General features: G+C 47.0%; 54 protein-coding genes and 1 pseudogene (2 of these 55 cut by a window edge). 14 read left to right on the forward strand and 41 right to left on the reverse strand.

Annotated features, from left to right (window positions below):
* Window positions 1–553, reverse strand: partial view of an aldehyde dehydrogenase family protein gene (locus FZD51_RS17830; protein WP_148976007.1) — the start only. 926 nt of this gene lie to the left of the window's left edge; 553 of the gene's 1479 nt are visible here — the first part of the coding sequence; it begins with the start codon at window positions 551–553; its stop codon lies off the left edge, out of view.
* Between the two features lie 314 nt (window positions 554–867).
* Between FZD51_RS17830 and FZD51_RS17835 the strand changes: the two are divergent.
* Window positions 868–1362, forward strand: a pseudogene (locus FZD51_RS17835) (NAD(P)-dependent alcohol dehydrogenase); the annotation flags it as partial.
* A gap of 84 nt (window positions 1363–1446) precedes the next feature.
* Here FZD51_RS17835 and FZD51_RS17840 read toward each other — a convergent pair.
* From FZD51_RS17840 to FZD51_RS17850, 3 genes are all read right to left on the reverse strand, one after another.
* Window positions 1447–2361, reverse strand: a complete 915-nt coding sequence (locus tag FZD51_RS17840; RefSeq protein ID WP_148976117.1) for a peptidoglycan recognition protein family protein — start codon at window positions 2359–2361, stop codon at window positions 1447–1449.
* A 224-nt stretch (window positions 2362–2585) separates the two neighbouring features.
* Window positions 2586–3674, reverse strand: a complete 1089-nt coding sequence (locus FZD51_RS17845; protein WP_148976008.1) for an NAD(P)-dependent alcohol dehydrogenase — start codon at window positions 3672–3674, stop codon at window positions 2586–2588.
* 334 nt (window positions 3675–4008) lie between these two features.
* A complete protein-coding gene (locus tag FZD51_RS17850; RefSeq protein ID WP_148976009.1) occupies window positions 4009–4290 on the reverse strand; it encodes a hypothetical protein in 282 nt (93 codons plus the stop codon).
* A gap of 196 nt (window positions 4291–4486) precedes the next feature.
* Between FZD51_RS17850 and FZD51_RS17855 the strand changes: the two genes are divergently transcribed.
* Window positions 4487–4969, forward strand: a complete 483-nt coding sequence (locus tag FZD51_RS17855; protein ID WP_148976010.1) for a DinB family protein — start codon at window positions 4487–4489, stop codon at window positions 4967–4969.
* A 51-nt stretch (window positions 4970–5020) separates the two neighbouring features.
* On the opposite strand, the gene FZD51_RS17860 is transcribed toward FZD51_RS17855, so the two are convergent.
* Window positions 5021–5581: a sugar O-acetyltransferase gene (locus FZD51_RS17860; RefSeq protein WP_148976011.1), complete on the reverse strand. Its 561-nt coding sequence runs from the start codon at window positions 5579–5581 to the stop codon at window positions 5021–5023.
* A gap of 147 nt (window positions 5582–5728) precedes the next feature.
* On the opposite strand from FZD51_RS17860, the gene FZD51_RS17865 reads away from it, so the two are divergent.
* Entirely contained in the window at window positions 5729–6106 is a 378-nt protein-coding gene (locus FZD51_RS17865) for a YidH family protein (RefSeq protein ID WP_148976012.1), read from the forward strand.
* Window positions 6107–6150: 44 nt separating this feature from the next.
* On the opposite strand, the gene FZD51_RS17870 is transcribed toward FZD51_RS17865, so the two are convergent.
* The gene (locus FZD51_RS17870) at window positions 6151–6651 is read right to left on the reverse strand and encodes a cupin domain-containing protein (protein ID WP_148976013.1); all 501 of its coding nucleotides are present in this window, start codon (window positions 6649–6651) and stop codon (window positions 6151–6153) included.
* A 21-nt stretch (window positions 6652–6672) separates the two neighbouring features.
* The gene (gene ypfJ / locus FZD51_RS17875; protein ID WP_148976014.1) at window positions 6673–7518 is read right to left on the reverse strand and encodes a KPN_02809 family neutral zinc metallopeptidase; all 846 of its coding nucleotides are present in this window, start codon (window positions 7516–7518) and stop codon (window positions 6673–6675) included.
* Window positions 7519–7692: 174 nt separating this feature from the next.
* Here ypfJ and FZD51_RS17880 point away from each other — a divergent pair, with 174 nt between their 5' ends.
* Window positions 7693–8751 (forward strand): sulfite oxidase, encoded by a 1059-nt coding sequence (locus FZD51_RS17880; RefSeq protein WP_148976015.1) that lies wholly within the window; start codon window positions 7693–7695, stop codon window positions 8749–8751.
* 54 nt (window positions 8752–8805) lie between these two features.
* On the opposite strand, the gene FZD51_RS17885 is transcribed toward FZD51_RS17880, so the two are convergent.
* Both FZD51_RS17885 and FZD51_RS17890 read right to left on the reverse strand, forming a co-directional pair.
* Window positions 8806–10263, reverse strand: a complete 1458-nt coding sequence (locus FZD51_RS17885) for an MDR family MFS transporter (RefSeq protein WP_262380986.1) — start codon at window positions 10261–10263, stop codon at window positions 8806–8808.
* 178 nt (window positions 10264–10441) lie between these two features.
* Window positions 10442–11182 (reverse strand): DUF1836 domain-containing protein, encoded by a 741-nt coding sequence (locus FZD51_RS17890; protein WP_148976017.1) that lies wholly within the window; start codon window positions 11180–11182, stop codon window positions 10442–10444.
* Between the two features lie 249 nt (window positions 11183–11431).
* On the opposite strand from FZD51_RS17890, the gene htpX reads away from it, so the two are divergent.
* Entirely contained in the window at window positions 11432–12310 is an 879-nt protein-coding gene (gene htpX, locus FZD51_RS17895) for a protease HtpX (protein ID WP_148976018.1), read from the forward strand.
* Between the two features lie 135 nt (window positions 12311–12445).
* Here the strand turns inward: htpX and FZD51_RS17900 are convergent, their stop codons facing one another.
* The gene (locus FZD51_RS17900; protein ID WP_094768017.1) at window positions 12446–13429 is read right to left on the reverse strand and encodes a bile acid:sodium symporter family protein; all 984 of its coding nucleotides are present in this window, start codon (window positions 13427–13429) and stop codon (window positions 12446–12448) included.
* A 21-nt stretch (window positions 13430–13450) separates the two neighbouring features.
* The gene (locus tag FZD51_RS17905) at window positions 13451–14824 is read right to left on the reverse strand and encodes an FAD-binding oxidoreductase (RefSeq protein ID WP_022543287.1); all 1374 of its coding nucleotides are present in this window, start codon (window positions 14822–14824) and stop codon (window positions 13451–13453) included.
* Window positions 14825–15009: 185 nt separating this feature from the next.
* On the opposite strand from FZD51_RS17905, the gene FZD51_RS17910 reads away from it, so the two are divergent.
* The 3 genes from FZD51_RS17910 to FZD51_RS26955 all read left to right on the forward strand — a co-directional run bounded on the left by FZD51_RS17910 (window position 15010) and on the right by FZD51_RS26955 (window position 16398).
* On the forward strand, window positions 15010–15714 hold the full coding sequence (locus tag FZD51_RS17910) for a FadR/GntR family transcriptional regulator (protein WP_165352694.1): 705 nt from the start codon (window positions 15010–15012) through the stop codon (window positions 15712–15714).
* Window positions 15715–15747: 33 nt separating this feature from the next.
* The gene (locus tag FZD51_RS17915; RefSeq protein WP_253616155.1) at window positions 15748–16062 is read left to right on the forward strand and encodes a hypothetical protein; all 315 of its coding nucleotides are present in this window, start codon (window positions 15748–15750) and stop codon (window positions 16060–16062) included.
* Between the two features lie 87 nt (window positions 16063–16149).
* Window positions 16150–16398: a hypothetical protein gene (locus FZD51_RS26955; protein WP_478209721.1), complete on the forward strand. Its 249-nt coding sequence runs from the start codon at window positions 16150–16152 to the stop codon at window positions 16396–16398.
* Here the strand turns inward: FZD51_RS26955 and FZD51_RS17920 are convergent.
* The 8 genes from FZD51_RS17920 to FZD51_RS17955 form a co-directional block, all read right to left on the reverse strand.
* Window positions 16328–18544: an alpha-galactosidase gene (locus tag FZD51_RS17920; RefSeq protein WP_148976019.1), complete on the reverse strand. Its 2217-nt coding sequence runs from the start codon at window positions 18542–18544 to the stop codon at window positions 16328–16330. The genes FZD51_RS26955 and FZD51_RS17920 overlap by 71 nt on opposite strands.
* A gap of 25 nt (window positions 18545–18569) precedes the next feature.
* A complete protein-coding gene (lacZ, locus tag FZD51_RS17925) occupies window positions 18570–21605 on the reverse strand; it encodes a beta-galactosidase, LacZ type (protein ID WP_148976020.1) in 3036 nt (1011 codons plus the stop codon).
* Window positions 21606–21635: 30 nt separating this feature from the next.
* Window positions 21636–22460: a carbohydrate ABC transporter permease gene (locus tag FZD51_RS17930; RefSeq protein ID WP_148976021.1), complete on the reverse strand. Its 825-nt coding sequence runs from the start codon at window positions 22458–22460 to the stop codon at window positions 21636–21638.
* Complete coding sequence (locus FZD51_RS17935; protein WP_262380977.1) at window positions 22453–23403, reverse strand: carbohydrate ABC transporter permease; 951 nt, start codon at window positions 23401–23403, stop codon at window positions 22453–22455. The genes FZD51_RS17930 and FZD51_RS17935 overlap by 8 nt, the downstream gene beginning before the upstream one ends.
* 120 nt (window positions 23404–23523) lie before the next feature.
* Window positions 23524–24813, reverse strand: coding sequence for an ABC transporter substrate-binding protein (locus FZD51_RS17940; protein ID WP_148976022.1), 1290 nt, complete (start codon window positions 24811–24813; stop codon window positions 23524–23526).
* A gap of 167 nt (window positions 24814–24980) precedes the next feature.
* Complete coding sequence (locus FZD51_RS17945; RefSeq protein WP_262380978.1) at window positions 24981–26726, reverse strand: sensor histidine kinase; 1746 nt, start codon at window positions 26724–26726, stop codon at window positions 24981–24983.
* Window positions 26727–26739: 13 nt separating this feature from the next.
* Window positions 26740–28272: a response regulator transcription factor gene (locus tag FZD51_RS17950; protein ID WP_187445812.1), complete on the reverse strand. Its 1533-nt coding sequence runs from the start codon at window positions 28270–28272 to the stop codon at window positions 26740–26742.
* 286 nt (window positions 28273–28558) lie between these two features.
* A complete protein-coding gene (locus tag FZD51_RS17955) occupies window positions 28559–29578 on the reverse strand; it encodes an NADP-dependent oxidoreductase (RefSeq protein WP_148976024.1) in 1020 nt (339 codons plus the stop codon).
* A 273-nt stretch (window positions 29579–29851) separates the two neighbouring features.
* Between FZD51_RS17955 and FZD51_RS17960 the strand changes: the two genes are divergently transcribed.
* On the forward strand, window positions 29852–30160 hold the full coding sequence (locus tag FZD51_RS17960) for a hypothetical protein (RefSeq protein ID WP_148976025.1): 309 nt from the start codon (window positions 29852–29854) through the stop codon (window positions 30158–30160).
* Window positions 30161–30264: 104 nt separating this feature from the next.
* On the opposite strand, the gene FZD51_RS17965 is transcribed toward FZD51_RS17960, so the two are convergent.
* From FZD51_RS17965 to FZD51_RS18030, 14 genes are all read right to left on the reverse strand, one after another.
* Window positions 30265–30465, reverse strand: a complete 201-nt coding sequence (locus FZD51_RS17965; protein WP_148976026.1) for a transcription initiation factor TFIIIB — start codon at window positions 30463–30465, stop codon at window positions 30265–30267.
* Window positions 30466–30547: 82 nt separating this feature from the next.
* Window positions 30548–31093, reverse strand: a complete 546-nt coding sequence (locus FZD51_RS17970; protein WP_420886274.1) for a GNAT family N-acetyltransferase — start codon at window positions 31091–31093, stop codon at window positions 30548–30550.
* A gap of 6 nt (window positions 31094–31099) precedes the next feature.
* Window positions 31100–31369, reverse strand: a complete 270-nt coding sequence (locus FZD51_RS17975; RefSeq protein ID WP_148976028.1) for a hypothetical protein — start codon at window positions 31367–31369, stop codon at window positions 31100–31102.
* A 302-nt stretch (window positions 31370–31671) separates the two neighbouring features.
* Window positions 31672–32718 (reverse strand): aldose epimerase family protein, encoded by a 1047-nt coding sequence (locus tag FZD51_RS17980; protein ID WP_148976029.1) that lies wholly within the window; start codon window positions 32716–32718, stop codon window positions 31672–31674.
* 45 nt (window positions 32719–32763) lie between these two features.
* Complete coding sequence (galT, locus tag FZD51_RS17985) at window positions 32764–34263, reverse strand: UDP-glucose--hexose-1-phosphate uridylyltransferase (RefSeq protein WP_148976030.1); 1500 nt, start codon at window positions 34261–34263, stop codon at window positions 32764–32766.
* A gap of 12 nt (window positions 34264–34275) precedes the next feature.
* Window positions 34276–35265 carry a UDP-glucose 4-epimerase GalE gene (galE, locus tag FZD51_RS17990; RefSeq protein ID WP_148976031.1) on the reverse strand — a complete coding sequence of 330 codons (990 nt, stop codon included), beginning with the start codon at window positions 35263–35265 and terminating at the stop codon, window positions 34276–34278.
* On the reverse strand, window positions 35262–36437 hold the full coding sequence (locus FZD51_RS17995) for a galactokinase (protein ID WP_420886278.1): 1176 nt from the start codon (window positions 36435–36437) through the stop codon (window positions 35262–35264). The genes galE and FZD51_RS17995 overlap by 4 nt, the downstream gene beginning before the upstream one ends.
* A 39-nt stretch (window positions 36438–36476) precedes the next feature.
* Window positions 36477–37466: a LacI family DNA-binding transcriptional regulator gene (locus tag FZD51_RS18000; protein WP_148976033.1), complete on the reverse strand. Its 990-nt coding sequence runs from the start codon at window positions 37464–37466 to the stop codon at window positions 36477–36479.
* A gap of 161 nt (window positions 37467–37627) precedes the next feature.
* A complete protein-coding gene (locus tag FZD51_RS18005) occupies window positions 37628–39688 on the reverse strand; it encodes a beta-galactosidase (protein ID WP_148976034.1) in 2061 nt (686 codons plus the stop codon).
* Between the two features lie 26 nt (window positions 39689–39714).
* Window positions 39715–40563, reverse strand: coding sequence for a galactooligosaccharide ABC transporter permease GanQ (locus FZD51_RS18010; protein ID WP_101552059.1), 849 nt, complete (start codon window positions 40561–40563; stop codon window positions 39715–39717).
* A gap of 2 nt (window positions 40564–40565) precedes the next feature.
* The gene (locus tag FZD51_RS18015) at window positions 40566–41822 is read right to left on the reverse strand and encodes a galactooligosaccharide ABC transporter permease GanP (protein ID WP_101552060.1); all 1257 of its coding nucleotides are present in this window, start codon (window positions 41820–41822) and stop codon (window positions 40566–40568) included.
* Window positions 41823–41923: 101 nt separating this feature from the next.
* On the reverse strand, window positions 41924–43207 hold the full coding sequence (locus FZD51_RS18020; RefSeq protein WP_148976120.1) for a galactooligosaccharide ABC transporter substrate-binding protein GanS: 1284 nt from the start codon (window positions 43205–43207) through the stop codon (window positions 41924–41926).
* A gap of 178 nt (window positions 43208–43385) precedes the next feature.
* Complete coding sequence (locus FZD51_RS18025) at window positions 43386–44378, reverse strand: LacI family DNA-binding transcriptional regulator (RefSeq protein ID WP_101552062.1); 993 nt, start codon at window positions 44376–44378, stop codon at window positions 43386–43388.
* A gap of 282 nt (window positions 44379–44660) precedes the next feature.
* Window positions 44661–44978 (reverse strand): YrhK family protein, encoded by a 318-nt coding sequence (locus tag FZD51_RS18030; protein ID WP_148976035.1) that lies wholly within the window; start codon window positions 44976–44978, stop codon window positions 44661–44663.
* 132 nt (window positions 44979–45110) lie between these two features.
* On the opposite strand from FZD51_RS18030, the gene FZD51_RS18035 reads away from it, so the two are divergent.
* Together FZD51_RS18035 and FZD51_RS18040 are read left to right on the forward strand one after the other, a co-directional pair.
* Window positions 45111–45656 (forward strand): RNA polymerase sigma factor, encoded by a 546-nt coding sequence (locus FZD51_RS18035; protein ID WP_148976036.1) that lies wholly within the window; start codon window positions 45111–45113, stop codon window positions 45654–45656.
* Window positions 45657–45738: 82 nt separating this feature from the next.
* Window positions 45739–46326, forward strand: coding sequence for a hypothetical protein (locus FZD51_RS18040; RefSeq protein WP_148976037.1), 588 nt, complete (start codon window positions 45739–45741; stop codon window positions 46324–46326).
* 135 nt (window positions 46327–46461) lie between these two features.
* Here the strand turns inward: FZD51_RS18040 and FZD51_RS18045 are convergent, their stop codons facing one another.
* The 6 genes from FZD51_RS18045 to FZD51_RS18070 all read right to left on the reverse strand — a co-directional run bounded on the left by FZD51_RS18045 (window position 46462) and on the right by FZD51_RS18070 (window position 52926).
* A complete protein-coding gene (locus tag FZD51_RS18045) occupies window positions 46462–46800 on the reverse strand; it encodes a DnaJ family domain-containing protein (protein WP_009792478.1) in 339 nt (112 codons plus the stop codon).
* A 90-nt stretch (window positions 46801–46890) separates the two neighbouring features.
* Entirely contained in the window at window positions 46891–47379 is a 489-nt protein-coding gene (locus tag FZD51_RS18050; protein ID WP_101552064.1) for a methylated-DNA--[protein]-cysteine S-methyltransferase, read from the reverse strand.
* Window positions 47372–48271 carry a DNA-3-methyladenine glycosylase family protein gene (locus tag FZD51_RS18055; RefSeq protein WP_148976038.1) on the reverse strand — a complete coding sequence of 300 codons (900 nt, stop codon included), beginning with the start codon at window positions 48269–48271 and terminating at the stop codon, window positions 47372–47374. Before FZD51_RS18055 ends, FZD51_RS18050 begins: the two co-directional genes overlap by 8 nt.
* Window positions 48268–48807 carry a bifunctional transcriptional activator/DNA repair enzyme AdaA gene (locus tag FZD51_RS18060; protein WP_187445821.1) on the reverse strand — a complete coding sequence of 180 codons (540 nt, stop codon included), beginning with the start codon at window positions 48805–48807 and terminating at the stop codon, window positions 48268–48270. The genes FZD51_RS18055 and FZD51_RS18060 overlap by 4 nt, the downstream gene beginning before the upstream one ends.
* Before the next feature lie 212 nt (window positions 48808–49019).
* Entirely contained in the window at window positions 49020–49694 is a 675-nt protein-coding gene (locus FZD51_RS18065; RefSeq protein WP_148976040.1) for a YdeI/OmpD-associated family protein, read from the reverse strand.
* 34 nt (window positions 49695–49728) lie between these two features.
* Window positions 49729–52926 (reverse strand): DEAD/DEAH box helicase, encoded by a 3198-nt coding sequence (locus FZD51_RS18070; protein ID WP_148976041.1) that lies wholly within the window; start codon window positions 52924–52926, stop codon window positions 49729–49731.
* Between the two features lie 186 nt (window positions 52927–53112).
* Here FZD51_RS18070 and FZD51_RS18075 point away from each other — a divergent pair, with 186 nt between their 5' ends.
* The 3 genes from FZD51_RS18075 (at window position 53113) to FZD51_RS18085 (ending at window position 56146) form a co-directional block, all read left to right on the forward strand.
* Complete coding sequence (locus FZD51_RS18075; protein WP_148976042.1) at window positions 53113–53556, forward strand: MarR family winged helix-turn-helix transcriptional regulator; 444 nt, start codon at window positions 53113–53115, stop codon at window positions 53554–53556.
* Window positions 53553–54752, forward strand: a complete 1200-nt coding sequence (locus FZD51_RS18080; protein WP_148976043.1) for an MFS transporter — start codon at window positions 53553–53555, stop codon at window positions 54750–54752. The genes FZD51_RS18075 and FZD51_RS18080 overlap by 4 nt, the downstream gene beginning before the upstream one ends.
* A gap of 185 nt (window positions 54753–54937) precedes the next feature.
* Window positions 54938–56146, forward strand: a complete 1209-nt coding sequence (locus FZD51_RS18085) for an MFS transporter (protein WP_148976044.1) — start codon at window positions 54938–54940, stop codon at window positions 56144–56146.
* A 49-nt stretch (window positions 56147–56195) separates the two neighbouring features.
* On the opposite strand, the gene FZD51_RS18090 is transcribed toward FZD51_RS18085, so the two are convergent.
* Together FZD51_RS18090 and FZD51_RS18095 are read right to left on the reverse strand one after the other, a co-directional pair.
* Window positions 56196–57020, reverse strand: a complete 825-nt coding sequence (locus tag FZD51_RS18090) for a hypothetical protein (RefSeq protein WP_148976045.1) — start codon at window positions 57018–57020, stop codon at window positions 56196–56198.
* A gap of 115 nt (window positions 57021–57135) precedes the next feature.
* A protein-coding gene (locus FZD51_RS18095) for a hypothetical protein (protein ID WP_148976046.1) crosses the window boundary here: on the reverse strand, window positions 57136–57671 show its final stretch. It continues 628 nt past the right edge of the window; 536 of the gene's 1164 nt are visible here — the last part of the coding sequence; its start codon lies off the right edge, out of view — the gene reads right to left on this strand; its stop codon occupies window positions 57136–57138.

A 57671-nucleotide genomic window follows, 5' to 3' on the forward strand; every position in this document is an offset into this window, starting at 1 on the left:
TGACAGCAAGGGGCGCAAATGGGCTTGGCTTCAGCACCATCGTATTTCCTGTCAGCAGTGCAGGGGCTATTTTAATCGTTGATAGCGATATCGGATAATTCCACGGCGTAATGGCTGATACCACCCCAATGGGATCATAAGTAATAAGGGTTCTTCCGTTGTCATGCTCCTTTACCTGCGGTTCTGTTACCTCTTTTACATTTTGGCAGGCAAATTCCATCCACATCAGGGAAACGGCAATTTCCCCTTTTGAATCCCACAGTGCCTTGCCATGCTCCCGCGACAAAAGCTCCGCAATTTCCGGGGTGGCATCTTTAATTTTCTGGATAGCGCGCTCCATCCGTTCCACCCGGTCTTCTACCTTGCTTACTTTCCACCCGCTGAATGCATCGTAAGCCGCATCAATGGCCTTGATTGCTTCTTCCTTTGTATTTACAGGTGCATAGCCTGCGATTTCCTCCGGATGGGCAGGATTTTCACGGGGAAAATTTTTCTCAGTCGGTACTCTTTCCCCATTTATGATGGCGTCGATTCTTACTGCATCCCTGTTCATCTTAGCTTAACCTCCAATAATCATAGATAAGCCTTAGTATGGGGAAATTAATAAAATGTATTCCTAATAATAGGAAAAGTAAGGAACCTGAGCCCTGATGCTTCTGAGATTTTTTTCTGCATAAAAAGGCCGGTTCAACTCATCGATCTCATTTCACTTGTTTCTATTCATATTTGCTGGCCGCGAAAGTTACCGCCTTTGTCCTCAAGCGGACCGGCCTTCCGCTTTTTGTTATTTCATAGAGCCATAGTCTTATTGGTGAGTCACAGGAATATTCTTTCTTAACTGGAATAGAACAGCAGGGGGCAGAGAATATGAAAGCTATCATTTGCGAAAAGTACGGCTCACCAGAGGTTCTTAAATTAACGGAGATTGATAAACCGGTTCCTGAGGATGATCAGGTTCTTGTGAAAATACATGCGGCTTCTATAAACTTAGGAAATCTGGTCTTATTAAAAGGAGAACCGTTTCTAGCCCGTTTTGCCTTCGGGCTTCGCAGGCCGAAATACCCCATACCAGGCGGAGATACAGCTGGGGTGGTAGAAGATGCAGGCAAAAATGTTAAACAGTTCAAGCCTGGCGATAAAGTGTTCGGCGATCTTTCGGGGAGCGGCTGGGGCAGCTTTGCCGAATATGCAGCTGTTCCGGAAAGTTCATTAGCCTTGATGCCTGCAGGACTTTCCTTCACCGAAGCAGCCGCTGTGCCGATGGCAGCCGTTACAGCTCTGCAAAGCCTGCGTGATAAAGGAAATATTAAAAAGGGGCAGGAGGTGCTGATATACGGGGCATCCGGGGGTGTCGGAACTTTTGAAGGCCATGCCCGGGGAAAGGTCGTCTTATCCATGTCCCAGTCCCCCAGTGCATGATTTCTTTTAAAAGTTCAGGCCTTCCACCTAGCGAATAGAAGCTGCTATTTCCTTCATTTTCCTCTCTACCAGCGGATAAAAGCTTTTCTTGGCATCCTCAGTGGAATTCCCGCCGAAGAATTCTGTCCCTGGACATGTTTTGACTGCATGTCCGCTGCTTTTGTCCAGCACTTTTTCACCGGTGTTGATGTCCCACCAATGATGATAAGTAATGGTATTCACTGATGGGGAGAGCCCATATTTCAGCATAAGGAGGGCAGTGACTGCAGTGATGGTCTCCTTTTGCTCTTCTGTCATTTTGTTTTTGTCAAAATTGCCGACGTTTTCGATTGCTATGCTATCCGCCTCAATCCTATGCATGGCGGCTTTATTCTGCAGTCCGAATGACCCCTCAGGTGCAGTATTGAAGGACCGCCCGACAGCTACTTTTCCATCCGGGAAAGTGGTCAGATGCTGGCTGATATCACTCCAGCCCATTCCTGTCACATGATACTGTTTCATGCCTTTCAGCATGGAGAAATGATTGCTGCCGTTGAACTGCTCGTAGGAAGGCTGAAATGTATGATGCTGCTGGACCTTGCCGACCTTCCTTGTGAATTTCTGATTAAAGATCCAGTCCTGGAATTCTTCTCTTGTCATCAGGACAAACTGCCCTTCCATTTGAAGTTTCTTCGGCGGTATTCTCAGTTTCTGCCCCGTATAAATCGAGTCAGATGCAAGCCGGTTCACTTTCTTTATGGCCGCGGCATCAGAGCTGAAGCTTTGTGACAGCTTCCATAATGTATCTCCGGATTTCACCTCATACACGATGGGCACCCGCAGTTTCTGGCCCGGCAAAAGAAGGGACGTCTGCAGCCCGTTGATTTTCTTTAATTCTTCGGTTGTTGTCTTATAAGTTTCCGATATTCTCCACAAGGTATCCCCCCGCTTTACATCGTACATGTTCCGGGGGTTATTCGCTGCACTGGCGGGGGCAGCCAATGCCGAGGCTGATAGAAGAACGCTAAGTAAAACAGCTAGTTGTTTTTTCATCTGTGATGTCCTTTCATTGTGATTCCATCCTGCTATTAGTTTGGTTGTCAGCAATGAAATTATTCCCGCCAGCTCTCCCCGCTGCTTTGTATACAAATAAACCCCCGCCGCAGGCGGCGAGGTTTTATTCTCTATTATCCAATTTTGACAATCGGCTTGATCGCAAGACCTTTTTTAGAATCTTCAAAGGCCTGGTTGATGTCGCTGAAGTCATAGAATTCCACTAGTTTATCAAATGGGAACAGGCCATTTTTATAATAATCGACCAATTGAGGGATGAATAATTGCGGCACAGCATCTCCTTCGATGACGCCGACCATTGTTTTGCCTTCTGCCATGATTTCTTCATGAACATTGATTTCCATTTCCGGCGTCACACCGACGATTGCCAGCGTCCCAAGCGGACGGAGAGCCCGTAGCCCCTGGCGCACCACAACCGGAACCCCGGTGGTTTCAAGTCCGTAATGCACTCCGCCATTTGTAATTTCTTTGATGCGTTCAACAACATCTTCGTTTTTGCTGTTGATGACGTGTGTAGCACCAAGCTCTTTTGCTTTTTCCAGGCGGCTTTCATGTATATCAATGGCAATGATATGTCTGCATCCGGTTATTTTGGCCGCCATGATGCCGCTCAAGCCCACTGCTCCTGTTCCATACACAGCGATGGATGTTCCAAATTCCGGCTTCAGGCGGTTCAATACTGTTCCGCTTCCGGTTTGGATGCCGCATCCTAAAGGTCCAAGCAAGGCCAGATCAACATCTTTGTCGACCTTAACCACATTTCGCTCATTGGCAACTGCATATGTACCAAAAGAAGATTGCCCAAAGAACGTGGAAAGGCTGCGGTCATGCTGATGCAGGCGATGGGTTTCGTCTTCCATTTTGCCGCCGAAGTTAAGATCATTGAATTCGGTGCAGACTGTCGGGTGGCCTGTCAGGCAGTTTTCACAATGCCCGCATGAGGCAAAAGAAAGCACAACATGGTCTCCCGGCTCGATTGTTTTTACGCCGGCGCCTACTTTTTCTACAATCCCGGAGCCTTCATGGCCCAGTACAACCGGATAAGGAGTCAGGCCCAGATCACGAGCCACTGCATCTGTATGGCAGACGCCGGAAGCAATGATTTTAATCAGGACTTCATTTGCCTTTGGTTCAGCCAGTTCTACTTCTTCAATCTTGAAGTTTTCTCCCTGGCCATGGGTGACAGCTGCTTTAATCTTCATAAGACGTTCATCTCCTAAATATACGAATTCGCCAACCAACACAAAATTATTTAGAGATACTAAAAAAGCCGGCAATGAATTACCCGCTTCTTAGTATGGCAGCTATAGAATACTTTCAATCATCCTTTTGTTATTTTCTCCGAATGGCAATTCAGCCCTATATCCCGCTCCTTAACCAGTTCGCAGGTCGACCCTTTCCTGTCTTGTATAAACGTATGTAACCAATTGGCGCTTAAAGTTTCAGCCCAGATCAGCCCTACTTCCGGCTCCTTGCTTTATCGGAGCCGAAGGAGCAGTCGAATACTCCTTCTGCTTACGGCCATTAAAGTTTGCGCTAGCTTAACAGCTTTCCGAAAAAAACGACCAAGACTAACATTACGGATTGCCCTGCTGTCAAAACCGTTGCGGCGATGCTCCTCGCCAGCCCCCTCCAGCTAAGAATCCCGCCAAAACCTATAAGGGCTAAGATAAAGGCAGACAAAGTCAGGTAGAGTAATAATTCAAACGGATCTAGGCCGATGATGGCATAATTGATCGGTCCTGAGAAAGCCGCTGCCATAAACAACACGATACAAATAATGGAGAATATGAAGGACCAGACATTCACTTTTTGCATAGAAACCTCCCAATTAAGAAAAGTCAGCGCATTATTTTCAATCTTTGCAAATTTATCTACTATCCTTATAGTACCAGAATCCGAAAATAAATAAAAATCAGATCTTCAATGAAGAGATCCCATTTCTTTTTAAAAGCAGGAATCCATTCAGCTCAGAAAGAAGAGAGATAATGATGGCTTATCAAGGGGGCAGCTTATGAGAAAAGAAGAAATTATTGAAGAAAAATCAAGTTTCATTAACTGGGTGAACTCACTGGCACAAATGGATGAAGAACTATGGTTCCTCCCTTTCCGGGAAGGCTCCTGGGGAACAGCCGATGTGGTTTCCCACTTTATTACCTGGGATCGATTTGTCATCAGCCGGCGTATGCCTGCCCTGCTGAGTAAAGAGGAAATTCCTTCTGAAAAAATTGATGCAGATGCAATGAATATGGAAGCGGGACAATACGCGAGGTCAGGCATCAGCAAAAAAATGCTGATCAGTGAGTTTGCTGAGGCAAGAGAAGAGCTTCTCTTACTTTTGGAAAAACTGGAGCCGGAAAGATTTCAGGAGCTGTACCCAGGGAGGGACATGACAATCGGCCAATACTTTGCCGGATTGATTGAGCATGACCACAAGCATAAGAAGGAAATTGAGGATCATTGGGAGCGTTATGTGAAGCAGACCAGCCGGCAATAGGCCAGTCTGCTTTTTTTATAGTGAATCTTTGAGAGTTGATCATGAATAAGATTAGACGTCTATAAACTTAATCACTCTCGCCGGGTTTCCGCCTACTACAGCATTATCAGGCACATCCTTTGTTACAACTGCACCTGAGGCGATGACTGCATTATTCCTGATTTTAACGCCCGGATTAATAACCGCCCTGCCCCCGATCCAGACACTATTTCCGATGGTGACGGGCTTCCCGAATTCCGGACCGGCATTCCGCTCTTCCGGATGCAGCGGATGCCCTGCTGTATAGATATGTACACCTGGAGCCATAAAGCAGTTATCGCCGATATTCACTTCACACACGTCCAGGATGACACAGTCAAAATTCGCATAAAAGTTTTCACCAACCTTGATGTTATAGCCATAGTCACAGCGGAAGCTTGGTTCAATATAAAGCTTCTTCCCAGTCGATCCCAACAGCTCTTTTAAAAGCGCTGCCCGTTTCTTCTCTTCAGTTTCTTCTGTCAGATTGAACAGCCGTGTCAGTCTGCGTGCATTGGCCCTTTCTTTTACAAGGATTGGATCTGCCGCATCATATAGCTCACCTGCAAGCATCTTATCTTTTTCAGACAGCATATTAACGGTACCCCTTCCAGATTGAGTGTTTACCTTTATTCTACCTGCTCTTTGGGCAAGGAGCCAGTTGCATCAGGTTGCAGATTAGCCAATTTTCCCAGTGTATGCTACCATTTATCCAACAAACTGATAGTGTGGTGATTGAGGATGGACAATGGGCAGCCTACAAAGGATTCTAAGTATATCCAGCAGCATTTGGGCAATGAGCGGACCTATCTGGCCTGGGTCAGGACAAGCATCACAATTATAGGAGTCGGCTTCCTTATCACAAATCTTCACTTTTCCACTCTTCCTGCTGCTTCGATGATAGGAGACGCCCTGGCGCAGATCATCGGGCTTGCTTCCATTATTGTGGGGATATTGACGATCATCATGACTACAATCGGATACTTCAGGAAAGGACATGAAATCAACAGCCAATCATTCAGGTTTTCCAGAAGGATGATTGTTCTCCTCTCAGCTCTTTTGCTGCTCATCTTCGCCGTGTTCGGGTTTTATTATATGTTCGTTTGGGGAATTCTTTAAAGCAATCAAAAGCCTGGCACTCATCTTGTGCCAGGCTTTTTTGTTTATTTCACCCATTTTTCAAGCAGCGGGCCTGTATCTCCATAGACAGGGTCTGTTGCAGGCACCGGTACACTGCGGATATCTGAGAGTGCCTGCGCGCGTCCTCCCGGATCTTTCTTTTTCAAATCATGACTCATTCCATCCGGGTAGGCTCCAACAACCTCAAAGTCTTCTGAGCTGTCGACGTTTTTATGTCCTGTCCCTGCAGGCAGCACAACGACATCCCCCGCTTTCACTTCAACTCTTTCTCCGCCGTCCCCGCCTAACAGAATAGTAGCGCGGCCTGAACGGACACCGAGGACTTCGTGAGAGTTGCTGTGATAGTGATGGTAGTCGAACACTCCGCCTGTCCATGTGCCGAGCCAGTTATGGCGGGTGAATGTTCCCTCTATCGTATTGGCATTGTCACTGAAGATCCCTTCATAGATGATGACAGGCAATTCCTGATTGTTCGGGATATCACCATTGTCCTGGAGAAAAAATGATCTGACCTGCGTTGCCATATGCATCCACTCCTTTGTAAGTTATAGGTTACGGGCGCTGAACGTATCGCCGCCCTCTATCGTTCCACTCTGGAAGCCCCTATTGAACCAGCGCTTCCTTTGTTCAGAGGTGCCGTGGGTGAAGCTTTCCGGAACTGCATAGCCCTGAGCCCTTTTCTGGATCGTATCATCGCCGACTGCATGGGCAGCCTGGATTGCTTCCTCCAGATCACCTTGCTCTAGATAACCCATTCCCTGTGCATGATGCGCCCAAACGCCGGCATAATAATCAGCCTGAAGCTCAAACCTGACCTGATATTTATTGAATTCTTCCTGGCTGAGCTTTTGGCGGAGAGGCATAATCTCATCCGTAGTGCCCAGGAGCGTCTGGACATGATGGCCGACTTCATGGGCAACGACATAGGCCATGGCAAAATCGCCAGGTGCCTGGAATTTTTCCCGCAGCTCCCTATAGAAACTTAAATCAATATAAAGCTTTTGGTCTCCAGGGCAATAGAACGGGCCGACCGATGCACCTGCTGCTCCGCAGGCAGACTGGACGCTGCCGGTATACAGAACAAGGGTAGGCTCCCTGTATTCCATCCCCTGCTCCTGGAAAATCTCACTCCAGACTTCCTCTGTATCTGCCAGCACGACTGATACAAAATCGGCCAGTTCCCTTTCCTCGGCCGTTTCTTCATAAGGTGCAGGCGACTGCTCCCCTCCGGTCATCCCCAGACCGCCAAGAAGTTCGCCGGGATTGCCTCCCAATAGTGTAATAATCAGGACAATGACAATACCTCCGAGGCCTCCCCCGACGAGCGTTTTGCCGCCCATTCCCCTTCTATCCTCAACATTGGAGCTCGCTCTTCTTCCCTTCCATTTCATGGTTTATCCTCCCTGCTGCCATTTTCTTTCGCAAGAATCATATCTTTTAGTCATATACCCGCACAGGACAGGAATTATCTCCATTAAGGGCCGGAATTTTTTACATATAGGAAAGGCATGATCATCCTGTTTCTATCATATAAATGGATATTTACCGATTCAGGAGGCCGTATTATGCAAAAACCTTTTGTAAGGCCCTATTTGACCACCCATAGCCTGCAGCCTGAGAATCAGGAATCGCCCATTGAGTTCATTTCAGGCAGGAGAGTCGGCAATTCGCTTTTTTACCGGAGAAATCATTTTGCCTATCCTTCGCTTTCAGCATCTGCCTATTGGCTGCCTGTCAATGGGTCAGTTTCCTTACCCCGGCTCTATTCCCTGACCGAATTGATGAATCTCCCATCGAGGACCGTGACCGCCATTTTGGAATGCGCCGGGAACAAGAGGAGCCTTTTTGAACCCAAAACCTTCGGTGAGCAATGGGAAAAAGGCGCGGTCAGCCAGGGGAGCTGGAAGGGCGTTCCGCTTGCCTCCCTCCTCGAGGGTGCAGGCATCCAAAATGGAGCGGCAGAAGTCATCTTTGAGGGCTATGACTTTGGAGAAAGAACCGATTCTGACGAGGTATATTCGTTTACAAGAAGCCTTCCGCTGGAAAAAGCCCTGCATCCGGATACACTGGTTGCCTACGAATACAACGGAAAGCCGATCCCATTCAAGCACGGCTTTCCACTAAGACTTATCGTTCCCCAGTGGTATGCGATGGCTTCCGTAAAATGGCTCAAGAGCATCACTGTTGCAGATGCCCCGTTTACAGGACCTTTCCAGACTATCGATTATGTCTATTATCCTCATAAAGAAAAGGATGAAGGAGCAGCACCAGTAACGAAGCTCCATGTCAACAGTTCCATCCGCCATCCATTGGACGGACAGATTCTTCAAACCGGGAGCCATCCTGTCAAAGGCATCGCATGGACCGGTAAAGGGAAAATCGAAAAAGTGGAGATAAGCACTGACGGAGGTGAAAACTGGAAGGAGGCAAGGCTTGAAAGCCCGGCAGCAAGCGGGTATGAGTGGCAGCCTTGGGTGTATGATTGGAAGGCCGGTAAAGGAGAATATACTCTTATGTCCAGAGCGTATGATACACATGGCCGTGTACAGCCGGCTTCCCCATTTTGGAATAGGAAGGGGTATGGGTATCATGCGATTGATATGGTGAGTGTTAAGGTGGAGTGATAGTGTCTGGCACAATAAAAACCGGCAGGATTCCCCCCTGCCGGCCACCTGCCGCTACTCCTGCGGCTTCTCTATTTTTTTGTTGATTTCTACGCGTTCTTTCCCCATAAAGAGAATGGTCACTGCCGCAATGCCAATCGGGATGAGGGCCAGCATAAATATGATGGTGATGCTGTCTGACATCCCTGCAATGATTTTATCAAGAACCGGGGCCGGGATTTTCGCCCGCTCCGCCGGTTCGAACAGCTGCTGCGGGTCGCCCATCGGCATTGCCCCGCCGGCCTGCATGCCTTTAAAAGCATTCTGCAGTTTGTCAGCAAACACATTCTGCTGGACGATTCCGAAGATGGTAATGCCAAGCGTCATGCCAAGCGAACGCAAGAATGAGTTCGTTGAGTTGGCTGAACCGCGGTATCTCGGATCCAGATTGTGGATGGATGCTGTCGGAAGCAGCGAAAATGAAAACCCTACTCCAAATCCGGTAAGGATCATAAACAGAGTCAAAGCCCATCTGGCTGTATCCGGTGTCATATTGCCAAGGAGAAGCATGCCGGCAAAAAAGGAAATGACCGAGATGACCATCAGATTCCGATAGCTGGTTTTTGTCTGGAAAATCCCTCCGATGGCGCTTCCTGCTACAGAACCAAGCATCATCGGCGTCAGGATCAGCCCGGCGTTTTTAGCTGACCCGCCATAGACAGCCTGGACAAAAATCGGGATGTATACAGCCAGGACGACAAAGGTGCCGCCATAAAGGAATGCAAGGATCTGGGAAGTAGCAAAAAGGCGGCGCTTGAACATCCAGAAGGAAATGATCGGTTCATCTGCCCGCGTTTCCACCCATAGGAACGCAATGAAAAAGAGGACAAATCCCGCGAACAGTCCGATAATCTGGAAAGAGTCCCAGGCGAATTCCTTTCCGCCGAGCTCAAGGCCGAACATAAGGCTGACAACTGCAGCCACCAGTGTGAAAGCACCGGCCCAATCAATTTTCTGCCTTTGATAGTCATTGGATTCATGATAGTACTTGATGATCAGGAAGACGGAAACGATCCCGATCGGTACATTTATGTAGAAAACCCAATGCCAGCTGATCCAGTCGGTAATGAATGCTCCGAGCAGCGGGCCCAGGACACTGGCTGTCCCGAACACAGCCCCGAGAAGGCCGGTCATTTTCCCCCTTTTTTCAGGCGGGAAAATATCAAATACAATTGTAAAAGCTATCGGCATGAGGGCTCCTCCGCCAACCCCCTGGATAGCCCGGTAAACGCTGAGCTGGACCATCGACTGGGCAAGTCCGCAAAGGGCAGAGCCGATCAGGAATACGGCTAGTCCAAAAATAAAAAAGCGTTTGCGGCCGTACATATCGGAAAGCTTCCCAAAAATCGGCATGCCCGCCATAACGGTGACCATATAGGCTGAGGTGACCCAGACAAACTGTTCGAATCCGCCCAGGTCTGCCACAATGGTCCCCATCGCTGTGGCAACAATCGTGTTGTCCATCGCTGCCATCAGGATGCCCAGCAGAAGTCCGGCCACTACAAGATTTACATTCTTTTGTTCTGCCACGTTAAACCTCCATTAAAACTGAAATAGGATAGATAAGATATCTATTCAATTTTAATTTTTATCCTTCCAAACATCAATGCCGCCCGTTCGACAAACTCTTACAGAAAAACACTGAGGCACACTACTCCCCGTTAAGAAACAGGGTCGCACTCACATATTTCCTTGTCAGAGTCTTATAGTAGGCTGACAGCACAGTGAGGGCGGCGGTTGTCAGCACATTGGATACAATCTCTCTTTGAGGTCTGGTCAAATTCGTGTATCCTTCCACTATTGAAGCCGATTCTCTCCGGATCTCCTGTTCTACCTGAAATTGCGCGGTGCCTTCAGCCAGCTTCTGCGGATGCACCTTTTCAAAAATGCCGGCATATCCAGCGTAGAAAATGATCGGGTCAATCACATCGTCAGTCCTATCTTCCGGATTATTAAAAAGAAGGGTCAGTATCTTACGGATAGAGCCAAAATCCAAAGCCGACTTCAGATCCTCCACAATAAAAAGAATCGCCGCCTGGTCAATGGTATACTTCTTCCCGGCCTGCGGCGTCCCAACCAGCTCGCGCATTTCTCTTTTCACCCAGTTCTGGACTGCTGTGGAGGAAAGATTTGTATACTCGATCTGATTTCCGAGCGAGACAATTTCATTGACGCTGAAGCCCGGAACCGGGGGAGTCTGCCTCATGATCTTTTCAAATACTGCAGGCATATCCGTCTCAATAAAAATCTCCAGCTTCTTTCCATATATATTGGTCAAGTGCCCCGACTTCCAGGCTTCCTGCAAAACAGCCTTCGGGATCTTCTCCCCTTCCCCCCTGAGCGCAAACAAAAGCTCTGCCATCCTGGCCCTCGACAACTGAAACAACTCCATACTCACTCAACTCCCGACCGATACTTTGTAACCCTATCCTAAATCTTTCCCCTGACACCGTCAACGGTGCTTCCGCGTGCCTGGCACCCTCCGTGGACAAAAGGAGCGTATTTGTCTTTTTGCGGTGCCAGGCACGGAGTTATTGGGGAGGATGTTTTATACTTGCTTATTTGTGCATATTCATATAAAATAAGGTCAAGTTACAAGTTCAAATGACCTTAAAATTTTATATAAAAAGGATGAGAATAATTGGGTAAAAGGATATTTTACTTTTTATTGACCAATGTGCTGGTTCTGTTGACCATCTCGATTATTTTTTCACTGATCGGCGGCGGAAATTACATTAATGCACAGGGCGGGATTGATTTTGCTTCCCTGCTGATATTCAGTGCTGTCATTGGTTTTTCCGGATCTTTCATCTCCCTGGCAATGTCACGCTGGATGGCAAAGCGGATGATGAATGTCCAGGTGCTGAAGCCTGAAGGGTCTTTATCTCCTTCTGAAAGGCAGATTGTTGAAAAAGTCCACCGCCTCTCAAGGGCAGCAGGACTCACACATATGCCGGAGGTCGGAATTTATCATTCTCCTGAGGTTAATGCATTTGCGACCGGACCTTCCAAAAAACGTTCATTAGTTGCTGTATCGACTGGCCTGCTTCAGGAAATGGATGACGATGCCATCGAAGGCGTCATTGCCCACGAGGTTGCCCATATTGCCAATGGCGATATGGTCACCATGACCCTCCTTCAGGGTGTAGTGAACACTTTTGTTGTATTCCTGGCCCGTATCGCTGCATGGGTGGCATCACGTTTTGTAAGGGAAGAGATGGCTCCGATTGTCCACTTTATCGCCGTGATTATCTTCCAGATCGCATTCTCGATTCTTGGAAGCCTGGTCGTGTTCGCCTACTCAAGGCACCGTGAATACCACGCTGACCGCGGCGGCGCAGACCTTGCCGGCAGGGATAAAATGACTCATGCCCTGCAGATGCTGAAAGCCTATTCCGCCCGCATGAAAGGCGAAGAGCAGACAGCGATATCAACCTTGAAAATCAATAATAAAGGCAAACGCTCTTTATTCTCTACTCACCCTGACCTGGATGATAGAATTAAACGTTTAAACAGCTGATCTACCTGATGCTGGCCCGTTAAAGGCCGCCTTCCCCCGGCGGATTTAGCGGGCCGGCATTTTTTTGCTTCTGCTTTCTTTCCTGAAAACGAAAAGCACTGCTGCTGCAGTGCTTCTCCTAAATCTCAAATTCTGCTATACATTTGTTTTCGCATTTCCTTCACTAATGGGGTAATCTTCTTCCGCTCTTTCGGAAACAGGCTTCTTCGACCAATAGGTAGCCAAAATCGGGCCGGATATATTATGCCATACAGCACCAGCTACACTCGGCAGTGCTGCGAGAGGGCCAAAATGGGCCGTGGCAAGCGCCACACCAAGACCTGAGTTCTGCATTCCGACCTCAATGCTGATGGCTCTCCTTGTGCTTTCATCCAGCCTTAAGGCTGACGCGGCCAAATAGCCCAATAAAAGCCCCAATCCATTGTGAAGCGCTACAGCTGCAAAGGTCAGCAGCCCTGCCGATGCAATGTTGGCTACATTTCCTGCTACCACAGCTGCGACAATAATAATGATGGCAAGTACGGAAATAAGCGGAATGATCGTGATGCCTTTTTCTACAGCCTGCGGCATAAAACGGCGGATAAGCAGGCCTAGAACGATCGGTACAATGATGACCTGAACAATCGATAGGATCATGGCTTTCGCATCCACCGGCATCCACTGGCCTGCCAGCAGCAGCAGGATAAAGGGGGTTGCCAGCGGGGCAAGCAGCGTTGAAAACGAAGTCATAGCGATGGAAAGAGGCAGATTCCCTTTTGCCAAGTAAACCATCACATTGGAAGCCGTTCCCCCTGGTACAGACCCAAGCAGGACCAGGCCGGCTGCAAGCTCTGCAGGCAGATCCAGAAGGTAAGCAATTGCAAATGCCCCGAGCGGCATGATGATGAACTGGGCACAGACACCGATGATAACAGGCACCGGATTTTTAAAAATAAGATTAAAGTCGGTCCCTTTCAAGGTCAGCCCCATTCCAAACATAACAACGCCAAGCAGGATGGTGATATAGCTGCCGAACACAAGGAATGGGTCAGGCAGCAGGTAAGCAATTATCGCCATGCAGATGACCCATATGGCAAAATATTTGCCGGCAATTGTACTGATTGTTTCAAGAACCTTCATCAATTTTCCCCCGCTTTCTTTTTAAACAAGTTTATTGGGATTCAGGAGGCCTTCAGGATCAATGGCCCGCTTGATTTTCTTCATCACCTCATAGGCCGCGCCATGCTCCTTCTCCTGATACTTCTGCTTGCCGATTCCGACCCCATGCTCTCCTGTACAGGTCCCGCCGCGCTCCAGTGCATACATGACAATCCGTTCATTGAACTCCTCTGCCTGCTGCACCTCCAGCGGATCATCCATATTGATCATCAGCAGCACATGAAAATTCCCGTCCCCGACATGCCCGACTATGCCCCCGGCCAATCCCAGTGCATCGAGGTGGACCTTGCTGTGTTCCACAGCTCCGGCCAGTTCTGATATAGGCAGGCATACATCTGTTACCATCATCTTCTTTCCAGGATACCCGTGAATATAAGCATAAGCGAGATTATGGCGCGCCTCCCAGAGCTGCGTCCTGGAAGCGTTGTCAGTTTCAAAGTCAATTTGTTCTGCCTGGCATTCCTCAGCGATCGCCTTCATGAATTCAACATCCTGCTTCAGCCCGGCCCCGTTTCCATGAAACTCCAGAAACAGCGTCGGCTTTTCAGCATACCCGGTACCGCTGAATAAATTAACCTGCTTCATTGAAGCCTCATCAACTAGCTCTCCCCTGGCTATCGGAATTCCTGCCTGGAGGATGCTGACGATTGCTTCGACCGCAGAGGTGATGGTGGGAAATGAAGCCCTTGCCGCCAGAATGGCTTCCGGTATGCCATACACCTTCAAGGTCAATTCAGTAAAGCATCCCAGCGTCCCTTCAGATCCGACAAACAGTCCATTCAAATGATAGCCGGAGGATGATTTGGCTGCCAGATTGCCTGTATGTATAATAGTCCCGTCAGCTGTCACCACTTCAAGATCGCGAACCTGATCCCGCATCACTCCATACCTGACCGAGGTTGTCCCGCTTGCATTGGTCGCAGCCATCCCGCCTAAAGTGGCATCTGCCCCAGGATCAACCGGGAAAAACAAACCATATTTCTTCAGGACTTTGTTAAGCTGGGACCGGGTAACGCCCGGCTGCACCCGCACAAGAAAATCCTTTTCCCTGACCTCCAGCACTTTATCCATTTTTGAAAAATCGACAGTTATCCCGCCGTTATAGGGGATCACATGTCCTTCCAGGCTGGTTCCGCGCCCAAATGGGATAACCGGCATTTTATGCCGCCTGGCAGTTATGATGATTTTTTGGACATCCTCCGTCGATTCCGGAAAGACGACGACATCCGGCAGGCTTTCTTTATGATAGGATTCATCCCGGCTTCGCTGCTCCCTTTCTGTTTGATTGACAGAAACCTGCCCTTCTTTTAACATACTCTGCAGTTCTCCTATCGCTTCCGCGCTGACTGTATTCATGCATCTCTCTCCCTGCTGAATAATGGTTCGTACCAATTAGTCATATATTCAGATTGGTCCAACCTTTTCGTCCATTTTACTAAATTGTCTGAAAAAATCAATAACTTCTTTCAAAGTATTGAGCTTTCCCTGGATTTTCTGTATGATGAAATCGCTTTACCTGTCATTTTTAGGGAGTGAAAAATATGAAAAAAAAGGCCTATGAAACTATAATAGATCACCTCCAGAATATACTTTTTTCCGGTGCCTTCCAGCCCGGGGACAGGCTTCCGACTGAAAGGGAACTGGCATCCCGCTTTAAGGCGAGCCGCACATCTGTCAGAGAAGCCTTAAGGCAGCTCGAAGCACAGGGGGTGCTCGAAATCAGGCAGGGCAGCGGGAGCTATCTGAAAGCCCGTCCGAATTCCCGGCCGGAGAGCGTCTCTTTTACCATCGAAAATGAAAAAACCAAGCTTGTCTATGAGATGCTCGAGCTCAGGCGCGCCTTGGAAGTAGAATGTGCCGGGCTTGCAGCACAGAGGGCAGGCTCTCTGGATTTGGAGCCGATCAGACAGGCCCTTCTCCTGATGGAGAGCACGGATGATGCAGAGCTGGGGATTAAGGCGGATGTCGACTTTCATTTCGCCATTGTCAATGCCGCCCGCAATTCCATCTTTGCCAAACTGTTTGAAACGGTAAGCGGACATATGAATGACACCATCCGTGCTACTAGGAAGGAAAGGCTCCTCGATCCATCGAGAAGGCAGGATACCATTGAAGAACATAAAGAAATCTTTCTGGCCATCGCTTCAGGCCAGGTCCAAGAAGCAAGGCTCTCCATGGAAAAGCATATCTCCCTAATCAGGAGAGAGCTTTCTTTAGGAATGATAGATAGGCAGCAGGTACAGTGAGCTTTTTATAAGGCTGAAATCAGGAGGATCATTATGTATTGGGAGACTATGCCCGGCTGGTTTTGGGCCATTTATTATTCTATTCTGTTTAGCTCGATGGTTGCCGCTGTCTATTGTATTATGAAAGAACAGCTGAAGATTCCATCTGTCATTTTGATTTTCTTTGTACTGAGTGTACCTATTGCCAGCACTGAAAGAGGACCCGGAATAAATGAAATGGAATACTTTATCGGCCAGCTGCAGCAGGGCATCGGCTGGACCTTATTTTCGCTGGCAGGTTATTTATTATTTGATGCTGTGGTGGTTCCTTTTCTTTTTCAAAAAGAGGTGTCATCACAGGAAAAGTAAGGAGATTTCTTCTTAATCAAACGTTTGATTAAAGAGGCTTCAGCACTTGGGGCATATGCATTTTGGTTCTGAAGCTTGGACTCATGGGTGCAAAGCTACGGATCAATTGCTTTTAGGAACTTTATCTTTGCGCTCCCCCTGCAGCTTCTCGTTATGGGGCGTCTTGTCCGCTTTCTATTCGAGAGGTTGTTAAAGGCAGGGAGATTGAAGGATCAGCAGTTTAATAGTCTTCAAAGGAAAAAGGGCGGTTCTCCCGCCCTTCCTTTTAATCCACTGCTCTTAAATGGAACACATAAGACTGAAAATCCCCGCCGCGCTCGGCCGTCTTTCCATTAACGCCGTTAAATTCAACAGGCAGCTGCAGCCCGGTCTGCATCAGCTCATCTCCGTAGTAGCTTCTGCTGCTTCCTGATACCTGATACTTAATAGAAGGATCCAGTCCTGAAAGCTTCAGCATTTGCTGTTTTGCCGGGTTCGCCATTGCAAGTACCTTATACCAGCCGACAAGCGCCTCCGTCTTGTCCTCATTCACTGTCAGCCAGGCTGTTTCGTTTCCTTCAAAAGGACTCAATAATCTGTAGAAATGCCCGTCCCTTATCAGGCGCCGATGCTGTTTATAAAAAGAAACCTGCTCTGAAATCCGGCTGCGCTCTTCATCTGATAGACTAAGAGGATTCAATTCATAACCGAATGTTCCAAAATAGGCTGTATTGGCCCGGGTAGACAGCGGAGTCTCTCTTAAAGTCTGGTGATTCGGCACGGCTGATACATGTGACCCGATGCTATACAGAGGATAGGCAAAAGAGGTCCCATACTGGATCTTCAATCTTTCGACTGCATCTGTATCATCGCTTGCCCACGCCTGCGGGGCGTAATACAGCATTCCGGGATCGAACCTGCCTCCCCCGCCTGCACACGATTCAAATAATACCTCCGGAAATTCTGCTGTCAGCTTTTCATACAAGCGGTACACTCCAAGAATATATCGATGGAAGAACTCACCCTGCTGCCCGGCCGGAAGATTTGCCGAAAAGGCTTCCGTGATATTCCGGTTCATGTCCCATTTAATGTAGGACAATCCTGTCGTTAGAATGATTCCTGACATTTTCTCATATAAATACTCGACGATTTCTTCCCGTGAGAAATCCAGCACCAGCTGATTCCTCCCCAGGGTTTGGCCTACCGCCCAGTCAGGATGCTTTTCATACAGCCTGCTTTTCGGACTGATCATCTCCGGCTCGAACCATAGGCCGAATTTCATTCCGGTTTCCTTTACTTTTTCTGCGAGCTTCTCCAATCCATTCGGGAGCTTGCTTTCGTCAGTTTCCCAGTCGCCGAGCGAGGTCGTATCATCATTGCGCTTGCCAAACCAGCCATCATCCAGGACAAACAGCTCGATTCCCAGCTCTGCAGCCGATTTTGCGATATTTACCAGTTTTTCTTCGTTAAAATCAAAGTAGGTGGCTTCCCAGTTATTAATCAGAATCGGCCGTTCTTTTGTGCGCCATTGCGCAGGAATCAGATGTTTCCGGTAAAGATTATGGAAAGCCTGGCTCATCCCGTTCAGCCCGCTGTCAGAGTAAATCATCACTAGCTCTGGGCTCTGGAATGACTCCTTTTTTCCCAGAGACCAGTGAAACCCGAAAGGATGGATGCCAGCTGTCAGCCTTGAGGCTTCATAATGGTCCACCTCAGCCTGAATGATGAAATTGCTGCTGTAAACAAAGTTTAAGCCATAGACCTCGCCGCTATGCTCGGTCGCATCAGGCCTCGCCAATGCGGCAAACGGATTATGATGGTGAGAGCTTGCCCCTCTTATGCTTGAAATGGATTGAATTCCTGCTTGGAGCTTTCTTTCCTTCACATGCCGCTCCCTTGACCAGGTGCCTGACAAATGGATAAATTCGAAATTGCTATCAGGGAAATCAATGGACGCACTCATCAAACGGTCTATTTCAAGAGGCTCTTCCCCTTCATTTTTAAGGCGCGCGCTTCTTGTGATCGCAGGATGATTCTTGAAAATGGTGTAATTCAGCACAAGCTCAGCCTGAAGTTTTTCATCCCTTAAAACAATCTGGAGTGTGGCCGCTTCCCCATTCTCCTCCGTATAGGTGGCAGGAAGCCCCTTAAGCAGGGGCTTACCATCCATTACATGATACCGTTCATAGCGAAAGTCAGGAATATGATTGAATCCATTTCTTTTAACCACAATGGCAGGCTCCCTGAAATCCGAGCTGCCATAGACAGGATATTCCTGGCGCAATGTTTCAAGGGAAAAGGCAGGATCATCCGCATAAGGGTGGCAGCTTGCTGCGGTCGGTACATCATAAACCTGCAGATGGGAAAAATCCTCCCGGTGGCGGAGTGCCTTTCCGTAATAAAGATGGCCAAGCTGGCCGTTTTTCATGACGTGAAAAATATAGCTGACCTGCCCATTTGTCAGATGGAACTGTCTTGTCTCACTGTTTGCATGTATTAGCATAGGATCACCTGCTTCAAAAAAGTTCTTAAACCTGCTCAATGACAAACTCGAATACCATGTCTTTCTCCGGCTGGATTCTATGTTCACTGTGGACAGGAGCCCCCCAGCTGTCATCACCGCCCACACCCATCTGGCGGCCGGCAACGGTCACCACTGTGTAATGGATATCAGGCAGTTCATAGTGATGGTTTGCATGCTCCAATTCGAATGCCGTGTATGGAGAGACTGTACACTCTACCGGCTCCCCTGCTGCTGAGATCCTGATGCCTGAACCATTCTGATTGGTTATGCCCACTGAGCGGACGCCGGTACGGTTTCCGGACTCCTGCGGCATCACATAGCCGGAGACATTATCTTTCACTGTGTTCTGGAATCTTCCAAGCCTGGCCCCACGGCTGCGGTCATCATAATTCTCCTCCGGCCCAAGGGCATACCAGTCAAGCTTTTCATATTCAGCCGGCACCTTGAAGGAAAGGGCGAATATCGGCATTTGCGGAAGGTTATCTGCACCATCGTATACGGATCTTACATGCAGGGAACCATTCTCGCGTACTGTGTAATGAATCTTTACGCTCATTTTTTCGCTGATGGAAAATTGATAGCTGAACGCAATTTCGGCAGAGCCCGCTTCTTCCTTTACTTCAACCGCTGTGCACCGCCTTGCGAGGCTTGCCGCATACCAGGCCCCTGAAGTGAATCCCTGTGCAAATCCCCTGTCATTGTCGGTAGTCGCTCTCCAGAACAGCGGGAAGACCGGATACGAAATCATTTCTTTTCCGGCATATTTGAGCGAGACAAGTGTTCCAGCCTGCTTAGAGAATATGATGGAAAAATCGCTTCCATGGACACCGATATTTACGTCTCCTTCTACAACCCTTAGTTTTCCAGACACTGCTTCAGCTTTTTGCTCACCTGCCACCTCAAAAATATATTGGCCAAATGCAGCTTCATGCCCCTGCTCAGCCCATTGCTCCGGCTCTCTAAGGGTAAGCGACGCTGTAATGCAGTACTCACCAGCCTTCTCTCTGATAGCTTCAGGCCAGTCGAAGGCTGCATATCCTTCTTCTCCTGGATTTACAGACAAGGACGAAAATCCTTTAAAAATCTCTTTTCCCTCATGCTGCAGCGTATACTGCAGGTCATACTGATCCAAATTCGTAAACAAGCTTTCATTTTTAATCCTGGCACCAGACCATTCTGCTTCCAGCTTGAAGTCCTGATACAGGAATTTCACTTCCTGCATTTTCGGGGACAGCTCCCGGTTGGCATAAACGATGCCGTTCGTACAGAAGCCATAATCGGTCGGCCTGTCTTCAAAGTCCCCGCCATAGGCAAGGAATTCTTTGCCGAAACGGTCTTTTTTCACCAGTGACTGATCAATATAATCCCAAATAAAGCCGCCCTGGTACATCGGATATTTGTTTTCCAGATCAGTATATTTGTACATGCCTCCAAGCGAGTTGCCCATCGCATGCATATATTCACAGCTGATGTATGGCTTTTCGGGATCTTCGGTTAAGTATTTTTCAATATCCGCCGGCTTGGCATACATCCGGCTTTCCATGTCACTCGTTTCGCTGTAATTCCGGTCATAGAATACCCCTTCATAATGAACGAGCCTTCCGGGATCTTTTTCCTTGAAGTATTTTGAGACGTTCAGGATCACGTCGCCGGCATATGATTCATTGCCGCAGGACCAGATCAGAATGGATGGATGGTTTTTATCCCGCTCATACATGGAAATCGCCCGGTCCATGACGATATCCTGCCATTCCGGCAGATTCCCCGGTATATTCCAGGAAGGCTCGACTTTGCCCATCTTCTGCCATGATCCATGAGTCTCCAGATTCATTTCATCAATCACATAAATCCCGTATTCATCGCATAGCTCATACCACAGGCTCTGGTTCGGATAATGCGAGGTGCGCACAGCATTGATGTTATGCTGCTTAAGCGTCTTAATATCCCATAGCATATCTTCCCTGGTGATGGCCCTTCCTGTCCGGCAATTGAATTCATGCCGGTTGACGCCTTTAAAGACAATCCGCTGTCCGTTCAGGGTCATGATTTTATCTTTCATTTCAAACCTTCTGAACCCAACCCTTTCCGGTACAACTTCTTCTATGCTTCCGTTTTCTCCATATACTGTAAGATAGAGCTTATACAGGTTAGGCTGCTCTGCACTCCATAATGCAGGAGAGTCGAGCCCGAGCGTGAATTCCCAGCTTTGGCCGCTTTCAACTGCCTCTCCTGAGGAAACCCGGTTCCCAAGGTCGTCATATAAATCTGCTGCAATCCGTGACGGAACATCACTGCCCTTCAGCAGTTCCAGCCTTCCCTTCAGTGCCCCGCTGGTGAAATGATCATCAAGCTCTGTCCTGACATCAAGGTCATAGATGTGAGTGCCAGGCACCGTATACAGATACACATCCCGGAATATCCCGGAGAAGCGCCAGAAATCCTGATCCTCCAGCCAGCTTCCTGTACTGCGCTGGAACACTTCAACAGCGAGTTTGTTGCTGCCCTCCTTCAGAAAAGGAGTCAGTTCAAACTCGGCCGGAGTGAAGCTGTCCTCGCTGTAACCGACAAATTCTCCGTTCAGCCACACATAAAAAGCAGACTCCACTCCCTGGAATGAAATATAAAGAGGCATGCCCTCCATGGTGCCAGGCACCGTGAATTCTTTTACATAGCTTCCGACAGGATTAACATCCTGCGGAATCTCAGGCGGGCGGATATCAGCAAGCCCGTCCCATGGATACATCGTATTCGCATACTGGGGTTTGCCGTAGCCCTGCAGCTGGATATGGCCAGGGACGCTGATATAATCCCAGCCATCACATGAAAAGTCCTGTTTGTAAAATTCGGAAGGCCTCACAGCGGGGTTGACCGAATAATTAAATTTCCAGCTGCCGTTCAAGCTGTGGCGCATGGTCATGGAAGCACCCGCCCTGGCTTCTTCCAGTTTTTTATAGTATTTATGGTCTGAGTGTGCGGGGAGGCGGTTCACTGCAAACACACTGACATCCGATAGCCAATTTAAAGATGGAGTTGAAGACATTTTTTCCTGCACTTCCTTTTTATAAAAAGTTTATTTAACCGATCCCATCATCCCTGCCACGAAGTGCTTCTGCATAATAAAGAAAATCAGTGCAGACGGGAGGGTCGCAATGACGATAGCTGTCATGATCACACCATAGTCAGGCGAATAGCTTGAACCTAAGTTTGATATCAAAAGCGGAATTGTCTGGTTTTCCGGTGACTGCAGAACTACCAGGGGCCATAGATAGCTGTTCCAGCTTGCCATGAAGGTGATGATTGCAGCTGCAGCATAAGTCGTTTTCATGGTTGGCACATAAATGCGGAAAAAGATGCCCAGCTCAGAAAGACCATCGATCCGCCCGGCTTCGAGTATGTCGCGCGGAAACATCTTTGTGCTCTGCCTGAAGAAGAAAATCAGGAAAGCGGTAGTAATAGTCGGCAGGACGGCTGCCGTGAGAGTGTCGATCCCGATTATCGGCATGGTCTGCGATATGGTTCCGAACATGCGGAATAAAGGCACCATTAAAGCAGCAAACGGAATCATCATCGATAAGAGCAGGATATTGAACACGATATCCTTCGCCCGGCTTCGGTAGATTTCAAAGCCATAGCCTGCAAGGGAAGCAATCAGAAGCGCCAGCAGAGTCGTAGAAATCGAGATTTTTGCTGAGTTCATCAGTGCTGGCACGAGATCAACCGTATTCAGGAGATTCGTCATATTATCCATAAAGTGGCTGCCCGGAAGCAGTCTGCCTTTCGTTACATCTGCTGACCTGTTTGTCGAGCTGACGATCATCCATAAAAATGGGAATATGGAAATGATAGAAGCCACTATCAGAACGGTGTAGCCTATTATACGTTTCGATTTACTCATTTCTGTCACCTGCCACTTTAAACTGAATGATGGAGAAAATGACAATCAAGATGACAATGGCATATGACACCGTTGCAGCATAGCCAAAATCAGGTGTGTACTTAAAGGAAAGATTATAAATATATTGAGAGATTGTCATGGTTGCATTTGCCGGTCCGCCCGCTGTGATATTGATGACTTCGTCAAACAGCTGCAGTGTACCGATTGTTGATGTAATAGATGTAAAGAGAATGATCGGCTTCAGCATGGGCACCGTTATTCTGAAGAACTGCTGAAAAGAAGAGGCGCCGTCCATTTTGGCTGCTTCATAGATTGACTGGTCCACATTTTGAAGAGCCGATAAATAAAAAATCATATTATATCCCGTCCACCGCCAAGTGATGGCCACAATGATCGTCACTTTTGCCCAGAACGGGTCAGTGAGCCAGGAAATCGGCTCTGAAATAAGCGCCAGCTTCATCAGCATAATATTGATGATTCCATCCTGGCTGAAAAGGTACTTAAAAATGACCGAGTAGGCTACCAGCGAGGTCACACACGGCAAAAAGATGGCTGTCCGGAATAATCCCTTCCACTTAAGTGTTTTGTTGTTAAGCAATACAGAAAGGAATAAAGCCAGAATGATCATCACTGGCACCTGGACAATCAAGAAGATCACGGTATTTTTAAGCGTCGTCAGGAAAGTAGGATCCTTCAAAAGCCGGGTATAATTATCAATCCCGGTAAATTGAAGATTTGCTCCTGTCCCTGACTGAAACGAAAGAAGCAATGCCTGTACCATCGGATAAAAATAGAACAAGCAAATCAATCCTGCTGCAATGACGATAAATGACCATCCCACTGCACCATTCTTTATTTTTAATTTTCTATTTGGCCTTGCTGTGCCTGGACCCTGCCCTGGCTTTTCTGCTGTCACTGTCTGGCTGGCTTTTGCCGGCATCATATTCATCAGCTCCCAACCTTGTTCTAGTAGGAAAAAGCCCCATCCGCCTGATAATCAGTTAGCTCCATTAAACCGAAAGGAGTAGCCGGCGAATTCCCGAGGCTTAATTCTTATTTAATTTTATTGAATTTGCGCTTCTGCCTGTGCCTGTGCGTCTTCAAGTGCCTTATCCAAGTCTTTGCCCTTCAGATAGTTCTGCATTTCAACTGCAAGGATATCTTCAATGGCATAGGTGTGCAATCCGTAGTTTACTTGAGGGATCTGCTCTGTCCATTGGGCGAAGTCAGAGATAACTTTCTGGCCTCCGAAGAACTCGTCGCCTGATGTATATGCCTCTCCTTCAGCAGCTGGTTTATAAGTGCCGATTGCCCCTATCTCTGTATTCAGTGTCTGATAAAACTCTGAATCAGAACCAAAGGTTTTTGCCAGGAATTCTGCAGCTTTCTCTTTTCCAGGGATGTTCAGCACGTACCATGAGCTGCCGCCGAGATTGGAAGCATTTACTGATCCGGAAACGCCGGACTGCTTCGGCTGCGCTGCTACTGTCCATTTGCCGGACTGGTCAGCTTCTGCTTTGATGGATGCAGTGATCCAGTTGCCTGAAGGGACTGTTGCCACATCTCCGCTGTTGAAGCCTGCCACGAACTGGCTCCAGTCTGAAACCGGCTTAACAAGGTCTGCATCCAGGATTGCCTTGTATGTCTTGAAAGCTTCCTTCAATGCTTCATTGTCTGCCAAATCAGGTGTTTTTCCATCTTCCTTCAGATACCAGGATCCGCTGGACTGGATCATGGTGCGGATCAGCCCAAGATCTTTCGGGTCTTGAGTCAGCATATGTTTGCCTGTTGCTTCTTTAACCTTTTTGCCGATTTCGATATATTTGTCCCAGTCAATATTTTGGATATCTTCAGGCGTATAGCCTGCCTGCTCAAGGTAATCAGTTCTGAAATACAGCCCTGTTACACCTGTATCAAACGGAAGCCCGTAACTCTTGCCATCCAGGCTCGTTGGCGCGATCTTGTATTGTGCGAAATCATCTGCATTGAATGAATCTGTCAGTTCATAGAACATATCAGGATAAGCCTGCAGGAAGCTTTGCGCCCGGTAGTCCTCAATCAGGACGATGTTCGGGAGACCCTTTGTCGTCCCTGAGCTCAGGCTTGTGTTAAGCTTTTGGATGATGTCCGCCTGTGCATTTTCAACAATCTTAACGTCAAGCTCAGAATCCTCTTTCTGATAGGCTTCTTTTGCCAGTTCGAGTGCTTTGATGTTGAAGTTTGGATCCCATGCCCAAACTGTTATTTCATTTGTATCTTTTGATTCTCCTGAAGCATCTTCAGTATCTGACCCTGAAGAACAGGCAGACAGCATCAATACTGCGATTAATAAAAAGGCCAGCAGCTTTTTCATTGATTCCCCTCCATCTATTTTTGTAAGCGTTATCTTTCTGCCTTTATCGTAGCATCTTAAAAGGAGGGAGTATTAGGAGGATTTTTTTTAACATTTGTAATATCTTTGTCTTATGAATGCGTTTTCATTGGTTGAACTTTGGATTATTTTTAGAAATTTGGACGATTTCAAGCTTTTGGGAGCGGTATGGTAAGCCGAATGGTTGTCCCGTCTCCCGCCTTACTGGAGATGGATACACCCGCATCGTCTCCATAAATGAGCTGCAGTCTATCATGCACATTTCTCACGCCAATGCCGGTGAAAAGCTGCTGCTTGCTTTTAGCAGGCATTGGCTTATCTTCCTCAATCTCCATTCCGTCACCATTGTCCACTACCTCGCAAATCAGCCTGCTGTTCTCCTTCCAGATCAGTACATTGATATAGCCTCCATCCTTCCGATTGAACGCATGGAAAAAGGCATTTTCCATAAAAGGCTGAAGGATCAGATTTGGAATAGGCTCATTCAGGCAGTCCGGTGAAACAAAATAATTGGTCTTAATCCGGTCTCCATAACGCTTTTGATTAATAAAAGCATAATTTTTAAGATTATCGATCTCCTGCTTAACCGTCACGGTTTCACTCGGAGAGCCGATTGTGTTTTGAAGCAGTGATATCAGCGCCATGATGGTGTTTTCCGCCTCCTGCCTGCCGCCCTGCTGAACCATAAAACGGATTGATGTGAGCGTATTATATAAGAAGTGCGGATTGATCTGCTGCTGAAGGGCTGCCAGCTCGGCATTGCGCTTTTCCTTCTGTGTCTGCATCAGTTCCTCAACATAATCATGCAGCTCATCCAGCATACTGTTGAATGCATAGGCGATCTTCTTTGTTTCATAGGTCCCTCCCACAGTTACATACTGGACAAAATCATGCTTTGCAGCTCCTGAAATCTGACTCGCCAAGGTTGAAAGAGAATTTGTCAGCCTCCGGGAAGCAAAAAATACAATAAATAATATGATGATTACAATTAAAATAACAATCTGGGCAATGTCGCTTTTATCAACCAAATCTCCGAACGCCACTTCCTTATCAATAATATTGAACAGGTATAAGTCAAAGGAAGGAAGGTATTCCATCAGGATTATGTGATCCTTCCCCATGAAATCCCCCACTTTATATGGCTCAGTTCCTTCCAATTCCTCAGTATAGCGACGAAAGTCAGCCGATGTCCGGCCAATCAGATCCGATCGGCTGCTGGAGAAAATGACCCCCGATTTATTTGTAACAAATACATGATTCCCCGGGCTTGTATAGCTGGCATAAAACTTCCTGAATTCTTTCTCCTGAATGGCAAAATAGAGTTCCCCAAAGTCCCTTCCTGAAATCGGCTCCCTGATTGCCCTTGATGCTACGATGAAATTCCTGTCATCAGATTCAATTTCCTGGCCCGGCCTGTAGTCATACTGATACATAAGCCTCTTTGGATTCCGGAGCGTATTTTTCCGGATGGCACTCCTTCTCAGCTCTTCGTCGGTTATGGGCCAGTAGGGCCGGTCGGTCGCATAATCCATTCCATTCTTGCCCGTCACCACAATGCCTACCTCATAAGCATCCAGATACGATGTAATCCGGTTCATCTGCTGATACATATTAAAAAAGGAAATCATCTGTTCATATTCCGTTTCCCGGGCACTCAGTATCCTTTTGACCGCCCCGTTTTGAAGAACTTCATTTGAAGTATTAACAATAGAATAATGAAAAGATTCAAAGCTGTCCTTCACCTGATTCATTACCTTTGAATTAGTGATGCTGAATCTATCGATAAAGAACTGTTCAGACATCCTGACCACTGTCACAGTCAGTACAGCGGATACCGAAATGATAATAAACACTGTGAAAAGGAACTGCTTCATAAATAATCCGTTAAGCCTCATAGTCGCTCATCTCTTATCTTGTAAAATATTTTCGTTTATACTGGCTTGGCGACAGCCCCGTCCTTTTCTTGAACACCCTGCAGAAATAGCTGTGATCTGAAAATCCGACCAGCCCGCTGATTTCCGATATCGTGGCCTCCCCCTTCAGCAATAGCTTTGAGGCCTCCTCAATCCTGATTTTGTTCAGCTGCTCAATAAAGCTTCCCTCGTTATGGGCCGAGAAGTAGCTGGATAAATAGGAAGGATTAAAATGAAAGTGCCTGGCTGCTTCTGTCAGGGTAATAGGCTCATCATAATGCTCCTTCATATATTCAATAATCTTTTTAATGGTAAAGCCGTTTTGTTTATCAGCAGGAATCAGTGATTCATCCACCTCTTTTATAAAACGTGCCAGAACTTCAAGTGCCTCTGCAGCAGTCCCTGCGTCTTCAACAGCCTTAAAGTATTCATATTTTTTCTTTTGGATCGCATCCGCTTCAACAGCCATATTTCCCAGAATGACCGTAATATTAAAAATCGCATTCCCTAAAAATGCTTTAAATTCAAAAGGCGCAATAGAACTGTCCTTCGCCAGGGAAGAGGTATGCTCACTCAGATAGGCAAGCGCAGAATGAACATTTTTGTTCTTGAATTCCTCTGTAAACCATTCCAGGCTGAACTCGTTCCTGCCGGAAGAAGCTGCAGGCAGATCCTCTTCCTTTAAGACCCCTTTCTGAGGAAAATAAAAGGAATAAGGAAGCAGCTTCAGTATGCTGTCCTTCCACACAGCACCGAGATCGGAGAAGCTTTCAAATTTACGGCTGAGCGCAGCTGCAGCCGTATCTGCAAGTGCAGCGGCGTCCTCAATCGCTGGAAGAATGCGGGCTTCCTCTTCTTTTTCTATATTGATCAATATCCCTGCAGTGCTTTCGTCTGTAAAAAAAGGAATTGCAGCGGCTTCAGGAGCCTTTTGACTGATCCCTGCTTTAACTTGATGGACAAGCTCTGCTGCAGTCTTTGCTGTACGCTTTGCCTCAATGCCAAGAAGATAAAAAGTTCCAAAGGGAAAACTTTCTTCTATAGCTGACTGGTCCATAACCGCTTCATAGCCTGCAGCCAGCTTTTCTATCACTGATTCTACCGAATGGCTGCTGTTTCCCTCCGTTTGCAGGAGGGAGGGAATCTTGCTGGCAGCTGCCTGGAGCACTTTCAGCAGCCCTTCCGCATCAAGCTTTGGTTTTAATATATAGTCAACCGCCCCGTTCTGGAAAGCTGCCCTGACATAGTCGAATTCCCCATAGCTGCTCAATACAACAATCTTTATATCAGGATAGCGTTCAGTCACAATCCTTGTGAGTTCTTCTCCATCCATGATCGGCATGACAATGTCTGTCAGAATGATATGCGGCCTCAACGCCTCAATCATGTCCAGTGCCTCCTGCCCATTCGATGCCTCTCCCGCAATCCTGAATCCAGCCTGCTCATAATCCATATAATGCTTAATTCCCTGCCTGATTAAAACCTCATCATCTACAATCAGCACTCTGCACAGCTCTTCCTTTGGCATAATTGACCCCTCCATGCAGGAATTTTTGTTTTTATTCATTATAAATCACTGCCGCAAACGTTTTCATAATTAAATACAGGAAAATTCCGATGTAAGATAGCGATAGATTATCTAAATGAATATGATTCTACCAAATTTTTTAATATTTCTACATAAAAACTGAATGATTCTACATAAATTTAGCTTTTTTCTACATAAAAATCACTGGAACCAACAAATAATACATTTTATGGAAAAATAAGAAAACGCCGGCCCCCTCAGGACCAGCGCTTCCCTACGTTCATTTTTATTTATCTTCCGCAACCTTCACCAGCTGCTTGCCCATATTCTTTCCTTCAAAAAGGCCAAGGAAGGCATCTAGGATATTGTCAAATCCTTCAGTTATTGTTTCTTCATACTTAAGCTTTCCTTCGCTGACCCATTTGCCAAGATCGGCAGCTGCTTCTTTGTAGCGGCTGGCATAATCTCCGACTGTGAAGCCTTTCATGAGTGCGCTCGTTTTGATCAGCTGGCCCTGGACACGCGGACCTGTGTCTTCGCCCTGCTTGTTATAAGCTGAGATAGCTCCGCATACCGGCACCCTTGCAAATTTGTTCAAAAGGCTGATGGCTGCATCGCCAATTTCCCCGCCGACATTTTCAAAGTATACATCAATGCCGTCCGGACATGCCTTTTCCAAAGCCTTGCGGATATCGCCAGCTGTTTTGTAGTTGATGGCTTCATCGAATCCAAGCTCATCCTTCAGATAAGAAACCTTCTCATCAGTCCCTGCAATCCCGACTACCCGGGAACCCTTGATTTTAGCAATCTGGCCAACAGCTGACCCGACGGCCCCTGCCGCACCTGAAACAACGACGGTTTCATTTTCCTTAGGCTGGCCGATGTCAAGAAGCCCAAAATAAGCAGTCAGCCCTGGCATTCCCAGTATCCCAAGGTGAGTTGAGACCGGTGCAACCTGAGGATCAATTTTGCGGACAGCCTTTTCTGAGGCAACGGAATATTCCTGCCATGGCAGCATTCCGACAATATAATCACCTTCATTAAAAACATCCGACTTGGACTTTACAACCTTGGCCACCCCTCCGCCGTGAAGCGCCTCATCGAGCTTAAATGGCTCTACATACGATTTTGCGTCAGACATCCGCCCGCGCATATAAGGATCCACAGACAGATAGACCGTCTGAAGTAAAACCTCTCCTTCCTTCGGCTCCTCGACCTTAACATCGGCAAAACGGAAATCATCCTTCACAGGTGTCCCTTTCGGACGTGAAGCAAGCTGAATTTGCTGCTGAGTATTCGGTAGCATGGTTATCCTCCTCTTAAATGATAATTGCACTTTACCATATTGATGAATGGTGATTCAATCTTGAAGGGCCAGCTTCCGCATATCCCGACGAAATACCCAGCGTTCCTCCCGCCGTGCCAGGCACCACAAAAAGACAGTTTTCAGCCTTTTGTCCACGAAGGGTGCCTGACACGGTGAAACAAAATGGCTGCTCGTTCGTATATAATTAAAAGGAAGATTATGTAACCACAACCCTTCCATCCCTGATGATAATCATAAAAGAGGTGAATCCCTATGCCGACCATACTTGCTGTTAACCTTTGCATCGTTTTAGTTCTTTCTGCATTCATATCCTATATTACGAAGGACGGAAAAAAGAAGGACAAGGGATTTGTTTTGTCTTACTATCAATTGAGCCATAGAAGAAAAGTGATCCGTACTTTATGGGAGCTTCCTTTCATCATTCTCCTCCTGACCCTGATGTTCTATCTCACGGAACTTGAAACTATCTATAAGCTGTCCCTTTCCGCCCTGCTGTTCGTCGTGTTCATCGGCCAGTTCTGCTATAACTACTATAAATGGAAGCAGCAGGAAAAGGCATGATCGGCTGAGATCATGCCTCTTCCTCGTTCAGAGTGCCTGGCACCGCAAAAAGACAACTACCCGCTATTTGTCCACACACGGTGCCTGACACTGGCAGCATCCTCCTAAAAAATAGTCCCCTTAAACTTCTCCGGCTTAGTAACGTAGCTTTCAATTATGTACCCGCAGCCCGTGCAGATGATATGCTCAACGGGTGATCCAAAGCTCATCTTATTGTCGGGTATGATTGTCCCATATCCATGCTGACTGCCTTTGCCCAATTCCTTCCCTTCGCATTTCGGGCATTCCCCGGCCATTTTTTTCATCGGTATCTCCTCCTTTTTTAGTACTCTTTTGTATCTAATACGAAAACAATGAAATTAAGTTTAGCTAATCTGGATTGCTATCTTAATTGAAGCTTCCCAGCAGTTCATCCGTCCGCGGCCGCCAAATCATATGATGGGAACCCTTTCCCCAATAATTCTCCATGACAACCACTGGCTGTCCAAACTTCCGCTTCCATATTTCCTGGGCCCTTTTATACCCGCTGTCGAGGCAAAACTCTTCAATTCCCCTTTCACAGAAGACAGGGTGCAGGCTGCTCAGCAGCCGGCTGCCGATTCCCCTGCCTTGAAAATCTGGATGGACAAAAACTGTGCCCACTTCAAATAAACCTCTGTACTCCTGGCCAGTGCCTTCCAGGATCAGACTGCTGGCGGGCCCAAATTCAACAGTGCCGATCATTTTTCCCTCCACCTGTGCAAGCAGAAAATACCGGTCCTCCCCCCGGCTTGAAAGATCCTCCAGCAGGTACTCTTTTTTTACTTCAATCTCTTTCTCAATATCATCTAAAAGCCCTCCGATGCCTTCCTTGTTAAACGTATCGGTGATAACCAATCTAAAAAAGTCATTCAGTTCTGCTGTATCTCCGTAGACAGGTCTCCTAATATGCATCTTCATCTATTGATAAAATGCCGATGCTGCCAGAACAAGGCATACTGCAGATGCTAAAAACATTGCGGCTGCAGCCCCCCGGCTAGTCTTCAGCTTTATCCCCCACGCTACAAAGAATACGGCAGCCGCAGCTTTTGAACCCCCTTGAAAGATTGAATCATCTGAGAAAACAGAACTGCTGAATAAAATCGACAAAAGCAGAGCTCCTGTGATCAAAATCTTGAACCACAGCGGTTCTCTTAAGAATAGACCCGCGAACAGCTTTACCTTTTTCATTGGTCATAAACTCCCTTCTAAAATAGGAAACATTGGTTTAAAAAGGATTGCATTTGAGAGAATCTTTAAGAGCATTTGAGGTTTCTGTGATTTATAGAAAATCCTTTCAGCGGGATATCTGTCTCTATATTACGATGAAGATTCAATTAAGTTGCATTCTGACTGGAAAAATTTTTCAGAATACTTCTTGAGGTAACCAGTTATCCCAGTCCCCCTCAGCTGAGCAAATCTGCTTTTACTTCCTGCACCAATAGAAAAACCTGCACAGATATACTGTACAGGCTTAGCCTATTATCTCTTTACTATTCTTGTGAAAACTTAAAAGCAGTAACTGACCGGAAGCTTTCCCCTGCTTTCAAAATACAGGATGGAAACTCAGGGTGATGCACCGCATCCGGCAGCCCCTGGGTCTCCAGGCAGACGCCCAAATGATTGGCGGCTGTTACACCGCGTATGGAGAATGGCCCCTCCAGTGTATTGCTTGTATACAGGACAACGGCAGGCTGGTCTGTTTCCACGACAAGGCGCCGGCCGCTTTCTGCGTCGAATAAGGTGATTTCTTCATTCCCGTTTTCAGCAAGCAGGAACGGATGGTCATAGCCGCTGCCGACCCGTATATTCTGCGGGTTTTCCGAGGTATTTCCATCCTTAAGTTTCCGGCCTTTCGTGAAATCAAATACGGTTCCATCGACAGGCAGGAGCTCCCCGGTCGGTATGAGCGCTTCGTTCAGTTCCGCAAACCTGCCGCTTTTAAGCGTCAGTTCATGATCGAGGATATCCCTTTTCAGATCTCCGCTCAGATTAAAATACGAATGATTCGTTACATTGACGATCGTATCTTCATCACTGGTTCCTTCATAGCTGATCTCCAGTTCGTTCCGGTCATTCAATGTGTAAGTAACCTTCATTTCAAGATTTCCTGGATAGCCTTCTTCGCCATCCTTGCTGACGTACCGGAAGATGACGCTTGCTGAATCCGGGCCTTCTGTGACTTCTGCATCCCACAGCTTTTTATCAAAACCTTCCACGCCGCCGTGAAGATTATTTCCGCCATTATTTTTGGCAAGCTTATAGGTTTTCCCGTTCAGCTCAAATTCCCCGCCGGCAATCCTCCCGGCATGGCGCCCGCAAACTGCTCCAAAGTATGGGGAATGCTGCTGGTACTCTTCCAGAGTATCAAAGCCCAGAACAACATTTTCCATCCGCCCGTCCCGGTCCGGCACAAGGATTTTCGTGATGATACACCCATAATCGAGGCAGGAAACCTCCATTCCCTGCCTATTCACCAGTGTAAAGATGGAAACCGTCCGTCCATCCAGCTCTGCAAACTTCTCTCTAACTGCCTTCATTTGCAAGACTCCCATTCTTTTAAAAAATGTATTTCATTGCTTCAATTAATCAAGCCCTGCCAGGAGATCAGCAAACCTGCGGAATGCCGCCAGGCCGTATTCAGTCTGCTTGAACACGCCTGCATCCTCAAGAACCCTTACAAACTTATACCCGATTTCTTTCCGTATAATAGATCCGGCTGTTTTGCCGGTTAGCTCAGCCGCATATTTCTCTTTCATTTCAGCAGCCCATGGCAGATGGTAATCCTTTACCTCTGATGGCTGATCCAGCAGGAATTTTTCTATCTCACTGATTTCCTTTTCCAGACGCGCAGGCAGAACGGCCAGCCCCATCACTTCGATCAGGCCGATGTTTTCCTTTTTGATATGATGGACATCGGCATGCGGATGAAAAATGCCGAGCGGATGCTCAGTGCTCATGCGGTTGTTCCTGAGGACAAGATCCAATTCATAGAGGCCATCCCGCATTCTTGCAATCGGTGTGATGGTGTTATGCCTCGTCTCTCCTGTAAATGCCTCAATTTCAGCTTCTGCATCACTGTATTGAACCCATGCTTCAAGAATCATCTCTGCTGCATCTGCAAGCTCTTCCTGTTTTTTGCCTTTCAGGCGGATAACAGACAGCGGCCATCTCAGCATACTGGCGCTTATATCGGGAAAACGGCTCAGCTGGAACGAGCCTATTTCATCTGCACCTGCCATAGCAAACTCATTGCTGCCGCCCTGATAGTGATCATGGCTGAGTATGGATCCGCCGACAATCGGCAGATCCGCATTGGAGCCAACGAAATAATGCGGGAACTTCCCTGTAAACTCGAGCAGTCTCGCAAAAGTGCTGCGGTCGATTTTCATATCACGGTGCTCCCCGCAAAGGACGATGCAGTGCTCGTTGTAATATACATAAGGAGAGTACTGCAGGAACCACGGTTCATCAGACAGCTCCAGGTCGATGATCCGGTGGTTGGAGCGCGCCGGATGCCCCGGACGCCCTGCATATCCTTCATTTTCTGCACATAGCAGGCACTTCGGATAATTGGAGGAAACCACTTTCATCTCCCGTTCGCGTGCTATCTGCTGCGGATCCTTCTCCGGCTTGGACAGATTGATCGTGATGTCCAGTTCGCCATAATCGGTGGCGATTTTATAATTGATATTCTTTGCAATGCTTTTGGTCTGGATATAGTTGCTGTTCCGGCTGAGATCGTAAAAATACCTGGTGGCCTTAGCAGGGCTTTCCTCATATTTCTCATAGAACTCTTTATTGACAGAAGAAGGCTTTGGAACAAGCACATCCATGATTTTGCTTGAGAGAATGTCTTTATCACTTTCAAGGCCGGCTATCCTGCCTTCAGCAGCCGCAAATCCGACAAGGTCTTCCAAGACATCAGGAATGACCTTTTCCACCGCTTCGGCATGTTCCGGATACTCGACTAGCCCAAGCAAAGACATGACCTGATTTCGTGCATATATTCTGTCGCGCTCCTCAATCATGCCTAAGGCAGCGGCCTTATTGACCAGCGTCTCTATGCTCGCATATACATCCATTCCGAGCCCTCCTTAATCGTTATAGCCGTGCGGATGCGCCTGATGCCAGCTCCACGCATCTTCAATGATCTGCTTGATGCTTGTTCTCTGCGGGTTCCATCCAAGAACTGTTTTTGCTTTTTCTGATGAAGCGATGAGGGTGCTTGGGTCCCCGCTTCTTCTTGGAACGACTTTAGCCGGAATCTCATGCCCGGTCACCTCTCTGACCGCTTCGATCATTTCCTTAACAGAAAAGCCCTGCCCGCTTCCGAGATTGATGATCTCGCTTTTCCCGCCATTCTGCAGATATTGCAGTGCCAGCAGATGGGCGGCAATCAGATCCTCGACATGAATATAGTCGCGGATGCAGGTTCCATCTTCTGTATCATAATCATCGCCGAAGATTGAAATATGCTTCCGCTGGCCGAGGGCCACCTGAAGAATGATCGGGATCAGATGGGTCTCAGGCTGATGGTCTTCCCCGATCTCTCCTGTCGGCCTTGCTCCCGCCACATTAAAATAACGGAGTGATACATATTTCAAATCATGGGCCGCTTCACACCATTTCATGATTTTTTCCATCGTCAGCTTGGTTTCGCCATAGGCATTCGTAGGATTGGCAGACATCTCTTCCGTGATCGGCATTGTTTTCTGCTCTCCATAGGTGGCTGCGGTTGAAGAGAACACAATATTCTTTACATCAAACTCGTTCATCACTTCGAGCAGCACCTGAGTACCGTAGACATTATTGTTGAAGTATTTCAGCGGATTCTCCATAGATTCGCCAACAAGCGAGTTGGCCGCAAAATGGAGGACGCCGTCAATGCTTTCCTTTTCAAACACACTGCGCAGAAACTCCTTGTCGCGGATGTCCCCCTGATAAAACTTCGCATCCGGGTGAACCGCTTCCTTGTGGCCTGTCTCAAGGCTGTCAACAACTACCGCTTCATAATTCTGGTCGATCAGCTGATAAACAGCATGTGAACCAATATATCCTGCACCGCCAAGAACTAAAATACTCATCCCTGCACCTCCAAAATGATTTCCTTGGTTCCATCCCCGACACTTGCTGCGTAGAAATCTGCAGCATAGCCGATTCTTTTCATATATTTTTTGCCTACCTCTTTAATGAAAGAAGCAGCTTTGTCTTTCTCAACAATGGCAATCGCACATCCGCCAAACCCCGCACCGGTCATACGGGCCCCAAGCGTGCCTTCCTGCTGCCAGGCGGCTTCCACCAGAGCATCGAGCTCTTTTCCGGTTACTTTATAATCATTTTTCAGCGACTGATGCGACTCATTCATCAGCTTTCCGAAGTCTTCAAGGCGCCCTTCCTGCAAAGCCTTGAAAGCTTTTAGCGTCCGCTGGTTTTCACAGACGGCATGCTTCGCCCTTTTTTCCAGAATTTCATCCCCGATCAGCTGCTTATGCTGTTCAAATTCATCCTCTGATAATTCCCCAAGCGATGAAATGGAAAGCTTAGACTGAAGCTTATCAAGCGCTGCTTCACACTCGCTCCGCCGTTCATTATATTTAGAATCTGCCAGCTCCCTGCGCTTGTTCGTATTCATGATCATGATCTGATAATCTTCCAGATTGATAGGGGCATATTCATACTTCAAAGTATTACAGTCAAGCAGGATGGCGCTTCCGGCCTGGCCCATGCCAATGGCAAACTGATCCATGATGCCGCTGTTGACGCCAATGAATTCGTTCTCGACTTTTTTCCCGAGCTTTACAAGGTCAATCCTTCCGATATTAAATCCAAATAGCTCATTAACAGTTACCCCGATCAGCATTTCAAGTGAAGCAGATGAAGAAAGCCCGGCGCCGTTCGGAATATTCCCGTACACGTATAGATCGATCCCGACTGGCAGCTTCCAGCCGGCTTCTTCTATATAAGCAATCATCCCTTTCGGAAAGTTCGCCCAGCCATGTTCTTTTTCATACTCCAGTTCATCCAAAGAAAATTCGACTATCCCTGCGTCCGGGAAATTCTGTGAATATACTCTGACAATCCTGTCGTTCCGCTTCTTAACCGCTCCATATGTCCCAAGCGTAATGGCACAAGGGAATACATGGCCGCCATTATAGTCGGTGTGCTCTCCGATCAGATTGATCCTCCCTGGAGAAAAGAAAAGCCTGGCATCCCCTTCCATAGAGTCAGTGTATATGGTTTGAAAGTCATTAATCATTGATTGAAGTTCCATATCGTCATCTCCTGCTTCACAAAGTTAGAAACTGCTGCTCCGGGCAATCAGTTCAGTCGCAAGAAACACCTTCTTTGCGATCTTCCTGCCCTGATTTCTTTCCAATAATAAATCGACGGCCACCTCGCCCATTGGCTCTGTATGCACCTTCAAGGTGGTCAGCGCCGGGAATATATATTTGGATACACTGATATCATTGATCCCGATCACATTGACACGCTCCGGAACCTGGATGCCGGCTTCGTGGAGGGCCCTCAGGCAGCCGATGGCAATCAGATCATTGCCTGCAAATACCGCGGTCGGGAGACTCTCCCCTTTTTCCTCTATCATCTTGTTCATCAGCGTATAGCCGCTGTCCACCGTAAAGCTTCCGATATAGATATTACCTTCATCCAGAAGCCCGCGGCTTGCCATATAATGTCTGCAGGCTCTTTCACGTGCATCTTCAATTCCGCCCGATTCGTCTTTAAAAACCTCTTGTCCGCCGATATAGCCAATGGTTTGATGGCCTTTACCTATTAAATAATCAAGTATTTTCACTGCCGCTTTTTCAAAATCTACGACAACAGAGTCATACCGGTCTTCATCCGGGCTGTAGTCTGCAAAAATAACAGCGTCCGTAATTTCCCCCAAAGCATCAGCCTGCGCCTTGCTGAACTTTCCGACAGCTATAATGCCCTGAAGGCTTTCACTTCTGGCTTTTTCCAGGTCATCATAAAAATAGTTGGCATACTGGATGCCGAGCTGCTGGCAGCGCTGCTCAATGCCATAGCGGATCGACATATAATACAGATCTTCCAGCTCTTCTTTCTCTGTATACCAGTGAACGACTGCAATTTTTAATGCGGCATCCTTTTTGACAGGTTTTTTCTTATAATCAAGCTCTTCCGCGGCTTCAAAAATCTTTTTGCGGGTATCATCTGTCACTGACAGGGAAGCATCATAGTTGAGCACCCTGGAAACAGTGGCAATCGATACCCCTGCTTTTTCTGCTATTTTCTTGATTGTCGCCATACTCAGCCTCCTTCCGTACAAATGAATAAATCGCTTACATTTATTTTATTACTTTTAGTAAATAAATCAATGTTTTTACTAAAAAGTTTACAAAGTTTTAATTTAACAATTCTTCATCTATTAAAGAAAGGAGTGACCGCATCAGGATCACCCCTTTCTTTTTATCTGGTTCTTTCTGCTATTCTAACTTCGTACGGTTTCAAAGTGATTTCGCCGGACAGTTCTTCATTTGTCTGAATCTCTTTTGCCTGCTGCTCAAAAACCACAGCTTGCTTCTCTTCAGTAAAGTTCATGACAAATATATAATCCTTCTCCTCATCCTGCCTTACCTGCACAGAAACCCCGCTCTCATGCTTAACAGGGAAAGCGGCCTTTAAGTCCAATTCAGCCATCAATCCGCTGTAAAAATCACGTTGGAACTGAGCATCCAGGCGACCCCCGATATAATACGCATTTCCTTCTTTAAACTGGTGGCTTGCGACAGCCGGGAGACCGGCATAAAAATCCTGTTCGTATATCCCGTCGGCTTTGGCACCGGCCAGTTCTATCACAGTCGCATAATCTTTCAGCACATATTGTTTGTTTTTATATGTTACCGTGTTGCTGTCCCCAGGATATAAAGTATCAGTCTCGACAGGCTTTAGCCCGAAGGTTTCCTGGAGGTCCACCGGCCATCCGCCGAAATGAACCAGGTCATTTTCGTCCACTACACCGCTGATATAGGACATGACCAGCGTACCGCCGCCGGCCACAAAGGATTTCAGCCTAGCAATCGTTTCTTTGCTTGCCAGATACAGCATCGGGGCGATAATCAGCTTGTATGCCGTGAAATCCTGCTCTTTCGTGATGATATCGACTGGAATATCTTTCTCCCAGAAGGTGCGGTAATGCTCCTGCAGTGTTTGCGGATATTGTTTCGTTTCCAGACCGAACCCCTGGGCATCGTTCAGGGCCCAATTGCTTTCCCAGTCATACAGGATGGCAGCTTCAGCAGGGCGGCTGGTTCCTACGACAGCAGAAAGCTTTTCAAGAGTTTCACCCACTGCCGCGACTTCCTTGAAGACCCGGTTATCGGCACTATTATCATGGTCTACAACCGCTCCATGGAACTTCTCAGATGACCCCCTTGACTTGCGCCATTGAAAATACATAACGCTGTCAGATCCGTGGGCGATCATCTGCATGGAAGATAAAAGGTGCATGCCGGGACGCTTCGCTTTGTTCACAGGGTGCCAGTTTACAGCGCTTGGCGTAGACTCCATCAGCAGAAACGGCTGCTGTTTCAGACTGCGGTATAAATCATCGATAAAAGCTGTCTTCATGGCAAGATTCGCTGTGGATTCCCAGTCATTATGCCAGGCAGGATAGGCATCCCAGCTGATGACATCCAGATGCTGGGCAAACTTGGAATAATCAAGGGCCTGGAACGGGATAAGATCCATTGTATCTGCCATGAAATTGGTTGTGATTGGAATACCGGGTGTAATCTCCCTTAAAGGTACGATTTCGTTTTTATAAAAAGAGATCGTCTGGTCTGTTATAAAGCGGCGCCAATCCAGGTTAAGGCCGTGAACGGCATTTTCCCCGATCGGCGAAGGGGACTCGATCTGTTCCCAATCGCTGAAAGTATGGCTCCAGAAAGGACCCCACCAGGCGTCATTCAATGCTTTGAGATTATGATTGTATTTCTCTTTCAGCCAGTTCCGGAAGGCTGCCTGGCAGCTGCTGCAGTGGCATTCCCCGCCATACTCATTGGAAATGTGCCACATCAGGAGCGCAGTGTGGCCTGCATATCTTTCAGCAAGGAGCCTGTTGATCTTCCGAGTTTTCTCGCGGTAGACCTCAGACGTAAAGCAATGGTTGTGCCTGCCGCCATGAAGCTGTTTGACCCTCTCCCCGTTTACCCTGAGGACCTCAGGATACTTCTGCGACATCCATGCAGGTCGGGCGCCGCTTGGAGTAGCAAGGATTACCTTGCCGCCGATTCCGTCGATATTATTGATGATCTCATCAAGCCATTCGAAGGTAAAATGCCCTTCCTCAGGTTCAAGGGCGCTCCAGGCGAAGATCCCCACTGAAAAGGTATTTGTATGCGCAAGCTTCATCAATTTGATGTCATCGGCCAGTATATCAGGGCGGTCCAGCCACTGATCAGGATTATAATCGCCTCCATGAAGCATAAAATCCGCTTTTGTCACTTGTGTTTTCTTTAGTGTTGACATTTAAACTCTCCTTCCGGTGCAGCTTATCAGCCTTTCGTTCCTCCAGCCGTCAATCCAGACACAAAGTGCTTCTGAAGCACGATGAAAATGATGGCGATTGGAATACTGATCAAGATGGCACCCGCTGCAAAAGTTGTATAACTCGCACCCATTACCTCATTCACCAGATTGTACAATCCAATGGGAAGTGTATAGGACTCAGGTGTTCTAAGGATGGTAGAAGACAATACAAAATCCCCGAGCGGGCCCGTGAACCCGTTCATCGCCACGACAGCTATCATCGGTTTCGATAACGGCATAAGAATCTGAAAGAAAATCCTTGTATTGCTGGCGCCGTCAATCTTGGCACTTTCATCAAGATCAAGCGGGATGGAATCCATATATCCCTTCATCAGATACGTATTCATCGGGATCTGCCCCCCGATATAAAGCAGGATCAGCAGCCAGTGGCTGTTCATCATTCCCAGCAATTGAGCCAGAACAAACAAGGCAATCAATGCTGAAAATTGCGGGATCATCTGCAGGAGAAGGAATAAGGTCAGTGCATTCTTCCTACCCTTAAAACGGAATCTGGAAAAAGCATACGCTGTAAAGGAAACGCTCAAAATGGTCCCGATCATAGTAAAAATACTGATTTTCAAAGAGTTAAGATACCATTGGCCATACTGGAGGCTGTCTTTGCCGGCAAACAGTTCCCTATAATGATCCAGCGTCGGATTCTCCGGAATGATGGATGTACTGATCAAACTATTGCCCGGGTTGAAGCTTGCCCCTACTGTCCAAAGGAGGGGATAAATAATGATCACCGACATGGCTATCAAAATGAAATATAAAATAAAGAGGTGCACGAACTTTCTCTTTTTCACATTCGCCATCTTTAAGCCCCCTCTTTAAATGAGTTCGTCCGCCTGAATTGCCATAGGGCAATCGCTATAACAAAAACAGACAGCAGAATCGTCAAGGCTGCAGCAAGCGAATATTGGCTGGACTGCATCGTCAGCTTATAGATCCATGACACCAGAATATCAGTACCGCCCGCTGTTGAACCGGCGCTTGCCGGGCCGCCGCCATTAAATAGATAGATAATATTGAAGTTATTAAAATTGAACGTGAATTGCGTGATGATGATCGGTGCCATTGCAATCAGGATCATAGGCATCGTAATAAACCTGAACTTCGCGAAAACGGAGGCCCCGTCAATGGTTGCCGCCTCATACAAATCATCCGGAATGGATTGCAGAACTCCCGTCGTCACAAGGAAAATATACGGAAATCCGAGCCAGCCCTGCATAAGGATCAAAGCAAGCCTCGACCAGTTCGCATCCGTCATCCAAGGCACAGGGTCTATTCCAAGTGCCGCCAGGATATCGTTATTGATCGCTCCAAAGCTGTCATTGAAAAGCCCGGCAAAGATCAGGATCGTAACAAATCCAGGAACTGCCCACGGCAGCACCAAGACTGTCCGGAAAAATTTCTTGAACTTAATGTCCTTGTTGTTCACGATGACCGCCATCAAGATGCCCAGGCAAACCTGCAGCGAAGAAGCTGCCAGAGTCCAGACAACCGTCCAGGCAAGTACGTCAAAGAAGGTTGCGCGCCAGATATCAACCGTAAAAATCTGGGCAAACGTTTCAAGGCCCACCCAGTCTGCCAGATTGGCAGGAGGTGAGTGATAGAGATCATAGTTGGTAAATGCCAGCGCAAAACTGAATAAGATTGGGAAGATGACCGCAAAAATCAGGATGAACAAAGAAGGACCGCTGATTACATATGGATAGCCCTGTGAAATCAGATTTTGGTACTGATCTTTAAGAGAATTGAGCTTCCTGTTTTCATCTCTCAATCTTCCATTCACAAAAGCATCACGCAAATTGAAATAATATAATCCGAGCCCAAAGCAAGTAACTATGATGGCTATGATTCCTTCAGCCAGCAAAAAGATCGAATTGTCACGGGGGACTTCCGTTCCCAGAGTGAAGATTCCCCAGAAACCCATATTCAGCAGGTCACCGAAAACAAGGAAGAAGGATGCCCCCAGAAGAAGCAGCAGAAGGCCTTTCACCCATTGCTTATTGTAAAACTGGCCCGCTCCGGGGATGATGGATAACAGCAAGGCTTTTCGACTATGTGACACTGTTTTTCACCTCTTTAACCAATATCCAAATGGATGGTTTTCTTGTCACTAACATAAATGGTGCCAAACCATGTAACCGTTTGGCACCATTATTCTTTTAATTATTTTTTGCCGTGCTTCGCTTCGATCTGGCCTTTGATTGTGCCGGCAGCCTGATCTAACGCCTCATTTGGCTCCGCTTTGCCTGTAGCAATCGTTTGCAGTGCCGCATCGGCAGGAGTCCACACTTCGTTCATTTCCGGAATATTAGGCGTCAGTTCAGAATACTGGGCCTGTTCCGCAACTGCCTGGGCAGCTTCGCTTTCTGTTACTACCGGATCATCAGCCAACGCCTGGACAGCCGGCACTTCTTTAGTGATTTCATATCTCGCTTTTGAGTTTTCCTCATTTGCCAGGAATTCGACTAAATCCTCAGCAAGCCCGGCATTCTTGGAATAAGAGCTGACATTATAACTCTTTACACCTATAAACGAGCTCATATTCTCACCATTCTCAAGTGCCGGAAGTTTGGCTACGCCATAGTTGACGCCTGCTTTGGCGAATGGCTCAATATTCCATGGACCGGAAATGATGGCAGCCGCCTTGCCTTCCGTGAAAAGGGATTCCAGAACATTGATTCCCTGCTCCCCTATGATCCCAGCCGGGAAAAGACCTTCTTTATAAAATTTCTGGATAACTTTGGCGCCTTCGACTGCTCCTTCATTATTAAGGCCAATGTCAGCTGGATCATAATTACCGCTGTCATCACGGCCAAAGATATATCCGCCGTAACCGCTCATGACGCTTTGGGCATAATAAATCTGGTCAAACAGAGCAAGGAATCCAAACGTTTTGCCATCTGAAGTTTCTTTTGAAAAGTCATACCATTCTTCCAGCGTCTGAGGAAGTTCCTCATCTGAAACCAGGTCTTTATTGTAATAGAGCATTGTTGTCTCCACTGCTTTAGGGAGGCCATATGCCTTTTCATTGACAATTTGGGATTGCATCGCTGCATCCGTATAGATAGATTTCACTTCATCCCCCACAGAAAGTTCCTTGATCAACCCTTCTGTTACTGCTGTCCCGATTTGATCTCCAGGCATAGTCAGTACATCCGGGCCTGTGCCAGCAGGACCGTCTAAACGCAGATTTTCAATTTGCTGTGCGTATGGTTTTTCCACCACTTTAATTGTTACATCATTATCTTCTTCAAATTTAGCAATGGCATCTTTAATGCCGTCAGACTTCTCTATATCTTCCCAAACCAGCAAATCATAGCCGTTCTTACCCGCTGTTTCTTTCTTTCCTGACGAATCACTGCTGCTTTCCTGAGGGCCGCAAGCCACTAACGATAAACTTAAAGCAATACCGCTCATGATGCCGAAATACTTTTTAACATTTTTCATCATTGACACCCCTTCTTTATAATTGACTATTCTGAAATCCTTATGAAAGCGTTTTACTAAAATTAATATAGCATCACTAGGAAAATATGTCTATATTAATTTACTAAATATAAGTAAAAATTTTTACGAAAAAAAAAGAAAAAACGCCTCCTAATGGAGACGCCTACTTACAGAAAGCTTAATCAGCACTTTTTCTGACAATCAATTCCGAACCTAAATATAAGGTTTTTACATATTTCCGCTTTTCCACCAGCTGCTCCAGCAGCATTTCCAAAGCATTTTTGCAAAGCTCCTTTGTATCAATATGGAAAGTGGTGAGCGGCGGAGATACATATTTAGCCACACTGATATTATTCACACTGATAACGCTTACGTTATTGGGAATGGCATAGCCATGCTCATTTAATGCCTGCAGGCAGCCGACCGCAATGGGGTCTGCTGCAATAAAGAAGGCAGAAGGAAGATTGCCCCCCAGCTTGCTGATGGCTTCACTCATTAATTTGTATCCATTCTCCACGGAAAATCCTCTATGGCAGAAAATATATTCTTCCTTCAGCAGTCCTTTCTCTTCCATATAAGTCCTGAAGGTTCTCTCACGAAGATCCATTTCTTCTCCGCCGGTGTTAGGATTATGAAAAGTGCCGCCAACAAAGCCTATATCGCTGTGCCCTTTATCCATAAAGAAATCAACTGTCCTTTTCGTTATCTGAGCGAGATCCGGCCTGACCGAATCATAAATATTCGGCTCAGGGGTCGAGTCTATAAATACTCCATTCTTAGTTAGTCCCTTTAGATGTTCAAGCTCTTTATCGGAAAAAGTCCCTACTGCGATAAAGCCTTCTATATCTTCGGGAATGCGATTGATACCTTCTGATATTTTATAGGTTTCCAATTCAACATTCATCTGCTTCGCAAGTTTTTCCACTTCCAGCCTCATCGACTTAAAGTATACATCTTCCAGTTCTTCAATGTCTGTAAGCCAATACAAAAAAGCAATATTCTTTACGAGCGGCCTAATTGTTTTCTTGCGATAATTAAGCTTTTCTGCCGCCTCATAAATTTTTTCCCGGGTCTCATCCGGCACTGAAAGGCTTTGATCATTATTCAAAACGCGGGAGACGGTCGAAATCGAAAACCCCGCTTCCTCTGCAATCCCTTTAATTGTCGCCATTAACCCTCCGCCTCCTCTTCAAACGCAAACTGCAGCTTCTTTTCCTATTCCAAATCTCCGCATACAGCAGTTCAAGCATCTTAAGTAAAATATTTTACTTACATTTTACTTATAATACACTACTGCAGTCAAGGAGATTAAAAATCCTTCAAATTTCTTCCTCTTCTTTTATTGTATATTCTTCTGCAGTGAGCGACAACCTGGTATAAGGAAATTGAAAATCATATGCCATTGTGTAAATAAAAATCGAGAGACAGCGTTAGCTTCTCCCGACCACAGCTGTTATTCATTTTCCCGTTCCTTCCATCTTCCTTTACCGCTGCCCGGCTTAATGCTCCTGATATGCAAGTCCTTCAATATATTCAAAACCGCCCTGGCAATCATCAGGACACTGCCAGCGAGGAAAAATGATATAGCTATTCTTTGATCCACATCAGTTAAATACAGGATGCTTCCGATAAAATATAAGACACCAAGAAAGAAATCATTCAGCCAGGAAAGCAGATTATACCTTTTTTCCACAATCATTTTGTACTTCCCTACCTGAATATACACATCCTCATCATTATCATACACCTTTTTTTCGATCTGCAATGCCATCACCCTCCCATTGGGGTTTTCCCTTTTATTTTCAATAGATACCTGTTATTTTTTAGAAATTTCCTTTTAAAAACAGAACTTTTTGTACGCTTATTCGTCTACACATTGAAAACATCGGAAGGAGGGCGCAAAATGGACCGCCCAAAAGCTGAAGAAATAGAAGATTGGTATGAATCATACAGCAGTTTGTTATTCAAGTATCTATTTTTAATGACTAATAATAGCCAGACTGCTGAAGACCTGACACAAGAAACATTTCTAAAAGCTTTTCAAAAGTACGAATCTTTCAAACGGGACTCAAGCCCCAAAACTTGGCTCTTTAAGCTTGCCTATCATACAGCCATAGATTATTTACGAAGGAGAAAAGCCTTAACCATGATTAAGGGCTTTTTACTGGCCTCACCCCAAGACACCGGGCCGACTCCTGAAGAAGTACTGCTGGTAAAGGAGCGATCAATTGAATTATTCACTTCCATTACAGCTCTAAAGGAAACCTACCGTTCTGTCATTATACTCAGAAAGATACAGGGGTTCTCTATTGAGGAAACATCAGAAATCCTGGGCTGGTCTGTAAGCAAAGTAAAATCCACCACATATAGAGCATTACAGGCCTTGGAAAAAGAATTAATAAAAGGAGGCTGGAATTATGCGGAAGTCATGGGAAGAGAGGAATATTGAAGAAAAGCTTAGCATACTGCAAGAGGACATTATCTGGGGCCCTGCCAGAAAACAGGAGCTAAAGAAATCCCTTTTGAGAAGTATGTATAAAACCAAGAACACAGTAAAATACAAAAGATTAGCCAGCTATGCGGCAAGCCTTGTTTTGTTTGCAGCAATGATAGGTGTTGGTTACCAGACTCTTTACAAAAGTACCAATTTTGAAAGCTCTTCTCCTAACATTGCTCTATATGAGTACAAGGAAAATGCAGGGAAGATGACAAAGGTTTTGACAAATGAGGGCTGGGAAAAACTTTATTTTCCTGTAAATGCGCATCAAAAGATATCTTCTATTACCGGCACTCCCTCTATTTCTCTTTCAAAGCAGAATGCAGGTATTACTGTTCTAGCCTTTTACCCAACAAAAAATGATGAACAAATCTCTGCCCATACAATCTTCAACGAAACAGATCCCTCCATACATATAGAGAAGATCAGAGGAATGTACGGTGATAAAATAAAAGAGTTAGAAGTGGAAGGGCACTGGGCGTCTGTCTACCAATCGAAATACAGCCCCCCCCAGCTGATTATTGTGGCAAATAAATTCACCTACTATTTATCAGGAGCAGAAGAAGAAACATTGATTCAGCTCGCAGAATTGATTGATTTTGATAAAGAAATATACTGGTAAATTTAATGGGGTTCATTTAGATGGAACCCCCTCTATATCCTGCCTTCAACATAAACCCAAGCGAGATGGCAGATTGATCTCTTGCCCTAACTTATGCAAAATAAAAAGCCGCCCGCAAGCAGCTGTTAAAGTCCCCTATACCTGCCATATCCTCTTTGCCTGTTCCAGGTCATGGAAGCGGATAATGTTTTTCTGCATCGGCGGGGGGCATGCCATATTGTATTTCCTGATCTTTTCGTTAATAGCAGCAGCATCCTGCTCTGAGTGGCATGCATGGACCATTTCGGAGATTTCTTTCTGGAGCTTGAGCCAAGGCGGCAAATAACCCGCATCCTTGGCGATTTTCTGAAAACGCTGGTAGGTATCCTGCTCCAAATACTCTTTAGGCAGCGGCTTTCCTTTACCGCTGAAGTTATCTTTTTCACCTGCATTTTCAAGAATATCGCCAATTAAATCGTTGTATTTCCTGTCCATGGAAGGCCTCCCATCATAGCGTTTCACTATTATATTATCATTATTTTCAAAATATTAACATAATGTGCAAGACTGCCGGACAGCTTTTTCTCAGCTCTTCTTGCTAAAATGCTTTCGTTCATGCTCCAAAAGCCACTCTTTCCTCCATATCCCACCCGCATAGCCGGTCATCGTCCCATTTGTGCCAATGATCCGGTGGCAGGGGAGCACAATGCTCAGCTTATTTCTTCCGTTTGCTGTCCCTACTGCCCTTACCGCCTTTTCGTTTTCAATCAGGGAGGCAATATCCTTGTAGGTGCCTGTGCTGGCATATGGAATGGAAGTTAAAGCATTCCAGACACGCTGCTGAAAATCAGTCCCCTGCAGCATATATGGAAAAGTAAATTCCCTGCGCTCCCCTTTGAAATATTCGTCCAGCTGCTGCCAGCATTCTTTAATGGCTTCAGGAAACCATTTTTCCAGAGGGTATTCCGCTTTTTCACGATCTGTAAATAATATTGAGACAACAGCCTGCTCATTGCCGGCAATTTCAATGGTGCCGATCGGCGATTCGTAATCAGCCCGATATACTTCACTCATATAAAGACCTCCAAAAATAAAAGACTGCATAAGCCTGCCAGCCTGCCCACCGGCTTGCGGCTTTTTCAATTTCTTCGATGGATGGCTTTCTGTCTAAGCCCATCTGCTGCTTTAAGGCGTTCTGAAGCCCCGCGTCCCCTATCGGGAAAGCGGAAGGGTCGAGCAGGCATTTCATCCTTACATAATCTGCGGTCCACGCCCCGACTCCTTTAAGAGAGATCAATTTATCTCTTGCCCCCGGCTGGCCTAACAGATCATCCTTTTTCAGCTTTTTTTCTGCCATCAGCTTTGCAATCCCAATAATGTATTCCGCTTTCCGGCCTGTAAACTGCAGCTGCTTCAGCTCCTCCGGTTCAAGGCCAGCAATCATCCCTGGTTCAGGAAATAACCAAAAGCACCTGCCCTGATAAGGAAAGCATGTCCCATACTTTTCGGTGAATGCCTTTTTCAGCTTATAGGCGAAGGTGAGATTGATCTGCTGGCCGATGACCGCCCAGACAAGCGCTTCAAATAAATCCGGTATTCCTATGATCCTCAGTCCGCCATACCGTTCTGCCAGACTCTTCAGAAGAGGGTCACGGGCGGACATCCTTACAAAACCACTTGCATCACGCTTTAAATCAAGCCACTCTTCAATAAAGGCTGCTGCCTTCTTTCTTCCATTATGGGATGGAGGCCCAAGCAGAAAGCTAGCTTGAAGATGGGTTTCTGTAGAGCTTAGCTTCAGAAGGATCACTTCCCCATCAAAGATAATCCCCTTAAAAACTGCAGAACCTTCAACATAATGGAGGATCTCCTGGCTTGACCTGCCCAGGAAGATGAGGGCTTCACTGAAAGAAAAATGAGCAGGCAGCTCCAGCTCCATTGAAGACTGATCGTCTTTCCACCTCATTCCTGAGTCACCTGCTTTCGTTTGCGGTATTCACTTGGCGTGCAGCCATTCAACTTCCGGAAGCTTTTATAAAAACTTGAAGGGCTGTGAAATCCTGCTTCAAAGCATATCTCCAAATTCGTCAGCCCGGAGTGAACCAGCAGATGGGCAGCTTTATCCACCCGGACCTTTTCCAGGTATCCGCGCGGTGTTTCCGATGTTTCCTCTTTAAATAACCGTTCCAGATAGAATGCACTCATCCCTGCATCCTCCGCAATATCCTGCAGCGTCACTTTTTCCCCATAATGATTGATCAGAAAAGCAACGACCTTCCGGACCAGCCCGACTTGAGGGGAATGCTCCACTTCCGGCTGGCACCTTTTACAGGCCCGATAGCCTTTCCGCTCCGCCTCCGCTTTACTAAAATAGAATTCAACATTGATCTTTTTCGGCTTCCTTGACCGGCAGGATGGCCTGCAATAGATTTTGGTTGTTTTCACTGCTGTAAAAAAGAGGCCGTCATATGTCCGGTCACATGCCAGGATTTTTTCCCACATCTCTTCAAAAGACAAAGAAACCTTCTCCAACCTACTCCCTCCTGTCCATCTGCTTTGTATGGCCATTTTACAGGATAAAGCTGCCGGTTTCGTCTTCAATCTTGCTGTTATGGTCCATGCTCTGCAAATCATCATCCGTGTACGGAGGCTTGCAGGAAAACAGAATTATTGTCCGCCTTCTGCTTTTAGGCTGTACAGACAGCGTGAGATTCTTACGAACGGTCTCTCCTGTACAAATCCCTGCTTTTATATCCTTCCGCCATGATCATTTTCATCTCTTCCCGCCTTTTATCCCTTGTTGCTTCCTGCTTGGCACTGTAGACATACCTGGCCCAGTCCTTCCGGTACCCCGGGGTAAGGGACTGGTAGAATGAGAGCAGCTCAGGCCGGTCTTCTAGATCTTTCTCTACCTCAGGAATCTGATCGATATAATCATCCACACATTGGCTTGCCTTGGCAGAGGCTTTATTTTTTCCGTCCGGATCTTCTTTAAGCCCCACTACCGTAAACACCTCATCAAGCCCCACCATCCGGGAGAATTTGATGCTGCTACCGTTAACATAGCCATCCTCATCAGCTCCCAGGCCCGAGAGCAGTTCATCACGATGGATGAAGCTGCCGTACACCTTATTGCCCTTTTTCGGATAAGCTAAGTACAGATAGCCGCCAGGCTCCAGATAACGGTCATTTATGATTTCAGAAACAGTTTCCTGCAGGGAAGGCATATCGAGTACAAATGCAAAAACCAGGTCGTAGGAAGCACCTTCTGCAAGCCTGGTACTATAACCCTCCAGTTCAGGTAAATAGTTCTTTCCTTCAGGCATATGGAGAACGGCTGCCTTTTTGTACTTTAATAGATTCAATTTTTCAGCGATTGTTTTAGCCATAAGCTTTTCTCCTGTGTCCTTATTTTTAAAATTGTCAGACGTTCAATATCTCCCGGATATCATCCTCCGTGAGCATACCCGCGCTTTTTCCGCCAGGCTCGATGACCTCTTCAATGAGATTCCGTTTCTTATCCTGCAATTCGTTCATTTTCTCCTCAATGGTGCCGCGGGCCAGCAGCTTGATCACCTGCACATTATGCCTTTGGCCCATTCTGTAGGCCCGGTCTGCAGCCTGATTCTCGACTGCAGGATTCCACCAGAGATCATAAAGGATGACCGTATCGGCGCCGGTCAGATTCAGGCCGGTCCCCCCTGCTTTCAGGGAAATCAGGAAAAAGTCGTGCTCACCGCTGTTGAAGCGCCCGCACAGATTGACCCGCTCCTCAGAGGGAGTCTGTCCATCCAGGTAGAAAAAGCCGATGCCCTGCCTGGCCAATTCCCTTCCGATCATATCGAGCATTTTCGTGAATTGGGAAAAGATCAGCACCCGCCTGCCGGACAAACGCGATTCTTTAATGATCTGCAGCAGCTGCTCATATTTCGCAGAGCTTCCCTTATAGCCGTCCACGAAAAGGGCCGGATGGCAGCAGATCTGCCTCAGCCTGGTGAGTCCGGCAAGGATCCTGATCTTGTTTTTTCGGAGCGTATCTTTGTCCAGATGCTTGAGTGTGTCATGGCGGAGCTTGGCCAGATAGGCGGCATACAGCTTTTTCTGATCCGGCAGCAGCTCGGCTGACTCAAGGTATTCCGTTTTTTCCGGAAGCTCCGAAAGCACATCCGACTTTAATCTCCTGAGAAGGAAAAGACTGGTCCTCCTGCTGATTGTTTTCCTGTCGAGAAAGCTGAACTCGCGGAGCCCCTGGAAGAGCTCCGGGAAGATCACATGAAAAATCGACCATAGTTCCTCCAGAGAATTTTCAATCGGTGTCCCTGTAAGGGCGAACCGGTTTCCTGCCTGGATCTTTTTAACCGTCCTTGCCGTTTGGGTGACAGGATTTTTAAACGCCTGTGCCTCGTCAAAAAAGACTGTGCTGAAAGGCTGTTTCTCATAGCTGCTGATGTCCTTGCGGAGCAGCGGATAAGACACAATCAGGACATCCAGCCCTCCTGCTTCTGCGAGCATCTTCTCCCTTTCAGCTTTGCTGCCGTCCATCACTATGCTCTTGATCTCCGGTGCGAATCTTTCAAATTCACTCTGCCAGTTATAGGTCAGGGAGGATGGGCATACGATCAGGGCAGGCTGCCGGGTCCTCCTGATTGCCGGAAGCTCGGACAGGATATAGGCGATAGCCTGGAGCGTCTTTCCCAGACCCATATCATCTGCAAGGATGCCGCCGAAACCATATCCCGCCAATGTTTTCAGCCATTGATAGCCTTGTTTTTGATAGTCGCGCAGTACAGGCTCAAGGCTTTCAGGTACGGCAAATTGTCGGCTGCCAGGGGTCCGGACCTCCTCGATAAAGTTCCGGAAAGACTCTTCAAAGCTGAATACCTCCCCCTCCTCCAGTGATCCCATGAGGCGGAGCCCTGGGACCATGGGGACGTTCAGCCCCTCTTCCAAATCCTCATCCTGGGCAGGAATCTCATTCAAAAACCGCCTGATTTCATCAAACTCTCTTGATTCAAGGGAGAGCAGCGCCCCATCCCGCAGACGGTAATATTTCCTTTTTTCCTCAAGCGAAGCCAAAAGGCCGCGAACTTCATGCTCAGGGATCCCATCCATGGCAAATTTGAATTCCAGCCAATTGGTCCGTTCTTTTTTCACTTTAACGGAAATGCGCGGATGAATGCTTTCCCTGAAGATGCGGTTCCTGATTGCGGTTGTCGCATAGACCTTGACCATCGTCTGAAGCTTTGGAAGCTGCCGGTACAGGAATTCATATTCCAGCTCTTCGTTCTGGAGATAGTAGCCGCTGTCGGTTCTGGCAAAGCTGCTTTCCTCCATCACTTCGAGGATAGTTCTTTCTTTTTCCTCATCCCTGATCAGAAGGAAATCTGTATGGAACTCCTTCTCCTCAAGCGGATTAAAGACGACATTGTCATACTGAAACTCGAGGCTCGCCAGGAGCCTGTTTTTCAGGCGGTCCAAGTAGAGTTTGGCTGTCAGCGGCGACTGGATGAGCTGAGTCTTGATTCCGCCCGGGAGATGCACTTCTCCGAGCTTTTTCAATCCTGGTACGACCTTTTCCAGCATAAAGCCGACCTGATCCTTTTGGATGGGAATCCGGTCCGTTCCTGAAGCAGCGAGCATCCCCTTCAGGTCTGCCAGGCGCTTGCAGTCATCATTTTCAAGCTGATAGATCATACCCCTGTATAAGACAGACTGATATGCCTGCAGAATTAAGATTTTGCCCATGCCTTTCACCACAAGCCGGCCGCCTTTATTTTCGTCCAGCTCAAAACGGAACGTTAATGGCAGCTGCTCTTCCGGCACGCTGATGCCTTCGTATACATGCCCGCCATTTTTGAGCTGTACCTTCGGGGCAGCTGTTAAAAGGGAGAGAAGCCGCCTCCAGGAGGTAGGCGGGATCAGCAGGATAGACGCGTCAGCTTCTAAAGTCTGTCCTTCTTTATGGGCCTGCTCATCCTCAATGATCCGCATCAGCTCCTGGAGAACAGCATCATCTTCATTCCGGAAATAATGCCCGGCAGGTTCGTATGTAAAGAAGGGGGAAACTGCACTTTGGCTTCTTTCTTTTACATCCTTAAGGAATTTCCTAATGTCCCTGACCGGGTGCATAGCTATGCTGGCTTCCATTCCAAGCATGGTGCTTCCATCCGCAAGAGATATCGGCATGCATGTAAAGCAGGCTTCTGCAGGCTGCCTGTTCTCGAAGTGCAGCTGTTCCCCGCTTGAGCGGGAAGGCTCTTTTTCAAAAATCGTCAGCAGCCCTTCTGCCAGCGACTCATGCCCCGCTCCTTCCACATCCATCAATGGGGCTGTGCCATTTTTCTGATGATCAAGTATCGCCAGCAGGACGGCGGCAATATGCTGGCAGTCTGTTTTAACCGAAGCAAGCCTGGGACAGCTGCAATCCGCATGATAGCCGCCTTTCCCGTCCCCCTGGATCGTCACATGGAAATCCTCCGCGGCCATTACATCTGCCTCGCAGTATTCCGGCTCATACCGGCTGAATACTACCTTTTTGGAACGGAAAAAAGTATCTCCTTTCCTAAAAGAAACCAGCCCGCATGCCTCTTTTATTTTTTTGCTGTCCAATTGAATGTTCAACTATATCCCCTCGTCCATTTATGATAATAAAATTTTATCATAGAGAAAGGGAAAACCCCATGTCTCTTTCCTGCCGACCTGCCTGAAAATTGTAAAAATATGCCTGTCTCTGGACAGGAGAAGACATTTTCTGTTATATTGTTATAGTTACTAACGGTAACTATTATTATTGATAACTATATAGAGGTGTTTGCCATCAAAACGTTTCAGAAATTCTTTCATCAGCTATTGATGCTCTACCGTCCGTTTGAAAATAAACTTAACCAGCTTCTCGCACAGCACCAGCTGCAGCGGGCGCAATGGACGATTTTATATTATATCTCCAATTTTGGCTCAGCCACTCTTGTAGAGCTTTCCCATTACCAGGGCGTTGAAAAACCGACCGTCACACGGACGATCACCCGGCTGGAGGAGCTTGGTTTTGTGGAGCAGGTGCCCAGCAAAGACCGCCGCGAAAAAAGGATGCAGCTCACAGAGGTCGGCCATAAAGTGTACAGTGAAGTGCGGCTGACCATTGATGAATTTGAGCAGAGAATCCTTAAAGGCTTTACAGAAGAAGAACAGCTTGAAGCCATCCGCCTCATGGAAGGCATACGCAGCAACTTAATGGAACAGGGGGAAACACATTGAACAGCTCAGAAGCAAAACTTTGGACGAAGGACTTCATCGTTGTATCCTCCATCAACTTTTTTTTAACACTTGTCTTTTACTTGCTGATGGTCACCATCTCTGTCTATGCCGTCAATGAATATGATGCATCGACAAGCGAGGCCGGACTAGTAACAGGGATCTTTATTATCGGGACACTCATCGGCAGGCTGTTCATCGGGCGCTATATCGATCTGGTCGGCCGCAAGAGAATGCTGTTCATTGGACTGGTTTTCTTTACGCTGACGACTCTTTTATATTTTGTCCATGCCGGGGTTGCCTTTCTTCTGGCCAACCGCTTTGTTCACGGAATCACGCTTGGCATGGCCAGCACCGCTACAGGTACAATTGTTGCGCAGATCATTCCGGCAGCCAGGAAAGGCGAAGGGATCGGCTACTATAGCATGAGCGCGACACTGGCAACAGCGGTAGGACCGTTCATCGGGATTTATATGAGCCAGCATACAAGCTTTGAAATGATTTTCAGCTTTTGCCTGGCATTGGGAATCATAAGTCTGGCGACCGCCTTTCTTGTCACTGTCCCGCCTGTCACAGGCTCTCCGAAGAGCGCAGAAGCAAAAGGCTTCAGGGTTTCGGACTTTGTGGAACCAAAAGCGCTGCCGATTGCGGTCATCACCCTGGCAATCGCATTTTGTTATTCCAGCGTCCTTTCTTTCATCAATTTCTATGCGATGGAGCTTGATCTTGTGGACGCTGCAAGCTTCTTCTTTATCGTCTATGCAGTCGCCGTCCTGCTGTCCCGTCCGTTTACAGGGCGCCTGATGGACCTGAAGGGCGCCAACTATATCATGTATCCGGCATTCATCCTGTTCGCAGCCGGCATGATCCTGTTAAGCACAGCAGGGTCAAGCTTTGTCCTGCTATTATCAGGTGTACTGATCGGCCTTGGATTCGGTAATATGCAGTCAAGCACACAGGCGATCGCCGTCAAACTGACGGCTCCGCACAGGCTGGGGCTTGCCACATCGACTTTCTTTATTTTCCTTGATGCCGGCCTTGGATTCGGCCCATACCTGCTTGGCCTCGTCATTCCCATAACAGGCTACAGCTCCCTGTATATCATGATGGGTGCACTGATCCTTTTGTCTGCTGTGCTGTATTATTTCCTGCATGGCAGGAAAGATCATGCTTTACGGTCAGCTGCTGATGCAGTGTAGTTAGAAAAGGGGTATCCTTCAGATGCGAGGATACTCCTTTTTTTAGATGTTTGACATGTCAGACTCACAAAATAACTTTCAATATTTTTGCTTAAAGCAAGAAGTTTTTGTAAACCCATTCATTAAATTTCAATTCTGTAGTATCTTTAGAGAAACGAAATAATCAGAAACGTGAGGCTGCAGATATGTGGAAAAATAAGAACGTGTGGATTTTACTGACAGGGGAGTTCATTGCAGGGCTCGGCCTGTGGCTCGGAATCATCGGCAACCTTGAATTTATGCAGGAAAAGGTAGCTTCAGATTTCCTGAAGTCTCTTATTCTTGCAGCAGGCCTGCTTGCCGGCCTTGCGGTTGGTCCCGCAGCCGGCAGGATTACGGATCAGGCAAGCAAGAAAACCGTCATGCTTGTTTCCGGCTTCGCCCGCTCTGTGAGCGTTGTATTTATGCTGATCGCCATCCACACCGGCTCAGTCTGGTGGATGGTCGTCTTCCTCGTCTTCCTGCAGATATCGGCGGCATTCTATTTCCCTGCCCTACAGGCAGCCATCCCGATGGTGGTAGGCGAGAAAGATCTATTGCAGCTGAACGGAGTGTACATGAATGTATCAACCCTTTCGCGTGTGCTCGGAACTGCCGTTGCAGGGGTATTTCTGGTCATTATGTCTTTATCCATGCTGTATCTTTTGTCCCTCGCTGCCTATCTGGGCTTGTTCATTCTCACCTGCTTCCTTAGCTTTGAAGAGAAGAAGGAGCTGAAAAAGCAGGAAGATGCCAAACAGAAGCCCGCAGGATTTTCCGAGGTCTTTCCCGTCATCAAGGGGCTGCCAATTGTGTTTATGACACTCGTGCTGACGCTTGTCCCGCTTTTATTCCTCGGCGGATTCAACCTGATGGTCATCAATATCAGCGAGCTTCAGGACAGCTCGGCCATTAAAGGGTGGATTTATACTGCTGAGGGAGTTGCCTTCATGCTTGGCGCCTTTGCGGTGAAAAAGATCAGCGGCAAAAGCTCGCCATACAGCATCCTGTTTTTCTTTTCCTTTATCATCGGCATATCGCAGCTGATCCTTTATTTTGCTGATATACCTGTTCTGTCTGTCCTGGCATTCCTGATCTTCGGTTTTGCGGTCGGCTGCTTCTTCCCGACTGCAGCCACCATCTTCCAGACACGGGTGCCAAAGGATTTCCACGGCCGCTTTTTCTCTTTCCGGAACATGCTCGACCGCCTGGTCTTCCAGATTGTCCTCCTTATGACCGGCTTCCTGCTTGATGCGGTCGGCCTGCAGTATATGAGCGTCATCTTCGGAGCCTTGTCCCTGATCATGACATGCGCCTTTTACTTGAAGTTCAAGAGCCTGAAAAACGGGATGGAGCTGGCTGAGAAAGCCGGATAAATAGAAAACGGCACCTGGATGGGTGCCGTTTTCTTGTTTCTTCTTATTACTATGCTATACTCCCGCCATGCATGGAAAACAGATAGAAATCTCCCTCGTCAGCCAAGGTCCATCCGTCGAAAAAAGAACTTGCATGGAATAAATCCAGGAACAGGTCCCCGCACTGTACAATAAGAAACGGACACTGCTCCAGCAGCCTGACATCCTCAATTCTTTTGCCGGCCAGAAGTTCTTTGACAGACTTCCATTCTCTTGAATTTGAGCGTATATCTGTTTCTCCCAGCAGAATCCCATCTGCCTTTCGTATCCTCCAGGGACACTCGATACTGAGATATCCCTTCTCAAATTCAATTATAAATTGACCTTCTGTCTCGACTTTAGTAATTTCCTGCCCGATGAATTCCCCGAAAGATATTTTGCTGAATTTAGTATGCCAGAGCCTCCTGGCGTTTGTAATGATCAGTTCATGGATTTTATCCATGTTATAGCCAGGGAGATTATCACCGAACTCAAAGTCATCAATGGCATCGCTGACCTCCTGCCAATCCATCTGTTCCTCTGATAAGCCATTTCGCACCGTACAGATATAAATCTCTTTAACCCTTTCAATGGCATTCTCTTCAGGCATCAATAACTTTGCATGCAGCTGCTTTAGATGGTATTCAAGGCACTCTTCTTCAGGAGGAGCTTCATATCCAACACTTTTCATTGCATCCGCAAACATGCTTTCCACTTCAAATAAATTTAAGGGTGCCCTCATCCCGGCGAGCTTCTTGATCTCTCGTGTATCCAGCGCCAGGCAGCCGCTGGCCCACTCAATATAATCCTCCGCCTGCACCGTTTCATTGTATTTTTTATAGTACAATTCAAACAAATCGATTGAAACCGCCCCTCTCCTCTTATCTCCCATTTACATTTATTATAGTGCCAGCGGCGAATGTATGGAGAGATTTTCTCTGCTCAGCACCAAGCTGAGGTAAATCTCTCCTTCAATTTTTAATTTTTTCTGTATCCAGAAGATACATAGAAATGTCCTCGCCTTCCCCGTTCACCACAAGCAACCCGTCATCTGTAAACCTCGGTTTGACCAGCCGTTCTTCTACATGCTCAAAGGCTGGCAGGGCCTCTGCACTGTCATCGACGATTCTGTACAGCTTGACCGTATTCGAATCTTCTTTTTCAGGTATACTCAAAGCCAGGTAATCTTCGTATACAGCATAGGCATCGAAGGATGGAGCCTTTACTTTGTGGACCTCCCCGTCGTCCAGGCTGATGTATGCTAAACCCGGGGACCTCCCCTCATTTGAAAGCTCCGCATAGATTTTGTCATCGGTCAGTGTAACATTGACAGCCTGTTCATAAGGAACTTTGAATTCCCTTTCCTCTTCCCTGCCTTTCAAGTCATAGAGGGTAAAAAGAATATTCTTTTCTTCATTTTCCACAATGGTTTCTGGTATGACAATATATCCGTCATTCAGGGAGGCCTGGCTGCTAGTGCCTTCTCCTGTAAGCTCATGTAGATTAG

It is taken from the genome of Bacillus infantis (assembly GCF_008180445.1).
In the GTDB taxonomy this organism is placed as follows: domain Bacteria; phylum Bacillota; class Bacilli; order Bacillales; family Cytobacillaceae; genus Bacillus_AB; species Bacillus_AB infantis_B.

Excerpts from the sequence above, each read along its gene's own strand:
- FZD51_RS17950 (WP_187445812.1), bottom strand. The coding sequence starts at position 28,272 with ATGCCAAAGGAAGAGCTGTGCAGAGTGCTGATTGTAGATGATGAGGTT.
- FZD51_RS17980 (WP_148976029.1), bottom strand. The coding sequence starts at position 32,718 with ATGAAGGCAGTTAGAGAGAAGTTTGCAGAGCTGGATGGACGGACGGTT.
- FZD51_RS18035 (WP_148976036.1), top strand. The coding sequence starts at position 45,111 with ATGGACCGCCCAAAAGCTGAAGAAATAGAAGATTGGTATGAATCATAC.
- FZD51_RS17935 (WP_262380977.1), bottom strand. The coding sequence starts at position 23,403 with ATGATGCCGGCAAAAGCCAGCCAGACAGTGACAGCAGAAAAGCCAGGG.
- FZD51_RS18045 (WP_009792478.1), bottom strand. The coding sequence starts at position 46,800 with ATGGACAGGAAATACAACGATTTAATTGGCGATATTCTTGAAAATGCA.
- FZD51_RS17900 (WP_094768017.1), bottom strand. The coding sequence starts at position 13,429 with ATGAAGGTTCTTGAAACAATCAGTACAATTGCCGGCAAATATTTTGCC.
- FZD51_RS17855 (WP_148976010.1), top strand. The coding sequence starts at position 4,487 with ATGAGAAAAGAAGAAATTATTGAAGAAAAATCAAGTTTCATTAACTGG.
- FZD51_RS17840 (WP_148976117.1), bottom strand. The coding sequence starts at position 2,361 with ATGTACGATGTAAAGCGGGGGGATACCTTGTGGAGAATATCGGAAACT.
- FZD51_RS17995 (WP_420886278.1), bottom strand. The coding sequence starts at position 36,437 with ATGATTAATGACTTTCAAACCATATACACTGACTCTATGGAAGGGGAT.
- FZD51_RS17915 (WP_253616155.1), top strand. The coding sequence starts at position 15,748 with ATGTATTGGGAGACTATGCCCGGCTGGTTTTGGGCCATTTATTATTCT.
- FZD51_RS17850 (WP_148976009.1), bottom strand. The coding sequence starts at position 4,290 with ATGCAAAAAGTGAATGTCTGGTCCTTCATATTCTCCATTATTTGTATC.
- FZD51_RS17860 (WP_148976011.1), bottom strand. The coding sequence starts at position 5,581 with ATGCTGTCTGAAAAAGATAAGATGCTTGCAGGTGAGCTATATGATGCG.
- FZD51_RS17865 (WP_148976012.1), top strand. The coding sequence starts at position 5,729 with ATGGACAATGGGCAGCCTACAAAGGATTCTAAGTATATCCAGCAGCAT.
- FZD51_RS18050 (WP_101552064.1), bottom strand. The coding sequence starts at position 47,379 with ATGAGTGAAGTATATCGGGCTGATTACGAATCGCCGATCGGCACCATT.
- lacZ (WP_148976020.1), bottom strand. The coding sequence starts at position 21,605 with ATGTCTTCAACTCCATCTTTAAATTGGCTATCGGATGTCAGTGTGTTT.
- FZD51_RS17905 (WP_022543287.1), bottom strand. The coding sequence starts at position 14,824 with ATGAATACAGTCAGCGCGGAAGCGATAGGAGAACTGCAGAGTATGTTA.
- FZD51_RS18010 (WP_101552059.1), bottom strand. The coding sequence starts at position 40,563 with ATGGCGAATGTGAAAAAGAGAAAGTTCGTGCACCTCTTTATTTTATAT.
- FZD51_RS17940 (WP_148976022.1), bottom strand. The coding sequence starts at position 24,813 with ATGAAAAAGCTGCTGGCCTTTTTATTAATCGCAGTATTGATGCTGTCT.
- FZD51_RS17920 (WP_148976019.1), bottom strand. The coding sequence starts at position 18,544 with ATGCTAATACATGCAAACAGTGAGACAAGACAGTTCCATCTGACAAAT.
- FZD51_RS18020 (WP_148976120.1), bottom strand. The coding sequence starts at position 43,207 with ATGAAAAATGTTAAAAAGTATTTCGGCATCATGAGCGGTATTGCTTTA.
- FZD51_RS18060 (WP_187445821.1), bottom strand. The coding sequence starts at position 48,807 with ATGTGGGAAAAAATCCTGGCATGTGACCGGACATATGACGGCCTCTTT.
- FZD51_RS18025 (WP_101552062.1), bottom strand. The coding sequence starts at position 44,378 with ATGGCGACAATTAAAGGGATTGCAGAGGAAGCGGGGTTTTCGATTTCG.
- FZD51_RS17910 (WP_165352694.1), top strand. The coding sequence starts at position 15,010 with ATGAAAAAAAAGGCCTATGAAACTATAATAGATCACCTCCAGAATATA.
- FZD51_RS18085 (WP_148976044.1), top strand. The coding sequence starts at position 54,938 with ATGTGGAAAAATAAGAACGTGTGGATTTTACTGACAGGGGAGTTCATT.
- FZD51_RS17885 (WP_262380986.1), bottom strand. The coding sequence starts at position 10,263 with ATGGCAGCGATGGACAACACGATTGTTGCCACAGCGATGGGGACCATT.
- ypfJ (WP_148976014.1), bottom strand. The coding sequence starts at position 7,518 with ATGAAATGGAAGGGAAGAAGAGCGAGCTCCAATGTTGAGGATAGAAGG.
- FZD51_RS17965 (WP_148976026.1), bottom strand. The coding sequence starts at position 30,465 with ATGAAAAAAATGGCCGGGGAATGCCCGAAATGCGAAGGGAAGGAATTG.
- galE (WP_148976031.1), bottom strand. The coding sequence starts at position 35,265 with ATGAGTATTTTAGTTCTTGGCGGTGCAGGATATATTGGTTCACATGCT.
- FZD51_RS17870 (WP_148976013.1), bottom strand. The coding sequence starts at position 6,651 with ATGGCAACGCAGGTCAGATCATTTTTTCTCCAGGACAATGGTGATATC.
- FZD51_RS17975 (WP_148976028.1), bottom strand. The coding sequence starts at position 31,369 with ATGAAAAAGGTAAAGCTGTTCGCGGGTCTATTCTTAAGAGAACCGCTG.
- FZD51_RS18040 (WP_148976037.1), top strand. The coding sequence starts at position 45,739 with ATGTATAAAACCAAGAACACAGTAAAATACAAAAGATTAGCCAGCTAT.
- FZD51_RS17845 (WP_148976008.1), bottom strand. The coding sequence starts at position 3,674 with ATGAAGATTAAAGCAGCTGTCACCCATGGCCAGGGAGAAAACTTCAAG.
- FZD51_RS17930 (WP_148976021.1), bottom strand. The coding sequence starts at position 22,460 with ATGAGTAAATCGAAACGTATAATAGGCTACACCGTTCTGATAGTGGCT.
- FZD51_RS17960 (WP_148976025.1), top strand. The coding sequence starts at position 29,852 with ATGCCGACCATACTTGCTGTTAACCTTTGCATCGTTTTAGTTCTTTCT.
- FZD51_RS17890 (WP_148976017.1), bottom strand. The coding sequence starts at position 11,182 with ATGGAGTTGTTTCAGTTGTCGAGGGCCAGGATGGCAGAGCTTTTGTTT.
- FZD51_RS18030 (WP_148976035.1), bottom strand. The coding sequence starts at position 44,978 with ATGGCATTGCAGATCGAAAAAAAGGTGTATGATAATGATGAGGATGTG.
- FZD51_RS17970 (WP_420886274.1), bottom strand. The coding sequence starts at position 31,093 with ATGCATATTAGGAGACCTGTCTACGGAGATACAGCAGAACTGAATGAC.
- FZD51_RS17955 (WP_148976024.1), bottom strand. The coding sequence starts at position 29,578 with ATGCTACCGAATACTCAGCAGCAAATTCAGCTTGCTTCACGTCCGAAA.
- FZD51_RS17880 (WP_148976015.1), top strand. The coding sequence starts at position 7,693 with ATGCAAAAACCTTTTGTAAGGCCCTATTTGACCACCCATAGCCTGCAG.
- FZD51_RS17945 (WP_262380978.1), bottom strand. The coding sequence starts at position 26,726 with ATGAGGCTTAACGGATTATTTATGAAGCAGTTCCTTTTCACAGTGTTT.
- FZD51_RS18065 (WP_148976040.1), bottom strand. The coding sequence starts at position 49,694 with ATGGCTAAAACAATCGCTGAAAAATTGAATCTATTAAAGTACAAAAAG.
- FZD51_RS18055 (WP_148976038.1), bottom strand. The coding sequence starts at position 48,271 with ATGAGGTGGAAAGACGATCAGTCTTCAATGGAGCTGGAGCTGCCTGCT.
- FZD51_RS18000 (WP_148976033.1), bottom strand. The coding sequence starts at position 37,466 with ATGGCGACAATCAAGAAAATAGCAGAAAAAGCAGGGGTATCGATTGCC.
- FZD51_RS18005 (WP_148976034.1), bottom strand. The coding sequence starts at position 39,688 with ATGTCAACACTAAAGAAAACACAAGTGACAAAAGCGGATTTTATGCTT.
- galT (WP_148976030.1), bottom strand. The coding sequence starts at position 34,263 with ATGGATGTATATGCGAGCATAGAGACGCTGGTCAATAAGGCCGCTGCC.